We start from the raw sequence: 57,671 nt of genomic DNA on the forward strand, positions 1-57,671 counted from the left end.
GGACCTCTACGAAAACCCCACCAAAGTCCATGAACTGGCCGAACGCGTGATCGCTTTCCCTATCGGCGTGGCGCGGGAGATCGGCAGGCGGTTCCGGGGGCGCATCCACGGCTTCGCGATGACCGACGACTGGGGCACACAGCAGGCGGCCTTCACCAGCCTGCCCATGTTCCGCGAGTTCTTCAAACCCTACTACAAGCGGCTGTTCGCCGCGATCCACGATGCCGGGATGCACGCCTGGATGCACTCGTGTGGCCACGTGAACGACATCGTGGGCGAGTGGATCGACTGCGATCTGGACGTGGTAAACCTGCAGCAGCCCACGAACCTGGGAATCGAGGAGATGGGCCGGCGCTACCGGGGTAAGATCTGCTTCGAGAGTCTGTGCGATATCCAGATGACCCTCCCGCACAAGGGTCCAGACGAAATCCGCGAGGAGGCCCGGATGCTCATCGAGCACTGGGCCACGCCCGAAGGCGGGTTCGTGCTGAGCGACTACGGTGACGGCGCGGCTATCGGAGTGCCCATCGAGAAGAAGCGCATCATGCTGGAGGCATTCATCGAACTCGCGGCGCCGGGGGTCGACGTACCCTGAGGCCGCCGGAAGCCTTTGCTGTCAGTCCACGCGGGTGACACACCGATCGCCGGGGGGCAAGAGGGGTGTGATCTCGGTGTCCGAAGAACTGCCGGGACGCGGTGATGAACTCCGGCAATACCGTCTGGAAGAGCCGGCCGCGGAGGACCCACTGGGGCAACTCTGGCGCGCTCGCCACGTTGTTACCGGCCGAACAGCGTGGGTGAGGGTATTCCGCCCCGGGGTCCTGCGGCCCGATGCCGCCCAGCGCATCAGCCGTTACATGGGCGTCATTGGCAACCCCGCGATTGTCCGTCCGGTGGAAGCTCACCTGGATGTGGGGTGGCCGCACATCATCTTTGATGGTGCGGAAGGCGAGCCGGTCAGCGGGTACCTTGCTGAGGGCCCGGTCCCATGGCCGAACGCGACCGAAATCGCGGCGCAGCTTCTCGAAGGTCTAGCTGATCTGCATGCCCACGGACAGTCTTACGGAGTCGTTCTCCCCGAAGCAGTGGTGGTTACAGCCGACGCAGTCTGCCTGGTGGACACCGGTACGCAGGCCGTCGTGACTGCAGAAGCCCTGGCGCGCCTGCCTTTCGCGGACCAGGTGCTTGGCCCAGATGGCGTATCCTCTCCCGCAGGCGATGTAGCAGCAGTCCGGCATCTTCTTGCCTGGCTGATCGCCGGAAAGCCCGCAGCGTCCCCTGATGAGTCCGTGGCCGCGGAGACCCCCGAGAGCATCCTCAATCTTGGCCAACTGCCTGACTCCGCCGAAGAGGCCGCGGAAGTCTTGCGCAGGATTCTGGCCGAGGAAATGGCTCCACCAGAGGAACCCGAAATGCCCGACGAGGCGGGAGAGCCGCAACAGGCAGGCGAGGCCCCTGCCGACAGTGCGGCACCCATGGCCGACCTGGAGAACCTGACGGGAACGGACATCAGCGTCCTCGAAGTCCGGGTGCTAGAACTTGAGGGGCACCTGAGGGCCCACCCAGAGGATCGGGCGCTGGAGGAAACCATCCTCCGCGTCAAGCGTCACATCGGGCAGACCTGGCTCGAAGCAATAGCCGGCCTGCGCGGGAAGGCCATCCTCACGCTGCCCTATCACCGCGGCGGCGGGTCGTGGATCGCCCCGGCGGTAGGCTCGGCACTGCTCTTCGTGGGCCTGTGGTGGGTGGCCGACACCGTCCTGCGTGGGACGCAACTTGACCCGGGAGTGCGCCGAATCGTGAGCATCGCCGTCCCACTTGCATTCCTGATCGCCGGCGGCTGGGTTGCGCTGGCACTCGGGGTGACCCGCTCCCAGCTTCGTTGTTATGCGCTGGTCAACGAGAACGAGATCATCTGCCACGACGCGCAGAGCATGCGCACCATCGCGCAGATAGCGGCACGCGAGATCCGCGAACTGGCGACGGTGGGTGATCTGCAATCGGGATCGGCGGCAGGACTGGGCGTGAACATCACTCACTGGGATGGCGGCGTCACCCGCCTGCGATTCCTCGAGGGCGCATCTTTCGACAGCCGGGGACCAGCAGCATGATGTGGGTGGGTCGGCTCTCGCAACTCAGGTGATTCCCCGCACGTTTCCCCGAAGGAGGCATCATGATGCGCACACTCCGCATTGGGCTTGTTGGCTGCGGGGTCATGGGCGCCCACTACGCCCGGGTGCTGTCAGCCTGCGAGACTGCGGTTCTGCAGGCTGTCTGCGATCTCGACCCGTCCCGCCTGGAACCCTTCGCCGACCAGTGGTCGGTCCCCGCTCATTTCCCCGACCACGCTGCGATGCTTGCCGGGGGAGACCTGGATGCCGTGATCGTGGCGACGCCAGACTTCGCCCACTGCGCACCGGTCTGCGACAGTCTGGCAGCCGGATGCGCGGTTCTGTGTGAGAAGCCCCTTGCCACGACGATTGCGGAGGCTGACCAGATCGTGGCTGCCGCTGCAGCTGCCGGAGTGCCTTTCATGGTCAACTTCGGCAACCGGCACCGATCCAATGTGCGACAGATTCGGCAGGCTTTGGAGGATGGCGAACTGGGCCGAGTCCAGCACGTGGACGTGCGACTGAATGAACGCATCGGGAAGACTTTCACGCTGCCCTGGCTTGAGCAGACGTCCCCGGTCTGGTTCCTGCTTTCTCATTGCGTGGATCTGGTGACGTGGTTGCTGGGGGAGAATCTGGCGGTCGTGCATGCCCGGGCGGCACTGGGAAGGGTCGCCGAACACGCTCCGGGCGTGCCGGACCTCGTCACATGCCTCGCATGGACGGAGTCGGGCACAGGGGTCTTTCTCGAAAGCTCCTGGGCGCTGCCCGACAACTATCCGGGCAATATCGATTTCGCCCTGCAGGTTCTCGGTACCCGGGGCATGCTTCAGGCCGACTTGCTGCCGCACGACCTGCACATCACCACCCCTGAGGGCAGCATGGCGCGGGATTATTCCATGGACGTGGCCTTGCCTGGGGGACGGGTAGTCGGCTGGTGGGAGGAGTCGGTGCGCACCTTCGTGCGCGGGGTCGCGACGAATGAACCACTTGAGCCCGATGCCGCGCAGGGCCGCGAGGTGACCCGGACGTTGATTGCGATGGATCGCTCGCTGGAGACCGGTGCGCCGGTGGTGGTTTCAGAGGTCTGATTCTGGGCCGGGCCCGGTGAACACACTGAGTTCACGCACCGGCGTGCCATCGCTCCAGGTCCCCATGAACCGCTGTTCAGGTGTGTTCCCCAGGGCAAACTCCGCGTTCTGTCCCCGGAACGCACTGTCGGCCAGCCCGTCGAGGAGTTTCCAGCACGCGAAGTAGTCGAGAGCGTTCACTTGGAGGCCGCTGCCCAGTTGCCCGGTGGCGAAACGCCGGTCGGCCACCAGCTCCGGGCGGCCGTGGTCGTCGCTGTTCGCCGTGACCAGGTTCTTGTTGGCCCAGGGCACCGCGAGGGCTTCGTCCAGCAGCTGTCGCGCGAGCCGTCTCTCGTCACTCGTTGCGCTTTCACCAATCAGGCAGACGAGGAGGGTCTCGGCGGGAATGGCTCCCGGGTCCCACAGCGGTACTCCCCGCCGAGGGTCTGCGTGCTCGGGCCAGACGCACAGGACGGCCCCCGGCTGCGGTATGCCCAGTTCGGACCATCCGGCCGCCAGGTTCGCCGCGATTACCGCGCCCTCCCCGTGTCCGGCCAGTGCAAATTGTCCGTCGAGAGGCTTCACGGCTTCCGCGGCGCGGAGCCTGGTTAGCGCCAGCGCGATGCCTTTGGCGGCATTGCGGGTGAAATCGCCCGGCGGTGTGCGCGGGCCAGACTGGTACGCCGGGAATACCACCGCATTCCCGCGCCGCGCCAGGTGGTTGATCCACGCGCCATATATGTTCGGGTCCAATTCCATTGCGTCATGGATGAGCGCGATCACCGGGCACTCCGACGGGCGTGGTTCGGATGGGATGAATAGCCAGAATGCATCCTCGCCCCGACCGAAGAGGTCGCTGGTGTATGCGGCGTGGGCATAGTCCCTCCCTCCCGGTCCGCCGGCAGGCTGACTCGGCGGTTCGGGCGGCTCTTGAGCCCACGACCCCGGGGCGGCTGACAGCAGGAGAACGGCGCAAGCGAGCCTGGCGGTCAGAACCATCGACATCACCTCGCACCATGTTTGACGTCGGGGCGCCGACTCCTGCTTGCCCACTGCGACCGGTCATCCGCGGCAGGTGATCGCCGCCCCCCTCGGGAATAGTGCTGCCAAACAAACCGGCGTGCGCCGGTACGTGTGCATGCCCCGCAAGGAGAAACCCGCCCATGCCCCGCAGTCTCTGGGAGCCCGACTTCGACCGGATGATGACCGTCATCGACCGCAAGGGCGAGCCGGATCGCGTCCCGTTCTTCGAGCTCTTCCACGATGCCCAGATCCTTGCCGGCGTCATGGAAGCACCGATCCCGGCGGAACCGGCACAGTGGCGCCAGTACCGCATCGATTTCATGACCCGGCTGGGATATGACTATGTAAACGGTTACCACACGTTCAGCTTCCGGGGCGCCGATGCGCTCATCGCCGACGACACCGCCGAGCAAAGCCGGGGCAAGCGCGGCTGGCAGGACGAGCACCGTGGGCCCATTCAGGACTGGGAGAGCTTCGAGAAGTATCCCTGGCCGCGCATCGAAGACGCCGACTTCTCCGACATCGAGGCCCTCGCGCCCATGCTCCCCGGGAATATGAAGGTCACCACCACACTCCCCGGCGGCGTGCTGGAGAACCTTTCACGCCTGTTCGGTTACGAGCCCCTCTGCTACAAGCTCATCGACGAGCCCGACCTGGTGCAGGCGGTGGTGGACAAGATCGGAGAGGGTGAGCTATCGGTCTACCGGGTGCTGTGCGATATGGACTGGGTGGGGGCGGTCTGGCTCAATGATGATCTGGGCTTCAAGACCCAGACCATGATCTCCCCCGCGGACCTGCGCAAGTTCGTCTTCCCCTGGCACAAGCGCCTGGTGGAGTACGCTCACTCCAAGGGCAAGCGCGTCATCCTGCATGCCTGCGGAAACCTGCGTGAGGTCATGGAAGACCTCATCGAGGACGTAGGCATCGATGCGAAGCACTCGTTTGAAGACGCGATCATCCCGGTGGCCGACTTCAAGCGGCAGTATGGCGACCGGATCGCGGTCATCGGCGGCATTGATGTCCATATTCTCGCCAGTGGCACGGTGGATGACGTGAAGACGTACACGCGCAAGGTGATCGAAGACGCCGCTCCGGGTGGCGGCTGGGCATTGGGTTCAGGCAATAGCGTTGCGAACTACATCCCGGTGCCGAACTTCCTGGCGATGCTCGAGGCCGGCAGGGAAGTGGGGGTCTACGGAGGCTAGGCTTGGCTCACGCCGAGAGCACTGCTTCGGCCTCGCCGCAGACCGGCGCACCCGGTGCGCTGTCTCCTTGCCGCCTCAGGACGGGTGCGTTTCAGTTCTGCAGGCATCGGAGCGCCATTTGATCGCTGTCCCCAGCGTGTGCGGACCTAACGAAATCCGCCGCTCCCCCTGTCTGTTATGAGCTCAGCTGGCGGAGCGTGTTGACGGCGTGTTGGCATCTCACGGGTGGGCCTTTTTCCTCACAGCCCGCGACGCGGGCTGCAGCTTATAGCCACGGGTGGAGTGGAGCGAAGCGGACCGGAACCCGTGGACTCGGCCCACCTCGAATAACTTGAGCCCCCGAAGGCGGCGACAGAAATGATGAGCAGGCCGGGCGGTAACGCCGCTCCCTTCAGGGGGTGCGGTCCGCTGCGCGGGCGGTGAGGCAACCGGAGGGTTCCTCTTCGGTGCCGGGCAGAGCGGAGGAAAGAGGTGAAGCCCCGCTTCGACGAATCCACCTCCTTTCGGGGACGGCACCTCTCGGGCCCGTTGACCCGAAGCCGCATTTCTGCATAATTGGAGTGCCGGGGGGCACGAGTTGCGCGTCGTTCCCCGACAGGGCATGGGTGAGCTTGCGGGTGGTGGCGGTCTTGCGGGAAGCGATCGCCGGCATCCGGGAGATGCATCGCCCAATGGTGTCCAGACTAGCCGTCTCCACACAGGCCCACGAGCAACTGGTTGATGTCACCGCGCGGGTTCAGGCCGCTGTATCCGAAGCCGGCCTGCAGAGCGGCGTGGTGACTCTTTTCGTGCCCCACACCACCGCTGCCGTCACCATCAACGAGAACGCCGATCCTAGCGTTGCCCAGGATATTCTGAAGGGGCTCATGGAACTGGTTCCGCGGGCTGCGGAGTACTACCGGCATCTCGAAGGCAACTCGGATGCGCACATCAAGGCCACGCTGGTCGGCCCGTCGGTGCAGGTGCTCGTGGAGGGTGGCAAGCTGGTGCTGGGGACCTGGCAGGGCATCTACCTGTGCGAATTCGACGGCCCGCGGGAACGTAAGCTGTGGGTGAAGATGAGCGCGGATTGAGGCGGATGGCCCCACCCCCTGCAAGCACCGTCCCCAGGGCGCGGTCAGAGCCGGATGCCAAGTCCCCGAATGCGAACGGCGGCGGGATGTATGCCCTCTGGCTGCGAAGGAGCCGTTCGCATACAGTCAGGGGCGGAAGCCCCGGGACTCTACACCCCCTCCACATTCTCCCACTGGCCGCTCTCGGCTGACCTGCGCACTGCCGCATCCACCATCTGCGTCTTGATCCCATCCAGCAGATTCGCCGTGCCCGGCTTCCCGGCAACGACGGCGCTCAGGAAGTCATAGACCGAATGCAGGTGGAAGCGCATCCACCCGATGGGCAGCTTCGGCGAGGGCAGGATGCTGGGCTTCGGGTACCGCTGCAGGCACTCGATCTGCGTCCAGCCGCGCCTGCCGCCGAGATCGGCTTCGGGCTCCGTGGCGTCGTAGGCGTACAGGTAGTTGGGGTCCATCATGTTGAACTTCAGGGCGCCGGTTTCGCCGTAGATCTCGAAACTCATGCCGTCGTGGGTCCCGGTCGCGAACCGCGAGGCATCGACAAACCCGGTGGCCCCGCTCTTCATCCGGGCCTGCAGGCAGACGTAGTCATCCACTTCCACCGGGGCCATCACGTCAGAGCCCTTGCCCACCGGGCGCTGGGTCACGAAAGTCTCCATGTCCGCGCGCACGGCCTCGTAGTCCCCGAGAAGATAGGCCATCATATCGATAATGTGGCTGCCCAGGTCGGAAAGTGCGCCGCCGCCGGCCTCTTTCGTGAGGCGCCACGAAATCGGGCGCTCGGGGTCGGTATACCCGGCGTGGTAGTAGCTCCCCCGGAAGTGATACACCCGGCCCAGGAAGCCTTCCCGCATCAGTTGGCGGGCCCGCAGTGTTGCGGCGATAAAGCGCATGTGGAAGGCCATCCCGTGCACCAGATTGGGGTGCGCGGCCACGGCCTGCGCGATGGCCCGAGCGTCGTCGCCGGTCACGGTCAGCGGCTTGTCGCAGTACACGTGCTTCCCTGCGTCCAGCGCCGCGATCACCTGGTCACGGTGAAGCTGGTTTGGGGTGGCGATGCTGATGATCTGGATGTCCTCGCGCTCCAGGAGATCCTCGAAGCGCGTGGTACAGAACTCGAATCCGCCCTGCTCCCGGGCCTTCTCCGCGCTTTCGGGGCGACTGGTGCAGACGCCGACCAGCCGGGCCCTCGCGGGAGCGGGATCGTAGAATATCGGGATGTTGAGGTAACCGTACAGGTGAACTTTCCCGATGAACCCGAAGCCGGCGATGCCGACCCCGTAGACAGGCGGCTGAGACATGGCGTGGTGCTCCTTGCAGTCGTTTCTCATGCTCAAGCAGCTGATTCTCCGCAGGGACGTCGCGAACCTTCCGGCGCCGGAACCACACGCGCCCGCCGGGTTCAGTGGCGGGCGCGCACAGGGCCTTTGGCTTCACAGAGGGGCTAGAGGTGCGGGTTCTGGTACATCGTGGCACGCTGGGAGAAGAAGGACTTGGACTCCATCCACTTCGCGTGGCCGTCCACGAACCCCAGATTCGTGCCTCCATTGTGCACGGCATAGTCCGGGTTCTGTCCCTGCTGGGCTGCGTCGCACTTGCGGGGCGAACTGCTGTAACTGCCAGGGGCAAGCGGCCAGGCGAAACGCCATGCGTCGCCCATGCCGTGGCAGCAGTCGCCGGTGAGCACGATTTCCGCCGGGCGCTTGATGACTGCCAATCCGCCCGCGCCGCTGGTGTTGTACATGATGTAGTGGTTCATCCCGTACCGCGGATAGGGGTAGTACTTGCCCCAGTAGGTCGTGGATCCCGACGCGGGCCAGTTCGGGCACTGCAGGACCTGCTCATTCTTGATGTACGGTTGGGTGACGATCCACCACGGCTCGCCCTGCGCGGGATTGGTGACGAACCAGGGGAAGCGCTCGTCGTAGTCCTGCACGTACTGCAAGAAGCCGAGAGTGATCTGCTTCACGTTGTTCATGCAACTCGTCTGCCGCGCTTTCTCCCGCGCCCGGGCGAAGACCGGGAACAGGATTGCGGCGAGGATCGCGATAATCGCGATGACCACCAGCAGTTCAATCAGGGTGAAACCACGTCTCATTGATGCACCTCCGCATGATTTGGTCCGTGACCCGCGCAAGCAGGTCGGTCTTTGCCGCACGACCAGGACCGGCCCGCCGTTCGTTGCGCGGATCGGCCCGGTAGCCATGATGCGGTATGCCTACTGGTTGTAGTCGTAGTACTTGTTGGTGCCGTCCGCCCATACCTCGATCGGCTTCATCGCCTTGGCATGGCCGTCACAGAAGGCGAAGTTCGCCATGTCGTTGTGCCTGCCGTAGGGGCAGTTCTGCCCCCAGACGATCCCCGCACCAGTGGTTCCGGGCGGGTTCACGAAATTGGCGCCCCAGTTCGCCACACCCTGGGAGGGATAGTAGGCGGTCATGCTGCCGAATGTGTCGTCTTCGAACAGGATGATCTCCGCCGGGCGCTTGATCTTCGCCAGCGGGACATTCCCGCCAATGAGGAGCGCATTGTAGCCGTAACCATTGCGGTTCGGTTCGCTGGGGCAGCGGCCGATCTGGGTGTTCTTGACGTACGGGTCGAGCAGCGACGTATACCCCGGCCTGGGCAGCCACCAGACGGCATTCGCGGGTGCGGGGTACACGCTGATCGGCTGGTAGCGCGGGAACAGCATTTCATCATAGTCCTGGCAGTACATCATTGCGCCAAGGCCAAGCTGCTTGACGTTGCTCAGACAACTCGTCTGCCGCGCTTTCTCCCGCGCCCGGGCGAAGACCGGGAACAGGATTGCGGCGAGGATCGCGATAATCGCGATGACCACCAGCAGTTCAATCAGGGTGAAACCACGTCTCATAGGGATCTGCTCCTTTCTAGGCATGGTAGCCACCGGCGCGCAACGCGCCGGACAACGTGCTCTGTTCCTCGCCCGCAGCGTTTCGCCTCCTCACCCGTCAGGCGAGAAGTGGTCGGGTGTGCGCGGGCAGACCCGGCGGAGCACGGCAGGCCTGGGACCCGCCGTGCTCCGGGCCTCTCACCAGTCCTGGCATGCGGAACCTGCCAGGTGCGGTTACGGCGTGATCCAGTACTTGGCCGCATTGGCCGGGTTGGCGATCTCCTCGCGGTTCATTGACTTGACATGACCATCACAGAAGGCCACATTGCACTGATCATTGTGGCGTCCTACGGGCTTGCCGTAGTAGCCGCCGGTGCTGGATGCCACACCGGGGTCATACAGCGTGATGTAGGTGGACCCGTCGAGGAACATCATTGTCTCGGAAGGACGGGTGATCTTGGCCAGCGGATCGCCGGATTCCGGCGGCCACGCGCTCTGCTCGAAGTTGGAGAACGGCCAGTTGTAGTTGCAGCCGTAACTCTGGGTGTAGTTCGTGCCGGGGTTGCTCGGGCAGATGAAGACCTGTTGGTTCTTGACGTACGGCATGACAACTTCCATCCAGTACCGGGAACCGGCAGGAACGGTGGCTGCGAAGTTGTAGTATGCGGGCAACGTCTCGTCGTAGTCCTGGGCGTACATCAGGACCGCCAGTGCGATCTGCTTCTCATTGCTCGTGCAGGCTGACTGCCGGGCTTTCTCCCGCGCCCGGGCGAAAACCGGGAACAGGATTGCGGCAAGAATAGCAATGATCGCGATGACCACCAGCAACTCGATAAGCGTGAAACCACTTCTCTTCATGGAACAGCTCCTTTCAGATTGTACGTCGTTCCGGCGCAAGACGCCCTGGCAAAAGATATACCCAAATAGACGCATTGTCTACCCTGTTGGTGGTATGCCCAGCTGGGGCTCAGGCGAGCTCGCGACCGACCGCCTCCGCAATCGCCCGGAGGTCGTCCATGAGCGATGCGAAATCGTCGCACGCAAGGGATTGGGGACCGTCACACAGCGCACAGATCGGGTCGGGGTGCACCTCGATCAGAAGCCCGTCGGCCCCCGCCGCAACCGCCGCCTTCGCCATCGCCGGCACGTAACGCGCGTTGCCGGTGGCATGGCTGGGGTCGATGATCACGGGAAGGTGCGAGACTTCCTTGAGAACGGGGACTGCGGACAGGTCCAGCGTATTGCGGGTGTAGCTGCGGTCCACGGGATGCATTCCGCGTTCGCACAGGAGCAGCTTCCTCGTCCCGCGGCTCAGGCAGTACTCGGCGGCGAGGAGGAGCTCATCCACGGAAGCGCTGGAGCCGCGCTTCAGCAGAATCGGGTGCCCGGTCTCGCCGGCCGCGATGAGCAGCGGGTAGTTCTGCATGTTCCGGGCGCCGATCTGCAGAATATCGGCATGCTCAACCACCAGTTCCACTTCGTCGGGGGCCATTACCTCGGTGATCGTGATGAGGCCGAACTCCGCCGCCACCGACTTGAGCAGTTCCAGTCCCTGCTTGCCCAGCCCTTGGAATGAGTATGGGCTGGTGCGGGGTTTGAAAGCGCCTCCTCTCAGGCCGCGCGCACCCGCGGCGCTCACCGCCTCGGCCGCCCGGCGCAACTGAGCCTCACTCTCAACCGCGCACGGGCCGGCCATGATAACGATCCTGCCGGTGCCGAAAGTCACGCCGCCGATGTCGAAGACCGTATCCTCTCGGAAGAACTCCCGCGAGGCGAGCTTGTAGGGACGGCTGATGTGAGTGACGTGGTCCACGCCGGGCATCACTTCGAGAGCCGCAGCAAGGGTCTCGCGCACTTCCACGGGAATCGCGCTGGCGATGCCGATTGCGGTGCGTTCGCCGCCGGGGAGATTGAGTGCTGTGAGGCCTTCGGCTTCGATGCGTCGGATGACGGCGGCGATCTGTTCGTCCGAGGCCCCCGCCCGCATGACGATCATCATAGAGAATCACTCATACCGCGCGCCTGGCGCAGGTCGATTTCACCGGCACCAGTTTACCCAGAAAGCCGGAAGGCGTCTACGAGTTCGCGTGTCGGGCCCGGACGGCAACGGCCGCCGGGGCGGATCGGCTCCCCGCACGGCAGAGGGCAGCAACGGCCCACGCGGTACGCGCCCGCGCCCTGCGGACGGCGAAGGTCGGACCGTGACTCATCTGCGTAGCAGCGTCCCCATTTGCACCGGCGGGCCCTGGGGCGCTTCGTCCAGCGGCACCAGTTCAACGTCATCCACGTACACGACTTGCTCGTCGCCAAGCACCCACAGGCGCAGCGCCGGATTGATGTTGGGCGGGAATGCGCCGGTGGTCAGGATCGTGGAGAATTGCCGCCACTGTCCGCCCGTGTTGACGGGGATCGCATACTGCGGGAAATCGTATTTCCCGTCGGCGTAGATGTTGGTGCGCACCTGCGCCCGAGCGCTTTCGGATTTGGCCCAGAAGCTCACCCGATAGCGGCTGTTGGGCTGCAGACGCATGCTGGCATTGGACGCCACGGCGGGGCCCATCCCGTTGCGCCAGCGCAGCTCGATGCCCCGCTTACCGGTGTGGGCGCCGTCGATGTGCAGGCGCGGGCCGCTGAAGATCCAGTGTTTCGCCCCGTCCTCGAAGGACCCGTTGAGCACCCGGGTGGCCACCGGGTTCGAACCCACAGGGCCAGGGCACTTGCCACCCATCTCGATGACGTCGAAGTACAGCCGGAAGTCGCGGGTCGCCGGGGCCGGGCTTCCCCAGGCAGAGTCTGTGAGCGTCACCACCACCTCCCCGGAGTCTTCATCAAAGGCGGTGGGCAGTGCGATCATGCCCCTTTCTCCATGCACCACCGCTCGCGGTGAGGCCGGGTCAAGCTGGCCGCAGCCCACGAGGTACCGCGAGAAGTCGGGCCGGAATCGCACCACCGGGTCGACTTCCCCACCTGCGAGGGGGCCTACGGTCACCGGCGTCGCGAAATGCCAGTAGGGGTTCCACCACTGGCCCTTCGGATCACCTGCTGGGCGCGCGATTTCCCCCTCCCAGCGGAAGCCCACCGGCACGGTCACCACCGGCGGCTCGTCCACATGCGTGCGTCTGTAAGCCTGGCCGACGGTCTGGTGCCCGCTATGCAGCACAATACGGGCGCCTGCCTCGGCCCGATTCGTGTTCTCGCCCACAAGCTCAATCTGGGCCTGGTTCACGGGCCCGCTCTCGGGGCGCCTCTCAGGCCAGAATCCCTGCCTGAACTTGCTCACGCCGGGCATGAGCCGGGTGTCCCACGGGATCACGGAGATGCTCTCGCGGAAATGGTCCGGGGTCATCAAGGTCGCCACCGGCGGCACACTGTCAGCTTCGCGCCAGCCGGCGTGAGGGTTGTCGCCTTCGAAACCCTCGCCGATGCCTGTGAAGTTGGGGAAGATCTTTGTGAGGTCATTGCGCGCCAGGCGGATGTCCAAGGCGACCAGCTCCGGCGCTTGCGGGCCGCTGATCTCTCCACTCACCGTGAAGTCCGATTGGTACGCGCCGATCATGTAGCGTTGCGAGCACTTGTACCCGTCGCCCAGGTCGGCCTCCACATCCACACTGGCCAGGACGGGCCCCCGGAGCCCGAGTGTGACGGTCGCCGGGGTCTTGAGGTCTCGCTGCCAGCGCTTCTCCTCCTGAGACACGTAGGCCACGGTGTCGATCGCCGGCTTCAGCGGGTCGTACTCACCCCAGGTCCCGTATCCTGCTCCACACGAGCCGATGCCGTAGTCCTTGCCGCTGGCATTGGAGACCAGCGAGGTGAGAGTGCCGCCGCGCTCGCCGCTCCATCCCAGGGACAGGCGCGAGTTGCGCACCCGGATTCCCGCATCATCTTGCTCCACCGACAGGTCGGTGGGCGGCTGTGGTGCGTCTCCCGCGCACAGGCTGAAGACCGTGGCGCTCTTTGCAGGGAGCATGGCGATCCAGTAGATAACATTGCCCCCTACAACCTGGGATGGAACCACATTCCCACCCTGTTCGCGAATGTACGCGGGCTTGCCGTCCAGCACCGCCGGGTCGAATGTGTACGAGACCAGATGGTTCTCCAGGTACTCGTCATGGGGGTTGGTGACGATGAGGGGCAGCACGGCGTCCGGAGCCTTGGCAAAGCCCTGCGGGTAGCTGAGCAGCCCCAGTGTGACGCCTTTCTCTTTCCGCATGCCGCCCACGGTATACTCGAGACCGGCGGCGGCAGGGGTGAATGCCACCTGGTCGCCGGGTTTCGGACAACGCGGCACACTCACCTGCGCTGACTCGCCCTGTGCGATGTTCCCCGCAGTCTCGCTGCCGCCGCCCATCACGAGGCGTACGTCGGTGGCCTGCGCGTCCTTTGCCCATGGGAAGGGCTTCGAGGTCACCGTTGCCACTGGCTTGCGAGTGTCAATGACCCGCGAGGTCACTTGAAGGTCGGGCAGACGCTGGACCAGGAGTTCCCTCCAGAAGTTGGATGTCTGCCCGTCCACATCCACTTTGAAAACGACCGTCTTCGTGCCCCAGTCCACGTCGTCGCGGGCCTTGATTGTCATCGGCACCGTTACCGTCTGGCCCGGGGTTACCGTGAACCGCGCCGGCTCGGCGGTGAGGCTTGGCAGGTGCGAGGCCAGGCTGACGGTGCCCGTGGCGGCATCGCCTGCGCGGTGCGTCACCTGCAGGTTCACAGTGAGTTCCTGCCCCGGCGCCAGGGCAAGTTCCGGCGTGGTCAGCCCCACTCGTCCGCGTGTCACCTGGAACACGCCGTAGTAATCCATTGCCGCACGAAGCAGAGCAAACTCCGGTCTGCCCGGCGCGGGGTGGATCTCCTGGACGGTTCCGGTCTGCCCGTCCAGGGACAGCGCCCGCACCTCCACAATCGGCCTGGGGCCTGTGTCCTCCAGCGAAATCTCAACCGTCTTCCGCTCAGGCGCCTTGCTGTTGTAGGCCAGGAGGATCTGGGTCTCGCCGGCTTGCAGGGAGGTCACCATCACGCCCTCAGGCGCATCCACGGCAAGCTCCCTTGAGCAGCCTGCCCAGCCACACAGCAGCGTGTCCAGATAGGCCTCGGGCGCGATCTGGTCGAACCGGCCGTTGACGAAAAAGACGTTTCCCGGTTGGGTGGCGAGCATCTCCCGGGCGATGCCATCGCTGTAGCGGCTGAGAATACGGTCTTCGGCGGTAGTCAGCGGCCGGTGAGGCATCCAAGAGCCCTCGATGGTCTTCCCCGACAATTCGCCCCATTGGTCAGCTTCCGAGAGCGTCACCGCAGCCTTCGGCAGCGAGAATCGAGCCTCCGTGCTGAATGGCAGATTGGATGTCGCAAGTTGCAGCCAATCCAGCGCGAGATTGCAGGACCGGTGCTCGGACGGGTATCTCAAAGGGTCAATCTCTGTGGGCACCACCGGCTCCTGGTAATCCAACATCAGCTCGCCGTAGACTGTGTCCCCCACCACCGCGGCGGGGATCAGCACCTCGTAGTCGTTGTTGCCCGCGCGCACGGGGAATGTCCCCGCGAGGCGCCCTTCCACCAGCACCCGCACCTCATGGCCGCGGATTGCCGAACCCTTGAGCCGCAGCACGTGGTCTCTGTGGGGACTGAAGGGCAACAGCAGCAAGGTCCGGGTGCCCACCGCCGGTGTCCAGCGCACGGTCATGTCGCGGTCCGTAGCGCCGAACTTGTCCGGTGGCAGTTTGCCCCAGTTCTCGCGCCCGCTGAAGCCGTCCAGGAGGAACTTTTCGTCGCCCTCTACGCCGATGTCCACATAGGCGTTCATATCCGGGCCGGGCTGGGCCGCAACGGCCGCCTGTGCTGCGGCTGTCTCCAGACCGAACAGTTCATCCGCGCCGGGGAAGTCATCCACGAGCAGGCGCCGATTGGTGTCCGCCGCTGCCCACTGGGAGATGAGCTCACTGATGCTTTCGTCCGCGGCATTGTAGCCGAATCCGACACCACCCGAGGGGGCAACCAGCACGTCGAACTTCGCGAGCTCTTCGGTGGTGACGAAATCGTCGGGGATCAGGTCGAAGCGCACGTTGTTGCGGCGCAGGGCCTGGATGCACGCGTAGATGTCCTCGGGATGCCGGCCACCCGCGAGCCAGTGCCAGTCGTTGAGCAGCACCGCGACTTTGGCGTCCCTGTTCCAATTGCGGATGCTGTCGAAACACTCCTTCATGATGGTGCTGTACAGCAGGTTTTTCTCGCAGTAGACCTTGCCGTACTCCACGCAAGGTTCCAGGTTCGAGCCTTCCCACCACTCGTTCCATGACAGGTGCAGCAAGGCTTCCGAGTAATGCGCCAGCGCCTGCACCCAGAAGCGGTCGAAGGCGTTGAAGTCCGGTGGGTAGCAGATCCCGGGAATGCGAATCTCCCAGTCGTGGTAGAAGTTCTTGAAAGTGTCGAAGAACACGGTGTCGTAGCGCTTGGCCACGGCGGCCTGGATGAAGCGCTCTACGTCCTGATCATGGGGAACCCCGAATATCCCGCCGTACGAGTGGGGCCCGCAGAAAACCCTGGCCTGGTCGGAATAACCGAAGCCCATGTAGGGCTGGTAGGCGATGTCCCACGAGAACAGGCAGCCCGGGAGATTGAGCCGGGTTCGCGCGACGGCATTGGCCCGCTGCATCTCGGCTTCCCACTGCTGGTAGATGTACTTGATGCTTTCCGCTCTCTGATGTCCACGCGCGGCGGTGTCGAGGGTGACGTCCCCAAATGTGGCGAATTCGGTGCCCCAGCGGTCATTGAGCGCCTCGACGTCGCCGTACTTGCGCTTCAGGTGGTCCTGGAAGCCCTCGGTGGTTGCGGTCACTTTCGGCGCGCCATTGCGGCCGTAGATCAGGGCTATGGGCTTGTCATTTACCCGCGGATAGGCAGGGCTGTCCCCCAACAGGCGCAGGTAGAACTCAGTATCGCGGTTCGGGTCGAGGTTCTTGGCGAACTGCTCCATATCGAAGTCCGTGCCGTCCTGGTACACGGACATCCAGGTATCATACCCGCGCTCGCGGAGGGTTTCGGCGGCTCGCATGACCGTGAGCTCCCGCGCCTGGTTGTCCAGACCAACCCATCCTGGGCCCCAGTAGTCCATGAAGTGGTGGGTGACACCCCACTCGGAGGCCTCGTGCAGGCTTGCGAGGTTGTCCTCATAGGCGCGCGAGTCGTAATAGCCGCGCAGCGGAGTGTTGTAAACGCCGCCCATCCAGCCGCCCAGTTCGGTCTGGTAGTCCCACGTGTACCAGTAGAAGAATGTGACCGAAATCCAGGGGCGATCCAGGGCCACAGCAGGGGCCGCGAGGATGACCAGAAGAAGCGCGACCGCAAGGGCGCGACTCATAGGGGACGCCTCCTCAGATGGGGAACAGGGCGCGTGTCTGTGCCCCGTCAAGAATAGCTGACGAACGCGGTGCACCCGGAATCAGGGACGGCCGCAGGCCCCTCTGATCACAAGCTCACCGCGCCGCCACCATTGCCGGGCAGCTCCACGATCTCGAACCAGTACCTGCCGATGGCCTTCATCACGTCCACAAGCGAGGCGAAGGTCACCGGCTTTGTCACGTATGAGTTCACCCCGAGATCGTAGGTCCGCAACACGTCCTCTTCGGCCTTGGACGAGGTCAGCACCACCACGGGAATCCTGCGCAGCGCCGGATCGGCCTTGATATCGGCCAGGGCTTCGCGCCCATCCTTGCGCGGCATGTTCAGGTCCAGCAGAATCAGTCCTGGCCGCGGAGAATTGGCGATGTCGGCGTATTCGCCCTGACGGCGCAAATACCGCAGGAGTTCCTCGCCATCATGGACGAAATGCAGCTCATTCGCCAAGCGGCTCTCCTCCAGCGCGTCGCGAACCAGCAGGCAATCCTCCTGGTCGTCGTCGGCCATCAGAATCACGATAGGCTTGCCGTTGTGTTCCATCGCGCAGACTCCTCCCTGTTACCTGACTGCCGGACGGGCAGGGTGACGGTGAACGTTGAGCCCTTGCCCGGTTCGCTCTGCACCGTGATTTTCCCTGAGTGCCGGTCCACGATCTTGCGGCAGACTGCCAGACCAATACCGGTCCCAGAGTACTCGCCACGACCGTGAAGCCGCTGGAAAACTGCGAAGATACGTTCCGCGTACTTCTGCTCGAACCCGATGCCATTATCGGCAATTTGGATTTCGTAGCAAGGGCCGTTCGCGCAACCCTCTTCCACGAATCGCCCGGAGATTCTAACCACGGGGGGCTCATCTTCGCGGCGGAACTTCACCGCGTTGCCGATGAGATTCTGCAACAGTTGCTGCATTTGCACAGGATCCGCATCGATGGTGGCCAGGTCTTCCGACTCAACCCGGGCCCCGGCTTCCGCGATACTGATCTCCAGGTCCGAGAGTACCTCGGCGAGAATGCGCGAAAGGTCCACCGGCTCGAAGGGCTGCGCCCGGGTGGTGACGCGCGAATAGGTGAGCAGGTCGTTGATGAGTCCCTGCATCCTGCTCGCCGCATTGCGCATCCGGGTCAGGTACTCGCGACTCTCAGCGTTGAGTCCGTCGCCGGCTGTCGCCTCCAGTCGGTCCCCGAAGGCCTGGATCTTGCGCAAGGGCTCCTGCAGGTCGTGCGAAGCAACGTAGGCGAACTGCTGCAATTCCTCGTTTGATCGTCGAAGCTCGGCGGTGCGCTCCTGCACTTTCTGCTCTAGGCTCTCGTTGAGCGCCTTGAGTTCCTCAATTCGCTTGCGCCTCTGGATCAGTTGCCACATGCCCTGCATCAGGAGCTGCAATTGCATCACGTCCGACTCATCGTAAGGGGCTTCCTTATTGCCGACGCCCGCCACGATCACAATGTGGTCGCCCTCGAAAATCGGGACGTTCATGTGTCGCGTGAGCGCCACATGCCCGTCGGGGTACCCCTTCTTGAGGGGATTGGGCGCCGCATAGTCGTTGGTGATCACAGGCTTGCGCTGGCGTACGGCCTCGCCCCACAGGCCGGTGGATTCCACCGGGTAATGAATGGGCTTGTCATTCATCGCGCACTGTTGCATCGCGGTTCTTGACCACGCATGCATGGTGAGCACGCTTTCATCGTCATTTGTGAATGCGAGGTAGCCGATTTCGCTGTTCGTGAGGCGCACTGCCTCCTCCAGCGCGAAATTGGAAAGCTCAGAAAGCGTTGCGTCCGTCATGTCGGACAGATCATGGAGGGCCTGGAGCCTGCTCTCGTTCAGCCGCAGTGCTTCCTCCGCCGCCCGGCTTTCCGTAATGTCAACGCCGGCGCTGACCACGAACTCCACGTTGCCACGCTTGTCCGTACAGCAGGTGTTGGACCACGAGATCAACCTTCTGCCGCCGTCTCTGGTCAGCCAGTAGTTCACATATTGATTCGGGAAATCTCCCGCCACCAGACTGCTGAAGACCCTCTGCACCGCTTCCCGCTCCTCCGGAGCCAGCAATATCTCCCAGAGCGGCTTGCCGCGCATTTCCTCGAAAGTGTAGCCCGTTGTCTGGGCGCAGGCGCGGTTGAACTGGATGATCCGGCCCTCGCGGTCGAGAACGACGATCAGGCTGGCAGCGGTGTCAAGCACCGCGGACACAAAATCGCGCTGCTGACGCAGTTCCACGAACAGGCGGTGGAAGAGGATGAGACTGGTGGCCAGCAGCAGGGAGATCAGCAGCGCGACCAGTTCCATGCCGAGATTGAGTTCCGGTGACCGGGCATTCGTCGCCTCGGCGTAGAGGGAGATCCCCCTTCGCAGCGCCATGAGGGCGAATGTGCAAGCCACTGCGATCCAGGGACCGCGGCGGTCCGTCACGGTGATCATGCGGATGGCAAGCACGGCGCACGCGATCTGTAGAGCCATAGACAGACCGGTGACGATGATCACGTCGGTACCACCTCCAGCCAGCAGCGTCTTGCCTGTCCTGGTCTCGTCTACCCGGAATGGGTACTTCGCCGAATGAGTAGACGAGTCCTGTTCCCAATCAAATGCATGGCGGCAAAGGCCCCGCGGAGGTGTCCGGCGAAGAGATGCTCAGCTTGCCCTGCCAGGAGGCCCTTGACCATGCCCGACAGGCCCAATGTGCTGCTCATCACCGCCGATCACATGCGCTGGGATGCTCTCGGCTGCAACGGGAACCCCTTCGTCCAAACGCCGAATCTGGATGCCCTTGCTGCGAGGGGCGTGACCTTCGACGGCTCATTCAGCTGCAACCCCATCTGTGTGCCCGGGCGGGCGACGATAACCACCGGCAACTACTCCCACGTCTGCACCGGCATCAAGAACAACTCCGGTCGCATTCGGTCAGGGCAGCCAACAATCGCGGCCCATTTCCGAGATGCCGGCTACCACACGCTTGCCGTGGGAAAGCTGCACTATGTCCCCTACGCGCCGCCGGGACAGCCCCGCCTGCTCCACGGATTCGAACATGCGGAGTTGTGCGAAGAGGGTCGGATTCTGCACCAGTTCTCTCCCGGCGCAGACGCCCGCGGCCTCGAGGATTACCACGATTGGCTGCATGATATGGGCTGGGGCGGGTACGAGCGCGCCCATGGCACCGGGAACAATGACGTCCATCCCGCGCCGTCACCCCTGCCCGCGGAGCTTCATGAGGAGTCCTGGGTTGCGACGCGGACCATCGCCAACCTCGAGGATCATCTGTCTTCGCGGCCCGGCCGGCCCTTCTTCGCCTGGGCATCCTTCACCAAGCCCCACCCGCCGTATGATCCACCCCGACCTTTTGACGCCCTTTACGACCCGCGGGACATCCCGCCGCCCGTGGGTTCTGTGGACCTGCTTGCGGACCGCGACCCGTGGCTGCGATACAACCCGGTGGCCTATGGCTGGGATAAGCTTTCGCCACAGGCGGTGCAGGTGGCCCGGGCCCACTACTTCGGGATGGTCACATTCCAGGACCAGATGATCGGCCGCATCCTGTCCTTCCTGTCCGACGCGGGCTTGACTGACAACACCCTCGTCGTCTACACCGCGGACCACGGCGATCTGCTGGGCGATTTCGGCTGCTTCTTCAAGTGCAACATGTTCGACGGCTCGGTGCGTATCCCGGCAATCTATGCGGGCCCGGGGGTCGCCCCTCACGCGACGTCGGGCACCCAACTCGTGGGCCAGCACGATATCCTGCCCACACTTGCGGAACTGACCGGCACCAGCCTGCGCGCGCCGGTTATGGGGTCCAGCCTCGCTCCTGCGCTGCGAGACCCGTCGGCCCAGTCGCGCGAGCTCGTCTTCTCGCAGTCTCTCGACTCACCCCGCCAGTGTTACATGGTGCGCTCTCACAGCTTCAAGTACGTCTACCACGAACTGGGCGGGATTGAGGAGTTGTATGATTGCAAAGATGATCCGCACGAACTGCGGAACCTGGCGACGGACCGGCCGGAACTCGCCGCCGAATACCGCGCGGCCCTCGTGGACTGGTGCCGGGAGACCGGGGATGCGGCGATGCTGGACGAGGCCGGCGACCTGCGGGTCTCCGACGAACAACTCGACCGGCGCGACGCCTTCAACCCGGGCAATATGGGCTGGCGGTGGTATTGAGGGCCGCGCCTGTGGTGGTCGCCGCGCACGGTGGGACGGGCACGCAGTCTTCAGATGACAGCGTAGCGCGATGCTAGTCCCCTGGTTCGTCCCTCTCTTGCCCCTTCGCGCGGTTCGGGGTAATCTTGGCGCAAATGCAATACCCGATTACGACCGCTATCACGCCAGAAAGGCAGGCGTCCGATTTGTCCGACATCACCGCCCTCGAATCCCGCCTCGACGACTTCGACCCGCAGGTCCGCCGGGAAGCTCTCGAAGAGCTTGCCGCCGCGCGTGTACCGACCGCTCCCGCCACGGACAATCTCAACATGCACTGCCATTCATTCTTCTCGTACAACGCCGACGGCTGGTCGCCCTCTCACATCTCCTGGGCAGCCCACTTGGCCGGCCTTTACGCCGCCGGCTTGTGCGATTTCGATGTGCTGGACGGCCTCGAGGAGTTCCTGGCCGCCGGGCAGCTTCTTGGCCTGCGCTCCACGGTGAACCTCGAGACCCGAGTGTACTTTCGGGAGTATGCGGACGTGGATATCACCTCACCAGGCGAGCCCGGGGTCACATACATCATGGGCGCGGGATTCGTCACTCTGCCCCCGCCCGGGACATCGCAGCACGCCGGCCTGTGTGCTTACCGCGACGCTGCCTGCGCTCGAAACGTGGACCTGGTGAACCGTATCAACCCCCACGTGCCGGATATAGCCATTGACTACGAACTCGACGTTCTGCCCCTCACGCCGATGAACGCCGCTACTGAGCGCCATATTATCCGGGCGTATGTGAATAAGGCGGCCGAAGTCAACGGCAGCCCGGAGCGGACCGCTCAATTCTGGTCGGAGATACTGGGCAAGCCCGCGGCGGATCTCGAGCCGATTCTGGATTCCCCCGACTTCGAGGAGCTGGTGCGGTCAAAGCTGGCCAAGCGCGGCGGGCTCGGATACGTACAGCCCTCCGAGGACACTTTCCCGCCGGTGGACGACTTCATCCAGTGGGTCTTGTCCTGCGATGCGATCCCCATGATCACCTGGCTGGACGGCACCAGCGGGGGAGAAGAGGATGGCCGGGCCATGCTGGAGTGCATGGTGGCCAAGGGCGCGGCCGCGCTGAACATCATCCCGGACCGCAACTGGAACATCAAGGACCCCGAAGCGCGGGAGAGGAAGATCGGCAAGCTGCGGGAGATCGTGGCTATCGCCGATGACATGAACCTGCCGATAAACATCGGCACGGAGATGAACAAAGCCGGCCTGCCCTTCGTGGACGATCTCGGCGGGCCGGTCCTGATAGACTTGCGCGAGAGTTTCATGCGGGGCGCGCGGATTATGGTCGGCCACACAGTGATGGCACGGTTCGTGGGGATGAGCTATGTGGCGTGCGACATGGACCTGCCGCGCAAGAACGCTTTCTTCGAGTCCGTGGGGGCACTGCCGGCCGTGAACGACACGATCGCGGAGGCCCTCACGAAACTCGGGCCGGACATGGCGATGCAGCGTATCTCCGAGAGCGCCGCCGCGGGTGTATGGAGGGTGTAGGGGGCTGCGCGGTCAGCCCAAGCTCACCCCGCAATCCGCCGCGACCCTGCGGATGTACCTGGCCGCCGGCGCGAACTGCTCGGGCCTCATGTGTTCCATCATCAGGGGCGTGTCCGGGTCCAGTCTCGCCAGTTCCGTCAGGTACACGCGGTAGTCCAGCGTGCCTTGTCCCGGCGGGACCTCGTCGATGTGCACCATGAACCGGTCGCTCATAGTGATGTCCTTGGCATGGCAGCTTCGGATGTATGGCCCCAGCTTCTCGAAGCACTCCCGGATCAGGTCGCCATTGCGGAAATACCGCGCCGGGCAGTTCACCAGATTCGTCGGGTCCAGGTGCACCGCGCAAGCTGGACGGTCTATCGCCTGGATTAGCCGCAGGTAGCTATCTGCGGAATCCGGCAGCATCCACGGCATGGTCTCCAGCGTGTAGAAGGTCCGCGTGGGCTGCACTGCGTCGATGATCGCGCGGGTGGTTTCGACAATGGCGTCGAAGGTCTCGGGCAGGAGGTCTTCGGCGCAAGGGCCGTCCCACTTGTCACCGCGCGAGCCGACGATGTTCACGCAGCATCGCGCGCCGATCCTGTCCGCGACGGCCAATTGGTTCACACATCGCTCGAAGGCCTCTCTGCGGGTCTTCTCATCACGGCTCAGTGGGTTGGACCAGGCGCCGACCTCGGCGATAACGAGGTTCGCGCGCCTTGCTGCGGCCACGTAATCATCCATCAGGTACTCGACGGGGTCCGGCCAGTAGGCCGCCGTGTAACCTGCCTGTCTGTGTGCCTCGGCCCAACTGTCCGGGTCGTTTGTGCCGAAAACGGGGCCACCGAATCTCACGGGGGCCTCCTGTCTCTGCGCCGCGGGTGCCGGAAGGTCCCGGTCCCTACGCGGCGAATACATGTGTCTCCGGAATCCTTCCTCGGAGGTCCCCCATGGCCCTTCCGTCTACCCTTCGCCGCGCCCAGCTGATTCTGCTCACGATCTCGCTCTGCCTGTGCGTCTTGGCTGACGAATGGCCCGGCTGGCGGGGCCCGCTGGGGAACGGCGAATGGAATGAGGACGGCATCACCGATACACTTCCTCAGGGTTCGATCCCCCTGCGTTGGACTGCGCCCATTGCAGGCGGATACAGCGGACCGACGGTGGCGAATGGACGCGTGTATATCACCGACCGGGTGACCCGGCCTCGCGAGCAGGAGCGGGTGCACTGTTTCGCGTGGGATTCCGGCACTCTGCTGTGGACCTGCGCCTATGATTGCGACTACAAGAAGATATCGTACACCACCGGGCCCCGGGCGAACGTGGCCGTGAGCGACGGTCGGATCTATCAATTGGGCTCCATGGGTCACCTGCTCTGCCTTGACGCCAACAGCGGCGACGTCATCTGGCGGAAGACTCCGGGGGAAGACTACGCCGTGCGCCTGCCCACCTGGGGCATTGCTGGGTCGCCGGTGATCGCGGATGACCTGATCATCGCCCAGATCGGCGCGGAGGACGGCGGCTGCCTGATAGCCTTCGACAAGGCTACAGGGGCCGAACGCTGGCGGGCGCTGGATGATGACGCGTCTTACGCCGCTCCAGTGTTGTTCGAGCAGGCCGGGCGCAAGCTGGTCGCGGTGTGGACCAAGTTCCGCATAGCCGCCATCGACCGCGCAACTGGGGAACAGGTCTGGAGCGTGGGCTTTCCCGGGGGTGGCACCGACCCCGCAATCGCCACGCCCATTGTGGATGGCCCGTGGATGTTCATCTCCGCTTTCTGGCATGGCAGCGTCATGCTTCGCCTGCACCCGGACAAGCCGGCGGTGGAGATGGTCTGGCACCGCAAGGGCCAGAACGAGCGGAATACCGACGCTCTGCACGCCTGCATGACCACACCCATGTTCATTGGCGGGTATATCTACGGGATCGATTCATGGGGCCAACTGCGCTGCCTGGACCCGGCTACCGGAGACCGGCTCTGGGAGGACACCACGGTTGTCCCCCTGGACCGCTGGGCCAATGCGCATATGGTCCGCAATGGGGACCGCGTCTGGTTCTTCAACGAAAAGGGCGAGCTGATTGTGGGCCGGGTCTCGCCCCAGGGCTACCAGGAGATCAGCCGCTCACGTCTTATCAAGCCGACCAGGGGCCAGTACGACGGCCGCGGGGGAGTGTGCTGGAGCCACCCGGCCTTCGCTTACCGGCACGTCTTTGCGCGCAATGATGAGGAACTGGTCTGCGCGGACTTGACGGCGAGGGAGTAGACGCCTTATACCAGCCAGACCGGGCACAGGAACGCGCTTCGCGAAGGGTAGCGAACCCCGACGTCAGTGCCCCGGTTCACCGTTACCGTTCAACTGTGCATCCGGCCGTAACCAACGCATCACACCGTGGAGCGCCCTATGAACGACACCTTCGAACCACCTGTCTCGCCGTGCTATCCTGACCTGCGGGGTAAGGTCGCCCTTGTCACCGGTGGTGGCGCAGGGATTGGCAAAGCAATCAGCGTCCGTCTCGGGACCGAGGGCATGCGGGTGGTCCTCTGCGGGCGCACTGAGGAGAACCTCATCGAAACGGCCGGGGAAATCACGGGCGCGGGTGGGTTCGCTCTGCCCGTGGTGACAGACGTATCCGACGAGGCGCAAGTGGACGCACTGTTCGCGCGCATGGCGCAGGAGGGCCTGCAACCTGATCTGTTGGTACATAATGCGGCCCTGGTGCGCGGCGGAGCGTTGTCCGACACGAACACCGACTACTGGCAGCGGATGCTCGCGACCAACGCTGACAGCGCCTTCTTCCTGGCCAAACGCCTCGCGCCGGTGATGCTTGAGCGGGGGAGTGGCGCCATGGTCTTCATCAGCACCATCGGCGCGCTGCAATCGCACCACCGGATGCTCGCCTACGACAGCAGCAAAGGCGCCATTGAGGCCTTCGTGCGCTCGCTGGCCCTGGAATTGGCGCCGGCGGGGATCCGGGTGAACTCAGTTGCGCCGGGTCCCATCCGGCGCAAGGGTATCCCGGCGGGCACGCCTTTGGAGACCGTCCGCCAGCCGTACGTTCCTATGCAGCGCTACGGAAGCAGCGACGAGATCGCCGCCGCCGTGGCTTTCCTGGCAAGCTCCCAGGCCTCATACATCACCGGGCAGACGCTGTGCGTGGACGGCGGGTCCACGGCGCAGTTGTCTCCGCCGGGCATCTTCATCTGAATGGGGAGAATGACTACCCGCCTGGCCTCGCCAGGCCCACGATGATGTCCGTGGTGTCGCTCGGGTTGGTGCTCCAGGCCACGTCCAGCGCGCCCGAGAGCTGATACCGGTGGGTGGCGTTCGGCCCCGAGTACGTGGGCGGCGCGTTCACCGGGACGTGGAGTTGGACCTTGAGCACCTGTTGCTGACCCGCCGACAGCTTGATCGGGCCGGGAATGCGCTGCTCGGTGTCCAGAGTCTGCACCCGCTTGTAGTCGTCCTTGTCTCCGGTCTCTTCGCCCTTCTCGTCAAATACGGGCACTTCGAACCGCACTTCCTCCTCACCCGTAAGCCTGACCAGCGCGGACTTTGCCTCGACGTCGCTGTTCGCAGTGATGTTCAGCCGGATGTTGATCGCCTCGCCGGGCATGTACACGAGCTTATCCAATTCCAGCGCCACCGTGGCAGGCCCACCGCTGATGCGGACCGGGAAACGCATGGTTGCCTCCCTGGGGAAGCATGAAAGTCTCCGCGGCAGGAATCGGGTTCCATGCGCTGCCGCGACAGACCTTCAGGAGTGGGGAACAGGGAGAGACGGGCAGGCGATCTCCGGTGCCCGGCGACGCTGCCCGTCCCAGTATCTGGCGGAAATGGTCTGTCCGTTCAGTCTCTTTGCAGGACGATCTCCACGAAGGTCTGGCGTCCATACTGGTGGTCCAGGTCGCGCTGTGCGGCTCGCAGCCCAGATCCGGCAGGTGGTGTCACCTGCAACCGGTACCGGCCGGAAGCGGGGTTCTCGAACCGGAAGTAGCCGCCTGCGCCTGTCACCGTCTGTCCAACCCGGTGAGAGCCTTTGAACAGCTCAACCGTCGCACCCACAACCGGGGTCTCACCAGCGGCCGCGTTCACCGATGCGGTTGTTGGAGCTGCGGCCAGCACCACACCGCCGATGTCCGGTTCGCCCGGCGGCAGGCCGCCGCCGATGTAGCTCAGAAGCACGGCCTCACCCCCGCAGCCCACCAGCGCCGAAAGAACGAAGAACGCCATCAGTCCGGCGATGCCCTGACCTGTCGCCTTCATCGTCACTGATCCCCTTTCGTCGGGCGATCCATAGACGCGATTGCCGGCAGAGCCTGTCTCTCGCCCCAGAAGTAGCCGATCTCCCGCGCAATTTCGACCGCCTGCCGGGCGTGTTCACGCGCCTGGTCGCCTTTTTCCAGTCGGGCGAGCAACACCAGTGCGTCAGCCTCTAAGTCGCGGCAGCCTGCCTGACGGAGATCTTGCAGGACCGTCCGCAGCGTGTCCAGCGCCGTCGCGGGGTCATCAGCCATGCGGCATCTCGCGCGTTGCAGCCTGGCTGCAAGTTGCAGACGTCTCCACTGCAGCTTCGCGGCGCGCGACTCTGCACGGGCGATGTGGTAATCGGCATCGGCCGGCCTCCCGGCGTCGAGATAGGCCAGCCCCAGCGCGAGTTCAGCCTCGGCGAGCACGTGTCCGCGTCCGGCGTCAATCGCTTTCTCGATACCCAGCCGCGCGTGGTTGCGTGCGCCATCAGAGTCCGCCTGGCAGCGGAGCATTTCAGACCGCAGCACTTCGACCAGCGCCTGGAGACGTGCGTCTGCCGCGAGTTCGGCCCAGTCTCCAAGCGCTTCGAGTCTCGCCGCCGCTTCTGAGAGCCGTCCGGTCCGCAGGAGGACGATGGCCTCGTTCAAAACCGCCTCGCGAACCTGGTCCGGCTGGGATGCCTGGGCGGCGATCTCCCGAAGGTCAGCGAGAAGTCTTCCGGCGAGGCCGTAGTCCCCCCGACTCAGCGCCAGGTTGACGCGGTTGGACAGGATGTATGTGCGGGCTGTGAGGACATATGTTTGGGGTTGATTGTCCGCCTCAGCGATCGCCTGCGCCTCGTCCAGGTACTGCTGCGCTGCGTCAGGGTAACCCGCCTGATCCTCCAGCGCCGCGAGAGATACCCGACCCGCCCAGCGCGACCACCATGCGTCAGAATGTGCCAGCGCCAGGGCATGGTCTCGGGCTGCGATGAGATTGCCGGAAGCCTGCAGGACGCGGACCATCTCCTGCAGGACTGACCTCTCAGCTCTGGTGTCACCGAGATCCCGCGCGGTCTCCAGAGCCTTCTCCAGTGACGCCCGTGCTCGCGGCAGGTCACTGCGTTCGAACCATGCGTGGCCCATGTGCAGGCGGGCTTCCAGGACAGCCTTTGATGCCCCACGATCTCGCGCTAGCTCCAGCAGTCTTGGGGCCGCCTCCAACAGCGCTGCGGTATCGCCTAACCTTCGGTATGCCAGGCACAATTCGCGGACCGTCTCCAACATAGCGGCGTCATGCCGGTCCTTCTCCGCTGCTCGGCGTTCGCGTTCCGATGCAAGCTGACTTGCCAATGCTTCGACGTTCGTCTGGAGTGCGTCTCGTTCCGAGCGCAGGCTCTCGGCGTCGGCGGTAGTTGCGGACGGGTCATCCAGGAGGAACCAGGTGAGAGGCTTTCCGCACAAGTCTGCAATGGCCTGGAGCCGATCAAGGGGAGGAAGGGTTGTGCCTGCCACGTAGTTGTGGACGAGACCGCGCGTAACACCCATCTTCCGCGCGAAGGCGGCCAGGGAATCGTGCCCGGCCTCGGCGATGGCGGACTGTATGCGCGTTGCCAGGAGCTTCCGCCCGGTTTCGGTAGAGATGTCCACGGGGGGATAGTAGCATCGTCTACTCATAATGTCAATTGACAATCTGTAATGACATTGTGTCTATTATAAATAGACGACATCGCAACCCTGTTGAACATCGCTCTCGTTTCGGGGGTATAGTCTTCTTAGAGCCTCACCCAATTCTCTCCTCGGGAGTGGTAGCCTTGAAATCCGCACTTGCGCTTGCTCTGCTCGTCGTTGCATGTGTGCTGTCCGGCTGTGGTGGGGGTGGTGATGAGGTCGCCGGGTCATCCTCTGGAACTGCCATGATTGTCGGCACCGTAACGGCCCCCGGTGTTGCGACGTCCGCTGCCCCTGAGAACCCAGCCGCGTACTGCCAGGTTACCGTAGAAAACGCCCAGACCCGCACCCGTCTCGGATCAGGCCAGGCAGACGGCGTGGGGCAGTACAGCATCGGGCCTATCCGTTCGGGTCAGACGATCATGGTACGCGCCACCCTTCGGGATGGTACCCAGCTCAAAACTCGCGCCCAGGTGCGCGGCGGCAATTGCCGGGCCGACGTGGACCAGGATAGCACAATCGCGGCCGCAGTGGTCGAGTCCCTGCAGGATGCGGGTGTCACCGATGAGGACCTGCAGGGCGCGGCCTACGACGTGTGTGCTCAGTATCAGGCGCGAACTCGGTACCATTACCGGACCGCCGGCAATATCCCGCCAGACTTCACGAACCCCGACGAGGTGGACCAGACCGCTGGCGAACTGCTGGAGGCGGCAACACAGGCGGCCATAGCGACGGCCGTAGCCACCCGCACACCCGGGGATTGCGACAACGCGGTGGCCATGGTGGAAGCGCGCCTGCGTGCAGGTGACGCCACCGCCACCGGTTGGGGCGCGGAGGTCCGCAGGCGGCTCTCCGTGGCGATGCAGAATGGTCGGAAGTTCACGGCCGAGGAAGTGGCAGAAGCCGCAACGGCCGCGGTCCTGGGCACAGTGCAGTCGGCAGGGGGGGACCTGGTCCGCAACCAGTTTGAGCAGCGGATACGTCACCATTACGCCGGAACGATGGAAGGGCCCGAGGCACTCGAGGTTCTCTGCGCCAGCGAGGGAACCCCGGACCAAGTTCGCCTCAAGACCCAGCAACAGGTTCGCGACTGCGTAAACGTGCTCTTGGCGGGCTAGTCGCTGGATTCTGTAGTGGCGTCAGTCTGATTTGACGCAGTCGCGTACAGTGAATGCAGCGCAACAAACCACGGGTAGACTGGATGTGTCGGCAGCCGGAAATCAGGAGGGTTCCAATGCGCGCCTCAATGGTGTTGACAGTCGTGTGTTTCGTCGCCCTGTTCCCCGCCGTTGCCGCCATTGCAGCAGACATCGCCATGTCCGTTACAGTTGCTCCGAAGGTCCTAGTGCTTAGTGCACCTACGGAGTGGATCACAATCCACACCGACATGCCTCTGGCATCGGTGGATCGCTCAAGCGTCGTGGTGACCGCTAACGGCGCGAACCTTCCCATAGCTTGCGTCAAGGCCGATGCCCGCGGGCAGATGGTGCTCAAGATCGATCAGGCGGATGTGGACCCCTTCGTCGCTCCGCCCAGCGCTACGTTCGTGGTCATCGGAAACACTACGGGTGGACTGACCTTCGAGGGTTCGGACACTATCCGCGTGCAGTAGCGCACTTCGAAGCTTCAGGGAATACTATGCGGCCTCGCTTGCACAGACGGGGCCGCATAGTCTTTGCGAGCCGTAGGCCGGTGGCCGAGCGAGCTAAAGCCCCAGCCGCTCCCGGTGTGTCCTGAGAACGAGTTCCAGTGCGTTCTCTATGATCTCGCGCTGGCCCGGATGCGGTGTGGGCGACTGATCAGCGATGCCCAATGGCTCCCGCCCCATGAGCGCCCGCAGAGAGTTCTCGACGCACGGTCCCAGCCAGGCCAGCGAGTAGCCCCCCTCCAGCACCAGCACCAGCCGTCCGGAGCACGTCTCGTCGGCAGTCTGCGCCAGCAGTGCGGTCCAGTCGTGGAAGGCCCTCGCCGAGCAGTCCATCTCGGCCAGAGGCTCGGCGTGGTGCGGGTCGTAGCCGGCGGAGACGAGGATAAGATCGGGCTGGTACTCGCGCAATGCCGGGGCCACGAGTTCCTGCATTACCCGGGCATAGTGCGCATCCCCCGCGCCCCGGACCAGCGGCACATTGATGGTATATCCGGCGCCTTCCTCGACACCCACCTCATCATACGATCCGGTGCCCGGGAAAAGGCCGTGTTCGTGGATCGACATGTAGAGGACATCCCTGCGGTGGTAGAAGAGTTCCTGGGTTCCGTTGCCGTGGTGGACGTCGAAATCTACGATGGCGATGCGCTCTGCCCCGTTGCGCAGGGCGGCCTCGGCTGCGAGCGCAATGTTATTCAGGAAGCAGAAGCCTTTGATGAGGTCTTCCCCCGCGTGGTGGCCCGGTGGCCGCACCAGGCAGAGCGAACGCGGGCAGTCGTCGCTCAGGGACGCCCTGGCCGCAGCGATGCACGCCCCAGCCGCCGCGTACGCTGCCGCGCAGGTGTCCGCCATGGCGAGGGTGTCGATGGTGAACTCCGCGCGCCCCGTGGCGCAGGCGCGATCCAGGGATGCCAGATGCTCTTCGGAATGGAGCCGGAGAAGCTGCTCGCGGGTGGCAGGCTCAAAGGGCAGAGATCGGGTATCAGCCAAGAGCCCGGAGGCGTCGAGGTGATCCAGGATCGCCCGCAGACGGTCGGGGCTCTCGGGATGTCCGGGGATGTTGTGCTTGAGAAATACCGGGTCGCTGATAATCCCAACCATGCAGCGCGCTCCTTCCGGGAGAGTGCGGTGATTATACACGATGTTGAAACGAGCCAGTAATCCGGGCGCCATTGGTCCCTGAATCGGTTTGGTGCCAGGGAAGGAATCCGAGTCCCCTTAGCGAAACCCCATGAGTTGCTGACTGCCGCGCAACCCGGGCGATAGTGCCCCTCGCCGAGGTTCTCGCCTCATGGATGCCCTCGCGAAACTGCAGTTGCACACCAATTTCGGTGATGCCGACTGGGGCATCACTGTGGTCTTCCTGGTGGTATCCACACTGCTCGGGATGTGGGCGATGCGCTACATCCGCGACATGGAAGACTACGTGGTGGCTGGACGGTCGGTGCGCACGTACCTTGGCGTCGCTTCGATGATCGCTACGGAGCTGGGCCTGGTCACGGTCATGTACTCGGCTCAGAAAGGCTTTACCTGTGCTTTCGCGGCCTTCGCCATAGCGGTGCTTGCGGCGGCTGCCGGCCTCATTGTGGGGATGACGGGGTTCATTGTCGTCCCTCTGCGGCACCACGGCGTGATGACCATTCCCGAGTTTTACGAGGTGCGCTTCAGCAGAGGCGTCCGGGTCATCGGCGCGATTATCCTCGCCGCCTCGGGTATCCTGAACATGGGGATGTTCCTCAAGGCTGACTCCATCTTCGTCACCAGCGTGATGGGGATGCATCAGGAGGGCCAGCTGAAAATTGCGATGACCATCATCCTGGCCCTGGTGCTCTTGTATACGATGCTGGGCGGGATGATCTCCGTCGTGCTCACTGACTACCTTCAGTACGTGGTGATGTCCATCGGGCTGGTGGTCACTTCGATCCTGCTCATGCAGCATTTCGGGTGGAGCGACCTGGTATCGGCGGTGTCGGAACTCAAGGGTGAAGCGGGCTTCAACCCGCTCATGAAAGAGAGCGGCCTCGGGCCCACTTATCTGGTCTGGATGCTGTTCCTGGGCTTCATCAGCGCATGCGTTTGGCAGACATCAGTCATGCGCGCCACCAGCGCCGAGAGCGAAAAGGTGGTGCGGCGCACCTATGTCTGGGGTTCGGTGGGCTTTCTCGTGCGGTTCTTGATCCCCTACTTCTGGGGCATCGTCGGCCTGGCATATGTCGCTGGACACCCGTCTCTGCGCGAGATCTTCCTGCCCGAGACAGGCTCAGCAGATTCCAGCCTCCAACTTCGCGCCATGCCCATCGCACTGGCCAATCTGCTGCCCGCCGGGTTCATCGGCCTGCTCACGGCGGGGATGCTGGCGGCGGCGATGTCTACCTACAACACATACCTGCACACCTGGAGCGCGGTGATTACCCAGGACGTCATCGCGCCCCTCATGGGCGGGCATGTGGCTGCAAAGACCCGGATCAACATCGCCCGGGGCATCATGATGCTGGTGGCCGTCTTCCTGCTGGTCTGGGGTCTATGGTACCCGCTCAGTGAAGACCTGTGGGACTACATGGCCGTCACCGGCGCGATCTACTTCACCGGGGCCTTCGCGACACTGGTTGGGGGAGTCTACTGGAAACGCGCCAGCAAGGCGGGCGCCTATGGGGCCTTCATCTGCGGCTTCTTCACCATCCTGGGCCTGAAGCCGGTGCAGCAGATATTCGGCGTCAGTTGGCCCAGCGAAGTCGTGGGGCTTGCGGTGGCCGCTTCGGCGTGCGTCGTCATGTTCCTTCTCTCATCCCTGTTCCCAGACGCCCCGAAGAAGGAGGAATAGACCATGCAGGACTTCTGGGTCTCACTGTGGGCTGTGGTCTGGTTCGGAGGGCTGGCCGTCTTTGCGCTGCTCTCCGTACTCGTCATCATGTTTGGTGGGGCCGACCTCGTGGCGATGCTCTCATCGCTGAAGATCCGTCATGAGGAACAGGAAGCTGTGGAGGCCGAGATGGCCGAGGAAGCCGCACAGGCCGACGAGAGCTGAGGAAGCGGGGAGTTGACGGCATGGCAAACCGCGCTGCAATGCCACTGGCGGCACTGTTTGTACTAGCCTTCCTTGCCACAGGTTCAGAACTATTGGCGGCGCCGCAGGTGGTCAACGGGAGCTTCGAGGCCGATGCCTACACGAAATCCCCCGGACTGTGCGCCCAGCACCGGAACCGGATCACCGGCTGGGAGGCGTCAGGCAATGTGGGCATCAACCCCATCTGGAAGGACGCCGAGAAACGCTCGGGCCCGGCCTCACCTTTCTTCGACAACGGTGCGATCCCTCATGGCCGGCAGATCGCCCTCATCCAGGGCCCGGGGAGTATCACGCAACGCATCGCAGGGTTTGAAAAGGGCCACCGGTACGTGGTCACTTTCCGCGAGAACGGCCGGGTGCAGCGGCAGGGAGACGGCTGGCCGGTGGTTCGAGTGCGGCTGGGCGACAGAATCATTGTCTCGCCTCACGAGGTGCCGCCGGTGGCGCGCAAGGACGAGTATCACGTGCCTTTCGCGCGTGTGGTAAGCGCGGTCTTCACTGCGCCGGAGGACGGAGAACTGGACCTGGTGATCGAGACTATCCAGGAACTGCGAACTACCACCGTGTTCCTGGATGATGTAAAGATACAGGAACTGCGGGAGGGTCCGGGAGCTCCCTGACCGCGGTGAGCACAGGAGGATCGCCTTGAAGCTGACCGTGGACGCCGACAAGTGCACGATGTGCGGCTGGTGTATTCCCACCTGCCCCAGCGAGATGGTGCGCAGCAAGGGCGACTTCATCAAAATTGGGCGCGTGGCCTGCATCGAGTGCGGACATTGCATCGCCATTTGTCCCACGGGCGCCATCGTGGACGAAGAGGGCAAGGAACTCGCATCTGCGGCCTCTTCTGCCCTCGAACCTGAGGCGCTGACGGCCCTGATGCAAACCCGCCGCACGGTGCGGCGGTACACGGACGAACCGGTTCTGCGTGAGGAGGTCGAGGCGATCCTGCAGGCAGCGGCGTGGGTCCCGACGGCCGCGAACTGCCAGCCGCAGGAATATGTGGTACTCACTGATCCTGATCAGGTTGCCGAACTGCGCGAGAGGATAGAGGCCCACTACCGGGCGTTCGGCGAAGCCCTGGCGGACAAAGCAAACCGTGATGTGCGGCTGGCCGAACTGGGCGCGGATCCGGAGACCGCAACACACCCCCACATGCTCGCCGCAGTGCCGGCGTTCGTGAAAGCCGTGGACACCGGCCGCGACCGCCTGTTCTTTGACGCGCCCGTGGTCATCGTCATCCACGCCGCCGAAGATCAGGTGATGCCCGCGTCTGCATGTCACTATGCAACCTTGGCAATCGTCCTGGCTGCCTGGGCGCGGGGCCTGGGGACCTGCATTACCGGGTACGCTTCGGATGCGCTGCGCATCAGGCCGGACCTGCGCGAGCACCTGGGCATCGGGCCCGGCAATCAGGTGCACGCGGTGGTTGTGCTTGGGCACCCCGCTGAAGGTTTCACGCGCATCCCGGCCCGTCGCCCTCCAAAGGTGGACTGGCGCTGAGACCGTAAGCCCTAAGGTAACCATAAGCCGGACTTCATCCCCCAATAACACCCGCGGCAGATGATGGACCTGTGCACAGGCATCTTCGCGCCCAATCCCGACCTTACCCCCGGAGGTCACCTCATGAGACCAATCCTGATGGCTGCTGTCCTTCTGTCACTGCTCTGCGGACTGTCCCAGGCCGCGCAGGTCACGGGGACCGTCTACTACGACCGCAATGCAAACGGCCAGCGGGAAACCGATGAGCCCGGGCTTCCAGGCGTGCGCATCAGCGACGGGATCACCGTCACCTGCACGCGCGACGACGGCTCATACACGCTGAATCCCCCCGACGAGTACACTGTGATTCGCGTGAGCTGGCACGCCGGCTATTGGCCCACCGCGAACCGCTTCTGGGAGGGTGTTGAAGGCGCAACCCCTCGCACAGGGCTGGACTTCGCTTTGCGCTCTCCCGTTGGTGATGAACTGAAACCAGGGGCATTGATTGTCCAGATCACCGACGTCCACACTCTGCCCGACACCGTCCACCTGATCAAGCAGGTCGCCGAACAGATCGCCGGCCTCAACCCCCGGTTCGTCATCGCCACCGGCGACCTGGTGATGGATGTCAACGGGGCCACCACAGAGGCCCGTGTGCGCGAGCTGTATTCCGCGTTCCAGGCCGGGATCAGCCCGCTACCCGTCCCCGTCCTCAGCTTGCCCGGCAATCACGAGATGTGCGGAACCGGCGCGAAGTCTTTCGAAGGCGACCAGAGTCTCCTCGGCGAGGGCGCCTACAGCCGCCTGCGAGGACCGCTCTACTACAGCTTCGACAACGCGGGAATGCATTTCGTGCTGCTGCACGCAACACGCGTGAACACACCCGGCAAAGTGGGCGGCGGTTACCGCGACGGCCTGACCGATGTAGAGCTTGAGTGGCTGAAGCAGGACCTGTTCCACGTCCCGCCGGACACGCCCATCTGTGTGTTCATGCACGAGCCGCCGCGGGGGTTCGCGAACCGTGACGCCTTCGCCGCGCTGCTGCAGAACCGGCCTGTCATCGGCATGTTCGCGGGGCATACCCACGAGGTGAAGACCTACGACTTCGCCGGCGCTCGTGTCTGGGAGAGCGGCGCGGTTTCGGGGTCCTGGTGGGCTGGTCCGGAACGGAAGAACCCTTGCCCTGACGGGAGCGCTCCGGGATACAGGCTAATCTGGGTCACGCCCGAGGGATCAATCGAGACCATCTACCGCGGCGAGTGGGCTGAGAGTGCCGCTGAGTTCCAGAGTGTCCAGTGGGATCCGGCGACCCGGCGCATCGAGGCTAACATCGCCGCGTTCGACCCGGCCCGCGAGATCACAGGCTTCGACCTGCACTTCGCGGGCATGACCTTCAGCGCTCCGGCCGAAGTGCGTGGTGGCGGAGCCTGGCGAGAAGCGGAGATCGAAGGTTTCGTGGAAAACGGGAACGTCGGCGGGTTCTACGGCCTGCGCGCGAAGGCCGTGACCGCCGACAGTCAGGGCCCGTCGGTCACGCTGAACAATCCCATGTATGTTCCATTGCCTGCCGCCGAACTTGACGGCAGTCAGGATGGGAAGCTGCGCTTCTTCATTGTGAACCAGCACGCCGCCAACCTTGTGACCATCGGCGGTCAGAGTTTCCGGATGCCCGTGGATGAGGGGATCGTGGACCGCTGGATCGAGATGCCCATCCCGGCCGAGGCGCTCAAGGGACCGGCGCAGGTCACCATCACCGCGCAGGGCACTCCTCCCGACAACCCGAATCTGGACGACTTCCGCATTTGTGCAATGAGCCTGACCGTTGGCAATCGCCAGTTGGTTGCCAACGAGACGGTGCAGCGCGAGCAATGGCTGGGGGACAACGATGAGGGCCGTCCGGCGGAGTTCACCTTCAACCTGGCGGAAGTGAACACCGCTGCGGACGCTGCCGAAGGCACGCTTTCGGTGACACTGGGAGCCAGCGCTGCGCCAACGTGGGTGATGATGAACGGCGTGAAGCTGGGCGACGTGGCGGCATCGGACAAGCGCCAGACCGCGACCCTCACCGTGCCGGCGGATGCGCTCAAAGGCCCTCTTGCGGTGACGGTGGGAGCGGGGAAGGTCGCTGAAAACGATCTGGCGGACTTCAGCGTGGCCACGCTGAGCTTGAAGATCGGTGACCGACAGTTTCTCAGCGCCGAGAAGGACATCGCCCTGGGGGATGGAAAGCCTGCGGCCGCGCCGGAGTGCACCTTCCACCTGCTGCCCTTCGTGCCGGAGGGATAAGCCACAATGGAGCAATGACCGAGTGGGCCGGCGCCGGCTGCGGGGAAGTACCGCAGACGCGCGCCGGCCGGGCTGTCACTGCTTGCTCGCGGACATCGCTTTCAGCCGCTCCCAGGCAGGTCTGGGCGTGAAGACCGGGTCCGTGTTGAAGTCAAATGCGTAGGCTATCTCGCCGCCTCTCATCAGCTCGGCCCAGGCGAGTTCCAGCCTGCCGAGGACCGCGTGGCCTCTCTGCACCCCGATCCAGACACCCCGGAGGGGCTGGTGCACGGTTCCGTCATCGGCGCCCGCCCAGTGGTCATTCCAGGGCGCGCGCGCAGGAACACTGATTTCTTGCCACTGGCCGGTGAGACGGACCCTCGGCGACAGTTGCAGGTGTTGACCGCCGGCGTCCACGAACCGCACCAGCATTTCCACTTCTCCCGGCTCCCCTCGGATTCGCAGGCGCATCTCGTCGGCCTCCACCGGGTTCCGCGGGAGCCAGTTCATCGAGACGTACCGACCGCCTACCGAGAAATCCCAATCCAGCGCCAACCTCTTGACGCCTTCGTTTTCCTGCAGGCTGATCGACGCTTTCGCACCGGGGAATTCCTGCCCGAGACTCAGACCCCACTCGCAGTGGACGATCCCATAACAGACCTCACCGCCGTGCGCCAGCAGGTAGGGTTCGTCGAACAACTCGTAGACCACGTAGGCATCCACCTTGCCCGTTCCGGAGAGAGCCCTGATGGTCTGTTCGAGGTACTCTGCCTGTTCACGTTCCGCGCCGTCCAGCGCCCCGTTCCGCCGGTTGCCTTCGGTGAACCAGATCGGCCTGCCCCACTGGCCAATTCGTTCCAGGAGGCGGTACTTACCCGAGTACGAGGTGATCTCCCGCAAGGGGTCGCCCATCTCGGAATACCAGTGCCAGGCAACCACGTCGAAAGGCACCTTGTCGCGCACCAGCAGGTCGATGAACCCGAAATGCAGCCAGCCCGCGGTGTCGATCATGGTGACGCAGTCCGGGTGAGTCTGCTTCAGGCCCTCTGACAGCCCGCGCATCATCCCGCGAATTGGCGCGTAGAGGGCCTCGTCGTAGTCCGTCATTGCTGCCCCGTCGCGATCACCCCCACCGGGCCACTTTGTCATGCACCGGCAGTCTCGCTCGTTGCTCAGCTCGAAGTAGCGTATCCTGCCCCGATATCGCTCGCCACACTGCCGCCCGTATGTGAGACTCGCGGCATACCAGGCGTCCTCAGTGTCCTCAGCGGGCGCGGGTGGAAACAGGACCGGGAGCAGCTCGACTCCGGCCCTTTCTGCAGCCTGGAGAATCTCATCGTTCAGCGCCCAGTCTGCTCCCCAGTCGATGCGGCACAGGTCCATGCCGCAGCCGCTTACCCAGGCGAAAACCTGGTCCCAGCCAGTGGGCATGAGCTTCGTGTGGCCCGGATGGCAGCAGACGCCAATTCGCATGGTCTCGGGCTGTGCGGATGCAAGCGAGACCACGCTGGCGCCGAGGATACCAGCAAGCAGAGCAGGAAGAAGACGCATGGTAGAAAGTCTCCGATGCGGATGTCACCCGGCATACCCAATTCCCGCACAGAGGCACCGAAACCTGCCCGGCCGAGAGGCAGGGACCCGGGGCGCCGGTGCGGAATATGCCCTCATTGCGTCGCCGTTGACCACCGGGCGAGCGAGAGACCCTCGAAGTCGACCCGCTCCACCGATCGGCAGGAGGAACACAGATGATTCGTCTGCTGATGCTGTCCGCACTTGCTGTTGCTTCCGTGGCCTTCCCGCTGGATCTCCTGCGCGATGCCGGCGCGTGGACCGGCAATCTCGACCGGGATGGCCCGACAATCACTGTGGGGACCTCCGAAGAAGCGCCCCTGTGGGCCGAGGTCACATCAAACGCCGGAGCCGAGGATTACCCGAAGCTGCGTCTGACTTTTGACCCCGCACGCGACCTGACCGACTTCATGCGCCTAAGGTGGCGGGTGCGTGTTGTGTGCGAGGACCCGTCGGTGCGCGAAAAGCGGGTTGCCGCGGTCTTCTACGACGACCAGCACCGGCACGCAAACCTGCCCGGCAGACCCAGCGTGCAGCAAGTGATCGAACACTATGTCCCGGTGAACCGCTGGATGGATTACCGCGACTGGATCATGACCCTGCACCGCAGTGCAATCCAGCAGGTGGACCTGTACATCTACGAAACCCCGCTGGACACGGCTCACACCTACCGCTGGGAATTTGCCGACTTGGCCCTCGAGGGTGTCGGGGAACAGGCGGCCTTGTTCGACACAGAAGTCTATGAGAGCAGCGATCTGCGGGTTCCGGTGGCGGATGAGACCGTGGCGGGTACCATCGGCGCGGGAGACCTGACGCTGGAGTTCGCGCCGGATGGACGGATCCGCCGGGTTCTCCACGCGGGCACCGAAGCCGGAGTTGCTGGGGACGCGCCGACCGGCATCCTGCTCAGGGATGCCACCGGGCAAGCGCCTCCGGTTCCGGCCGGTGGCGTTCTTGAGGCCACGCAGGACGGCCTGCGGCACCACTCCCGGGTGGATGCTCTGGGCCTGGAACTCGATGCTGCATACAAAGCAGGCGAAGGGTACATCGAGGTCCGGGGCACGGTCACTGATATGCGCGGGGAGGACCGAGCGGTGCAGGTTGCATTGGCAGTGCCCCTGTCCGGCGATGGCTGGCAATGGTGGGACAGCGCCGCGAAATCGCGCTCCCTGGCCGGTGAGAAGCTGGAATTGTCGGCGCTGGAGCTGGGTACGGAGTACGGCCTGAACGGGGCGCATTCGAAGTACCCCATCGGCGCGGTGACACTTCCCGGCAAAGCGGGGGTGACCCTGGGCATCCGCATGGACGAGCCAGTGGTGCACCGGATCGCCTGCAACCCGGCGCTGAACCTGCTGTATATCGTGCTGGACTTCGGCCTCATTCCGGAGACCGCAGTGGATGGGCGCTCCCTGTCCAGCGCGCCCTTCCGGATTCTCGTGTACTCCCATGATCCCGCATGGGGATTCCGGTCGGCGCTGGACCGGTATTACGGGTTCTTCCCCGACTTCTTCTCGCGGCGCACCGACCCGGCGCGCGAAGGCGGCTGGTATGTCTGGGGGCACATGAAGGACACTCCCGATGCGCTGAAAGGTGGCTTCGGATTCCACTGGGGTCCGGGCGGGAACGAGGCCGTGAAATGGGATAACGAAAACAACGTCTATTCCCTGCTGTATATCGAGCCCGAGTTCTTCCAGCAGACCATGGGCGACTTCGACCGGTGCCCCACGGCGGAGGAAGGGCTCAAGCGGCTGGAACTGATTGCCTCCGGAGATGATGCTGAGCTCGAAGCTTTCGCGAAGCTGGGTTACTCGCACAGCTACACTCCGGGCAACTGGGTGGCCGCACATTCCCACAAGGAGGCGCTGCGTACGGTCGCCAATGCGGCCCGGCTCAGCGTGAATTTCGACCGGGATCTCAAGCCGGTGGGCGGTGCCGGGCAGTATCCTTGGATGAGTGAGAGCAAATGGGGGATCATCTTCCCCTGCAACCTCGACCCGGATATCCCCGAAGGCAAGGGGTGGTTCAACCGGAAGATATACCTGGATTGGGGGCTGCGCGGCGCGGAGGACGCCGGTGCGCGGTATGACGGCATTGGTCTGGACTCCTTCGGCGGATATGGGCAGGCATTCCGGGCGAACTACAGGCGGGAGCACTTCAAGTACTCACAGATTCCACTGAGCTTCTCGGCCGGTGATTTTCGTCCGGTGCAGGTGGCGGCCTTCGCCACTGTGGAGTGGCTGCGGGAGCTTGCCGCCGCAACCCATGAGGACGGGCGCCTGCTCATGGCCAACTGCTCCTGGGGCAGCACCCCGGCGTGGCTGACCTTCGCCGCCCCGTACCTGGACATTTTCGGTGCCGAGGCCACACAGTTCGCCGATCCTGACTATATCCGGGCCATCGCGCGCACCAAGGCCTGCACTGATCTGCCCTACAGTCCGCGGCCGGATTGGGAAGTGGCCTGGCATTTGCTCCATGGCATCTACCCCGGCCACGGCAACGAGATTCCGGTGATGGCTCAGTTCGCTGAAGGCCTGCGGGAGCTGTCGGCGGCTGGATGGGAGCCCATCACCCATGCCACCGCCGAGCCCGCAACGGTGCGCCTGGAGCGATTTGGATCACGGGAGCGTATCTACCTGAGCGTGCACAACCCCACAGACGATACCGCGTCGGTGGTTGTCCGACTGGACTGTCAAGCTCTTGGGCTGGGGGATGGCTTCCAGGCGCGCGACCTTTTGGATGAGCGCCCGGTGGCTGTCGAGGCCGATGCCCTGCGCCTCGACCTGACAGGCAAGGCGACGCGCACGATTGTGCTGGAGAAGTAGGCTGCAGATGCGCGAAAGGGGACGGGCCCGTGGCTCTTGTGGATACTCGAAGCCGGGTCCGTCCCCTTGTCGGTTCCGCGGTCGTTGGTTCTTCAGGCGACGCCGGTCGCGGCTTGCGGCGTCCGGATGATCAGCCCCGTATAGCGCTCCAAGACGCTCGCTATCTGCTCAAGGGTAAAGGGCTTGGGGATTACTTGTCGCACTCCCTGGCGCATGGCGTTGGTCACGTGAGCATCGGCGGGGTTCGCGGTGATGATCACGATCGGCGTATCCGGCTTGCTTGCCACCAAGGAGGGCACGATGGCGTCACAGTGGCCCTCGGGAAAGTGGTTGTCCAGCAGGATGATGTCGAAGTCCTGGCTCAGCGCCAGGCGCAGCCCATCACGCAGGGTGCAAGCGCCGACCATGTCGCAGCCCATGAGGCTGAGAGCGTTCTGCAGGACGGCTAGCAGGGCCTTGTGGTCGTCCACCACGAGCACTCTAAGTAGGGGCATTAGTCTTCTCCGATTGCCGGCAGACTGAGGCTGACGCGAGTGCCGGCGTGGCGTTGGCTTTCAATGGAAAGCGTTCCCCCATGTGCTTCGGCGACGCTGTGGCAGATGCTCAGCCCAAGCCCTGTCCCCTTTCCGCAGGGCTTGGTTGTGAAGAACGGTTCCAGCGCTCGCTGGCGTGTGGCTTCGTCCATCCCGGTCCCGTCGTCCGTGACCGTGATCCTGACGCAGCCATCAGTCTTATCGGCACTGAGTGTCACGTGCTTAGCGTTGGCATCGGTCGCATTGTTCACCAGGTTGACGAGTACCTGGAGAAGCTCGGACTGATCGCCCCAGACCAGGGTCTCATCCCCCAGGCCACTGACAGACAGCGCAGTGGATGACTGACTCAACTGGGGAGCCACAAGGTCTGCGGCCCGGAAAAGCAACTCATCCACTGCAACCGCGCGCATTTCCGTTCCGCTGTTACGGGCGAGATCCAGGAGATTGCGCAGGAGCGCGGCGCCCCGGTCGATCTCTGCCTGCATGCCTTGAAGATTCTCCCGGGCAAGAGGGTCGCGGACGCACTGCATCAAGAGTTCAGCACGCAGGTGGATGGGCGCCAGCACGTTCTTGACTTCGTGTGCGATGGCTGCCGACAGCTTCCCGGCCATGGCGAGTCGCTCATTGTGCAGGAGTAGTTCCTGGGTCTCCTCGCGGCTTGCGACCATGTGATTGAAGGCCCGGGCGAGGCGCCCAAGGCTGTCGTCAGTCTCGATCTGCAACGGTGGCGCGCCGCGCTTTCCCGCCGCCAGGTCCTCGACGCGCTCACGCAGTTCTTCCAGAGGCTGGTTGATCCAGTTTGTGACGAGACTTGTCAGCAGGGCACCCAGCAACAGAGCACATGCAAATGCGCCGAATGCGACAGTCACGAACCGGGGACCACGGCCCGGCAGGGCAGACCTGTTCATGGTGACGGTAAGCTGCGATGGCGCATCCTCCTGGGATCCGCTGGCGAAAACCATGGCCATCGAGACAGTCTCGCCGGTGCTCTCGCCATCCACGGTAGTCGCCGAAAAGCCTGATGTATTGCGCACTGGAGTGGCTTTGGAGCCTGGCCCGGTACGGAACGTGTCGCCCGGTTTGAGTGTGCACAGGGCCGCCTCGCAGACATCGGCCCCCATTACCGACTCCATCTCTTCCGCGGTGATTTGGCGTCCCACCAGGATTGCGCCGATGGTGGTGTCCGAGCCGTCACGGGACTTCAAAGGCGCAGCGCCTACGACCACGAGGCTGTCTCGGTGCCCGACGACTCCCCACGATGCCTCGCCGTCCAGAGCGGCGGCAGCGTGCGACGTCTCAGTGAGCATGGCATCCAGCGCCAGATCCCGGCCAAGCACCGCGGGCGACTGAGCTCCCCCCGTTCTCAGGATCGCCGCGGCGCTGATCCCCTGGGAATCCGCCAACTCCCGCAGGAATGCGGGCCCGACTGTCTCGAACTTGCCGTGCGACGCTTTCTGTAACCATTCGTCACGGGCGGCAGTCGCCGTGTACAGGACCCGCAATCCCATAGCCCGGACATGCTGAACAACCACGGCGAGGCGCTGATTCAGCGCAGCTTCATCGAGCATCCGCATCCGCTGGCCATTGATAGCGTGCATGAACACGGCATAGCCGAAGAGTGGAATCGCGATGGCTATGGCGAAGGCCAGGATGAGCTTCCGGGGAAAAGAGAGTGCGATGGGTTTTCGGACCGTAACCCTTGGCAGGGCTAAGGTCTTTGCTATGGTGGTCATTTGCGGCCCCCCTGGCCGCCCCCCCCGAAAGACTGGTACGTGTATAAAGCTTAGAATATTCTCAAGATAAAGTCAAGAGTATCTCATGCATTTGCGGCAGTCTTCTGAACGACACGAGGAAAAGCAAAATGCCCCTAATACAGAGATTAGGGGCATTATTGGGGGTTCTACCAGCCCGATACCGCGACTGGCGGCTCGGCTAGACTAAATGTAAGCTAAAGATTACCTCCAATCAGGATGCCTATCCGAAGATGGATGCCCCTGAGGCGAGCCTCTCAAGCAGGTCGGCATGAGCACTGAGCACCGCCTTGCATGCCGTGCGGTCGGGCTCGCGCGTGCAGTCGAGTCCGCAGGTCTCGCTCAAGACGAACTCGGGGCCGCGCGAGTAGACGTTCTCCGCGAATTCGATGTCCGGGCCGAAGGGCTGGCCATGCTCGTCGAGGGCTCGGAACTGCATGCCCGCTGCGGCGCAAAGGGCCGTCATCGGCCCCGGCGCGCCGCATTGCTCGATCTCCAGCAGCAGCGGGCCGATCACTCTGTCCTCGCGGCTCAGCTTGCGGGAGATATCCCGCCCCACGCGGTAGATGGTGTCGCCCAGGGCCTGATTGCAGAAACGTGAGAGCAAGTCCTCGATGTGGGCGTCCATGTGGGCCTCGTCGAACTCTCCGGGATACCGCGCGATGAGCGCCCGAGCGCTCTCCCACATGCCCGCGCGGGTCGCTGGGCCGACAGTCGGGTGCTCCACCGCCTGCCAGGTGTACACCAGTTCCGGGGCCTCCAGGTGCGCGAAGTAGGCGCACAGGGCATGCCCGAAATTGTGCACGAAACTCTTCCGGTCCACGTAGGCGGTCATATTCTGACGCGCATCCAGACCCGGCACGTCGGGCACGGGATTCAGGAAAGCCGTGCGATCGCAGATGAGCGTGTTGTAGGCTTCAGCGTACACAAGGAGGGGGTCTTGACGCCGGACCTCATCGGGCATGATCGGCACCATCTTGCCAATGCTGGTCTCCACGAGCCCGACCCGTTCGGCAAGGGGGAACCCCTCCGGGAGGTTGCTCGCGAGACCTTCGGCCATGAACGAGGCAGCATCGCGCAGGTTCTCGCAGAGGATCACATCCAGGGGTGGCAGGCCCCGTTCCGTCCGGGCGAGGATACCTGCCGCCAGCGCTCGCTGGATCGCCACCAGCGCCTTCGGGCCAACCGCTGTGGCGCAGAGGCGGCAGTCCGCGAGCTCGGCCACCACTGCGTCCTTGTTGGCGCCGTGGACGGCTCGGACGTTCTCGATGAGCAGCGTTTCCGGGTTGCGGTCCCGGACCTCCACCGTGTAACTGCGACGCTCGTTGAGGGCGTTGACGACCTCATCCACTACGTCCACGAAAACGACTTCATACCCCGCGCGGGCGAACAGTTGGCCTATGAAAGACCGACCGATATTCCCCGCGCCAAATTGCACCATCTTTCGTTCATTGATCAAAGGTCTCTCGACTCCTCGCCGCATGTGAGTCGCGGCCCAAACTCAAGGCTCGAAGCGGACCAAAGCGACGCCAAAGGGCTCCAGGATCAGATCCTTCTTGCGCTCGCCCAAGGTGACGCTGGTCTCGAGTGCCTTGTCGTGGAAGCTCAGAAGCATGACCAGCACCGTACCGTCTTTCTCGAAGGCGAACCAGTTCTCGCTGGACAGGCCCTCCACCTGCACTTTCTGGTCGCAACGCCGGCTCTCGAGAAAGAATTCCTCATTGGCAGCGATGATCTCAGTGGCCTCCGATGTAGCGTAGAAGGAACCGCCTTCCATGGGCGGTAGCCACCAGATGAGACAGCCGTTGCAGCCGCTGTTTGCATACTGGCGAAGGATACGGTTGCGCCACGTTTCCATCTTCGGCGCAGGCTGAGAGGTGTCGCGGTCGGACAGGTACCACATCTCGCCACCCATGAAGGGCACATCACCCAGCGCAGCCATGGTGTCGCGGATCTCCGTGCGCCCCCCGCCATATCCCGCAATTCCCAGGTCGAGATGGGGGGCCATCAGCGCCCAGTCTACGCCGTAGTGTTCCTTTGTGCGCTTGCTCTGATAGCCCGAGTAGAGAGAGAACTCAACGGGGCGGTCCGCCTTGCTGAGAATGCGCCTGATGTGTCCGGCCATCTCCGCGTTCTGAGCGCAGCGGAAGTCAGTCCACTGTGACGGGTATCTCGACAGCACGGTCTCTGCGTTGAGCGTTACATCAGCGGGTATCTGCGCGAATTTGCGGAAGGCTTCCAGACAGCGCTCGCAGGTGCAGAAGGTGGGCGGGTCGATGACCGGCTGCTCCACATCCCAGTTAGCGCCGGCGTACGGCTGGGAGTTGACCGTGCCCAAGAGCCACTCCTGGAGGGCGTCGATTACCGGCCGGCCCTCGGCGAGAACCCAGGTGGGGCAGAAAGTGTGCTCAATCCGCTTGCCCTTGAAGTCCACTGCCGCCAGGTCGGGCCGCTCCTCGATGAGCTTCCGAGTGCCCGCCAAAACGCTCCAGGGCTCCCAGCCGATGCTCAGGAAAACCTTGTTCCCCTGTGACAGGAGAAGTGGCGCGATGTCGTTATTCACGGTCCCGTAGGTCCAGGTGATACCGGATGCCAGGCAGTTGGCGGCGTATGCTTCCGCGGCCTCGGGGGTAGAAAAGCGCGTACTGTAATAGCACGGAGTGATCCGCGCCCGGGCAGGCCGGGCATTCTTGAGGGCGGGAAGCACTTTCACCCGCGCGGTGCGGGGCAGGCCTACCACCGTGCCATGCATGAATTCGGGGTAGACGCGGGCCGGATACTCTCCCTCCGCCTGGTCAGGGTCGGCCTCGAAGAGCAGCCCCACCAGAGGCCGGCTGGTGGGCGAGCCGAGTTTCTCGCACTTGACGTCCAGCTCCAGCACATATCTAGTACCGGGCTCGAGTTCGACCACGCCCTCCTTGTCCACCCAGATCGCCTGCTGCCGGTCAGCATTGTCCTTCGTGGACACGATCTTCGCGCACCTGGAGCCGTCCTTGCCCTCGGATACCAGCAGCCCGTGGCTGCCCCATTCCGGCTCGTCGAAGGTGCCCATCTTCAGGAGATTCTGCGGGCTGCCCTCCTTGCGCAGGACGATGTTGTCCACCCAGAAAGTGCCCACAATTCCCCGGTCCTGCCATTTTATGACAAGCGGATGAGCGCTGGTCGCACCGGGCGGCGGTGTGAGCGTGACCGACAAGTGCCGCCAGTCGTGGGTGCCTCCGGAGGTCAAGGCCGGCTGGTAGGCGAGGGTGTGGCCCGAGGCATCGCCCCAGCGCACGGACAGCTCCATTCCCTCACCCGGAAGATGCTGATAGCTCACCGTGTAGCGGGCCATCTCAAGGCCCTGAAGGGTCAGCCCTCCAGTGCGCTCCAATTTGGGCGCTCCGGTTCCGCCGAGGGCATCGGCCACAATTCCACGCAGGCCGTCGGGCACCTCGAAGACCGTCCGGTATCCCTCTGAAGGCAGGTCAGGCGCGATCTCTAGCGGCATGCGCACCAGTTGCCTGCTTCCGCGGGGCAAGTAGAAAGTGTCCGTGTTGGGGAAAAACGCCGGGCCGCGGTCCCCGACCCAGACCCCGGCGACCAGGTAACAGTCTTGCGCGCCGGGCTTGCTCCACAGTCCGCCCGGGGCAACCGCTGCCGGGCCCCAGCCTTGTTTGGGGAGTACCGTGCGCCAGTCTTCCGCGGGAGCCTCATCGCGAGCCAGCCAACGCAGGCGCAGAGCTGTTCCCTCGACCGCGAGGGACGGCATCAGGCCGGGGTTCTCGCCGTCGGCGCTGGCATGAATGGCGATGAGATTCAGCCCGGGGTCCAGCAGAAGCTCCGCCGGTCCGGTCTCGGTGTCCACGGGCTTGCCGTTGACGGTCAGGTCGGAGTGCGAGTCCGTGCCTCGCAGATTCAGCGTGACCACACCCGCGGCGAGACGGTTTGGGATCGGCGCGGAGACCAGCACCGGCCTGCCACCATCCTCGAGAGTATACGTCAGCGCATAGGCGCCCCTCGTGGCGGCCTGTGCCGGAAGTCTGATGGCCAGCGTCTTCTCGCCTGTTCCCTCCGTTCGGGCCTCAACGGTGGCAGTTCCGGCCGTCGCCTGTGCCCGGAAGGACGGAGCGGCGCACTCGGGTGCAGTCACGGTTGCCCGCAGGCGCACCTCGCCCGCTCCTGCCTCGATAGCCACAGGACCCAACGCGGGACCGCTTTCGGCGAACCGAAGTGTCCCAAAGGCTTCGGGCTGATGGAAGGCACCGCGCAGCCCGGACCAGGTGCTGTACTCTTTCGCGGCGGGCCGGTGGCGAGTGAAGTTGGCGCGCCAGTCGCCCCGGGGGGGTGCTCCCATTGACTCAAGCGGGATGGCTGCCTCCACCACGTAACTGTGCTCGCCCCGGTGAGCAGCCACTAGCCAGCCGGAGTTCCAGGCGTTGTCTGTAGCCCAGGCATCGTAGGAGCCGTCTCCGGAATTGGCGCCGAAATGGAAATACGAATCGCCCGGAGGGTCCAGGAAGATCTCCACGCAGTCGTCGCCGAACACGTTGGCGTCCAGGCCGGATTTCGTCGCCGGCACCAGGTGCAGCATGTTCAGGGCAGGCTGGAGGTTCGCCTCGAAAGCCTCCACCGCGATGTAAATGCACCGGTCGTCCCACGCAAGCCGCACGCGGGTCTCCTCGCCAGGCGCATCATCGGTGCTGTTGGAGAGGAAGCGTGAAGTCACGCTCGCATTTGCCCAGCAGGGGTCGTTGAGGTCAGCGTCGATCATCGGCACCGAACTCGCACGATAGGCGGTGTAGACGGGTTCCGTGAAACCGACGCAGACCACGAGTGCAGCAGTGACAAGAGCCGTAATGCGCATGAAATCGACCTCGCTTTGCACCGGGTCCCGGTGGAACCGGCGTTCAGGGCAGCTTGTAGATATGCCTGGTGAATGGCCCGAAAACGTCTGTCAGCGTCCCGTTGGTGACCCGGACGCTGCGGTCCTCGGATACTACCCAGGCCGGGCCGTCGGCCACGCTCGGCAGCCCGATGACGCAGGCGCCGAGGTCGTCACCCGTCCCGTTCACCGCGATCAGATAGCGACCGTCGGGAGCGTTCTTCACAAGTGTCCGCAGGCCGGGCATTTCTTCACGAGCCTGTTGGCTCGCGTCCGGTGACGTTAGGACCAGACGCAGGGACTTGATCTCGTCGGCGATCGCGCAGACCTTGTCCCACACTCGGCGGTCGCGCACTGCATCCTCGTATTCCCAGAAGAACAGCCCGTCCGCGCCTTCCACGATGGCAAGCCATGCCGCGGCCACGTGCTCCTCGGGCGTGCCCTGGCCGGTTGCCTGGATCACCGTCCAGATGGGCCGTTCGTCCCGCACCGCGCGGCGCATGATCGCAGTGGCATCGGCGATGCGGTGCAGGTCGGCGGGATGCTTCTCACCCATGGGGTAGACGTCGGTCATGAGGATGTCCACGGTGTCCGCGTACCGGTACAGGTTGCTGTCTGCCCAGGACATGACAACGGCGCAGGCGGGGTGGTTGGGGTCGGTTTCAGCGAGCAGTCGCTTCGCCAGACGCATTTCGTCAGGCGGCACGGCCCAACGCTGGTGATCCGGCTCGTCGCAGACATACCAGGCGAATACCGCGGGGTGATCCATAATGGGCCGGGCGACCGCTGTGACCTGCTGGGGTAGATGTCCGCGCATGACACCTGTGAGATCGGGCAGGGCGTAGATCCCGTTGGCCGCGCAGTCATTGAGCAGGCCGGCGCCGGGAGATGCCCAACCGGGGATCACGTTGAATGCGGTGCCCTTGAGGTTTTCTGGCGTTGCGCGGTACATGCCCAGCGCGAAGAATGGCTCGCCGTTCAGGTAAGTATGTCCGTTCCTCAGTTCCACCTTGGCGGGAGGCCCAAGGGCCTTCGGGAGTGCATCTTCGGGTCCGGCTTCTGTTTTCGAGCCGACCAGCGTCACCTCATCGAAGTACACCGTGGCGGTCCCGGTGCTCATGAGGTACACGCGCCAGTCTCCGTCGAGACTTGATGGGACGGTGAGATCAAATGTCTGCCACTGCCTGCTCACGTCGGCATCCCGCATCATCTGGCCGCCCGGGTAGATAACCCCAAAACGGATGGTGGAGGGTTCAGTGGCCCGGGCCACGAAGCGCAGGGTATACACGTCGGCGTCGAGCTTCATTGGGTCTGTGAAGATGCCGCCGCGGCCCTGCCTGTTGCAGATGACCGCAGCTGAGGTCTGCCCGGTATGGGCATTCACTCCCGTTCCGGTGCCGAACTCGTACAGCCCGTCGTCCCACTCGCCCCAGCTTCCCCAGGCGTGCAGGCCAAGCTCGAACCCGGGGTTCTTGACGTGATTGCCGGGGACCGCTTCGGCTGCAATCGCGGGGGCGTTGTCTCCGCCGGGCACGAGACGCACTTCGTCGAAGAAGACGGTGCCCGGAGCAAGGCTTTGTAAGTGCACATTCCCCTGCGCGCCCTTCTTCAGGGGAAGCTCGAGTTGCACCAGTTGCCAGTCCTTCCCGGCCGGCGTCTCTTTGAGATCGTTCTCGGCGTCCGATGTCGCCCAACCGTAGCGAATTTTCCCGCCCATCGTGGACTTGACCCGGAAGGACAGTCGCCACGTGGCCGTGGCCGGTATCGTGATTGAGTCAGTGAACAGCCCGCCTCGACCAACGCGTGTACAGATGACAGCCACCGATGCGGCGCCGGAGTAGGCGTCTTCACCCGCGCCGGACCCAAATTCATAGCGCCCGCCGTCCCACTCTCCCCAGGTCCGCCACCCGGTGAGACCTGTCTCGAAGTCCCCGTTGGCAATGATGGACCCCGCGGCGTCCGGAATCGGTTTCTGCTCTGTGTATGGGGGGGCGTAGACCTCGGGGGGCTCATCGCGGCAGAAGCGGATCTCGTCGAAGTACAGCTCCAGCGGGCGCTCACGCGGCGGGTCGACGCGGATGTGAGCGGAGCGGATACGGGAGACATCGATCCGTTCCGCCAGTCCAGGAACACTGAACTCGAGGACGTTGTTACCACTGCGAAGGTAGTGATACCAGGAACTGGTGGTTGCGCCGGTCTCATCGTCGGCCCTGAGGGTCACGGTGAGTGGTGGACCGGGGTTGTGGCAATTGACTTTGAGCAATTCCCAGCCCGACCAGTCTTCCGGGAACCCGCCGGTCAGGAGGCCGCGTCCCTGGGGCCAGCGCACGAACAGCGACTTCTTGCCGTCCGTGGCATGCAGTGCGCTGAGTTGCGCTTCCCCCGCCACTTGCCAGCGTGACGTGGCGTCGGCGCTCTCGAAAGATTCCACCAGGAGGGTGTCGGCGGCAATGCTGGTGTGTATAAACAATAGGGCGGCGAACGCCAATACCTTTGCTGTGCGGGACACCCGGTTGCACCGCATTACCCAGTCCTCCTGTTTCACGACGGCCTCATACTGGTATAATGGCACATTGGCGGTGGCACACTGTCCACGGGAGTGCTAAGCACCCCGTTGTCGGGGGGTGGCATTCGCCACCGGTCGAGGTAAAGAATGTCCGATCGGCTGACGCTTCTAGTTAGCAGTCTCTCAGGGCCACCCGGCTCCTCGGGTTCCCAGAAGGCTCTCCTGCCACACCGCGAACTGCCTGGATGGGCGGTGCAGCATATCACCGGCTGCATTGGCGACGCCTGCCTGCTGCTGATTGCCGACACGCTGACGGCGGATTTGACCTGGTCCGAGCCTCCCTGGGATCCGCAACACTGCTTCCACGACTCCCCGTCACTCCTGGGCGCTTTATCGCAGGCGGGACGGGTGAAGCTTTTCGACGGCCACACGCTGTGCAAGGAAGCGCGCCCCCGTCTCGAAGCATTCATCGACCGCGCTCTGGGCGAGCACAGGGAATGGCTTGCGGCGACCAATGCGACCGCGAAGGATTGGGAGGCCCAGAGCGATCTGATCGCGGGCGTATGGGAGACCACTCGGGACGGCCTCATCAGTTGGCGCGATATGCTGCGCGGCGCCGGGATGTCCCTTCTGAAGCACAATTACCGCAACCAGACCCAGGCCGTGACCGCGCTGCTCACACTGATCGACTGGCAGCCCGCGGAAGCGGTGGATCCCGATCTGCTCCGCGAGGCCTTCAGTTCGGAGCTCGCGTACATAGGCTGCATGATCATCGCTGCAAGTTGCACCGCCGGCGGCGTGCACGACTGGAGCGACCTGTTCGCACTGTACCGTCGCCTTCTGCCCGATGCGGACATGGAGGTGCTCTCCTTCCGCATGCCGGGCATCGCCGCCGCCCACGCGCAAGCCGCCATCGAGATACTCACCGGTCCCGCCGCGGAGGGGCCAAGGAGCCTCCTGTGCGCTGCACTCAGTGGCGGGGGGCCAGGGGCTTCGGATATTGAGCGCGCGCTTCTGGCGGCGGTTCCACGCGAACTGCGCACCCCCTACATCTACCGCGAGACCAGCGTCCACAGGTTCGACCCCGAACGGCTGCATGCGTCTGAGTTGCCGGACCCAGGCCCTTTGTTCATAAGCCGGTGGCGCGCCGCGGCCGAGTGAACGCAGGCACCGCTTCCGGGTAGGTCCCAGAATCGGGCGGCGATCCCCCCGATGTCTTGCTGAGGGCAAGTCAGGCGCGATGCTAATCGACGGTGTCTTCGGAGAAGCCGATCTCCCACATGCGCTCCAAGAGCCGGTGCGAGTAGCGCCTGAAAGCCATGAGGGTGCACGTGCGGGTTATGCCCTCGATGCCCGCGAGTCGCTCGGGCACGAGCTCCGCCATGTCCTCGTAGTCCTGTACCTTCACGATGGCGACGATGTCGTATTCTCCCGCCACCAGGTACGCCTCGGCAACACTCTCGCTGTCGACCAGGGCCTGGGCCACTTCCGGGGCCATACCCACCTGCGTGTTGATGAGCACGATAGCGGTAACCATCTGCCTGCAATCACTCCCTCTGCCGCGAAGCAAGCCCCACTCCGGCAGTCATGATGTATTGTTCGTGCGCAAGGCTCAAAGACCTGCCAGCGCGACCTCCACAGTGGCGATGATTGCCGCTTCGTTCAGGCGCATTTGCAGGTCCGGCGGTGTTCTCGGGCTGTTGTTTTGGATCTCGCTGGTGATGATCGGCGCCTTCTGGTACAGCTCCCCCCAGCGGTCGATGAAGTACTGGCGCTGCTCGCCCGTGTAATTGAGTGGTGCCGCCGGACGGATCGGCCTGCCCCCGTCCATTGCCTGCCAAGCATCCAGGACCGCCTCGGCCCAGCGTGCCTCGATTTTCTGGATCGCCGCCGGCTGCTGGTCGAACAGGCAGGGCAGGATGACCATGCAGTTCTCCTCCTGGCGCTCGAACTCGGTCTGGTGCAGGTCCAGGAGAAAGTCCCAGTCGCATCGTTCCATGAGCCGGAATATCCACTGGAACAGGCTGCTGCGGTGATGCCGGTTGGGCTCCACATATTCGTGTTCGCTGATCTGCTCATACACGATTCCGTAGCGGGTGGGCAACTTCTCTTCCTGGGTGTCGTTCCACAGGTCCACGCGTTTCCACATTTTCCCCGTGTCCGGGTCCACCCCGCGCATCCAGGCCCAGAACTCCTCGTTGGTGTACCGGCTGCCGTCCCAGTATTCCACAGGAGCACGCGCGGTGCCGTCCGGGTTCGCATCAGGCATGAAGGTGATGAGGCAGTTGCGCAGGGTCTTGGCGTTGTCGAACACCGAAGGCCGGCCGTCGAAGGTCGTGCCGGCAAGGAGCATGTTGATTACGTTCATCTGCCCGGCGATGGGCGCGGGCTCGTGGGCGTGGGGCTTGTAGACCATAATCTTCTTCTTCGCGGCATCGTCCACCGAGCTATCCGTGACCGTGAGCGCCCAGACGGGGCGACCGGCAAACTGCGTGGTGCTTTCGGCCTTGAAGTACCCGGGATAGGTGGCGCTCCAGGCCGCAACCTGGGCATCTACGGCGTCGGGATGGGATATCCAGCCTTGCATGAGAGTAACTCCGGTGGCTATAGTGTGAGTGGGGAGGGATTCGTGGCGGGTGAAGCGAATCCTCCCTCGCATGTCTTTGCCGACCGTATGCGCACAGGCCACCACTCCGGAGCATCCGACCCAGGGTGATATCCAATGACGTTGCTCGAAAAGATGCGCTGCCGACAGCAATTTGCTGTGATCGCGAGTGTCGCGCTGTGCCTTCTGCTGGCCTGCGCGGGGTTCTGCCAGGATGCCGACAAGCCCGCGCGCGACGCGGAAATCACCGTGGCAGAGGGCGATGTCTGGCGGGTCTACGATGCACAGATGACTGAGGTCAGCCGCGTGACGGTCAAGGGCATGGATCCCGCGGGCAAGATTCAGTATGAGGTGGCGGCTCCCGCTGACGCAGAGCCCAAGAGCAAGAAGGGATCCGCGGAGGATGTTGCCGACGCGGTCAAGCGCGAGATCAAGAAGGGAGAAAGGGCGACGAAGGGGTACTTCCTGGACCATTTCGGCTCCCAGTTCACAGTCACCCAGACCGTGCTTGCTGAGGATGTCACCGCACCCGCCGAGGCCGCGGAAGATGATTCAGGCGGAGCTGAGGGTCCCGGTGGCCCCGGTGCCGGTCCCGGTGGCCCGGGCGGACCCGGTGCCGGTCCGGGAGGCCCGGGCGGACCCGGTGCAGGTCCGGGAGGCCCGGGCGGACCCGGTGCAGGTCCGGGAGGCCCGGGCGGACCCGGTGCAGGTCCGGGAGGCCCGGGCGGACCCGGTGCAGGTCCGGGAGGCCCGGGCGGACCCGGTGCCGGTCCCGGAGGACCTCCTGCCGCTGGTGGCGCTCCCGGCGACGCTGCCGGCGGAGAAGCCCCCGCGGGGGAGGCCAAGGCCGGTCCGCCAATGCTCCTGATCGCGGGCGGTGCCGTGGTCGTCCTCGTGGTCGTTGCGGTGCTCGTGCTGTCACTGAAGAAGAAGAAGTCTGTTGTCGGCGACTGACGCTTCCGCCGAACCAGGACCAGAGCTCGCCGGCCATAGCTGTCTGAGAACCCGCCGGAGGCGCGCCCCCGCCTCCGGCTCGTCGTGTCCGCCGTCTGCATCCCCGCCGTCCGCTCCCCTCGGAGGAACTGACAATGACCCGCCGCGAGTTCGGCCTTGCCGTCGGAGTGCTGCTCGGGCTGGCCGCCCTGATGCACTTCGTCCACTACCTGATCTTCCGCGACGCCCACCACATTTTCATCTACCTTCTGGGCGACATCGCGTTCCTGCCCGTGGACATTCTGGTGCTGGTACTCATTGTTGAGCGGGTGCTCGCGGACCGGGAGCGGCGTGCACGGGCCCACAAGCTGAACATGGTTATCGGCGCTTTTTTCAGTGAACTCGGCAGGCCTTTGCTGCAGGGCCTCGATCGCTGCTCGGTTCCCGATGAAAGTCTGCGGGGACTCCTGGGCGTGGACATGCATTGGACCGAGCGGCAACTGCGTGACGCAATAACAAGAGTGCGCGCAATCGAGGTGGCGATGAGACCTGCCCCATCAGAGCTGTCGCAACTGCGGGACCTGCTCAAGACCAACCGCGCTTTTCTCTTGAGCCTGCTGGAGAACCCCAATCTCATGGAGCACGAGACCTTCACGGACTGCCTGTGGGAAGTGTTCCACCTGTGCGAGGAGCTGGAAGCGCGAACCGACCTGACCGCGCTCCCCGCAACCGACATGCACCACCTGGCCGCGGATGCCCGCAGGGCTTACCAGGCTCTCCTGGTTCAGTGGTTGCAGTACATGCTTCATCTGAAGCACGACTACCCGTACCTGTTTTCCTTTGCGGCACGCACAAATCCCTTCAGGCCGGATGCATCGGTGGAAGTTCTGCATTAGCAACGCCAGCAGACTGCGCATTCTGCCAATCAGTGGGAACGCGAGAACAAGAGCGGTCTCTTGGAGGACGTCTCAGGGGAACGCAAAACTCGAAGCAAAAAAATCGGGAACGCCACAGATGCCCAGGAACCGGGGGGGGGTGATTCCCTGCGGTCTACGGCGTTCCCAAAAAACCTTTACTTCGGTTGTCTGCGGTTCATTGTACGAATTTCGGCGCGGAAGTCAAGACCCAATCTACGTATTTCTACGGACAAACATTTTGGTGCGGCCGGAGGCAATGTCTCGATTGACGAGAGACCCTCCGCGGATTACGATTGGGTGCGGCGATCTTTGGTATTTCCCGTTGTTGCGACGGAGTGACATGACACGCATCATGCTGGTGGATGACCACGCGATTTTCCGCGTGGGGTTGCGGGTCGTCATTGATGCTGAAGACGACTGTGAGGTAGTTGCCGAGGCGTCATCGGGTGAAGGAGCACTGGCGAAACTCGACGAGGCCAGGCCTGACATCGTCGTATTGGACATTAGCCTTGCCGGCGGCATGAACGGGCTGCAGGTGGCGCGTGAGATCCTGTCCACTCGCCCGGCGATATCTGTCATTGTCCTGTCCATGCACGAGGAAATCGACCGTGTGAGGGAAGCTCTCAGCCTCGGCGTTTCTGCGTATGTGCTGAAAGGTTCCGACGTTGATGACGTGGTCGAGGCGATTCGCAAGGTCGGCAAAGGCCAGCGCTATCTGTCCCCCGCTCTTGCCGAGCAGGCATTCGACCTCCTGACCAACCCGGATGGCCCGAAAACCCCGCGAGTGCCCGGCCTGACGGAACGCGAGAGCCAGGTCATTATTCTCGTGGCCGAGGGAGCCACTTCGGCCCAAATCGGGGAGCGGCTTTTCATCAGCACTCGCACGGTGGAGACACACCGGGCGAACGCCATGCGCAAGTTGTGCCTGCGGAACCAGGCGGACGTGGTGCGGTGGGCTCTGAAGCGCGGGCTCATCGGGGACGAGGATTGATGGTCGGCACGGCTGATTTGGCAAGCATCTAGACGGTCTTTGGGTGATTCTACGTATTTCCTGAGTGTTTCCACAGATGCCGTGATTACGCCCCGGTACGTATACCCCTAGATGGCCAGATGTGGTTAGATATAATTGGTGATGCCCAAACCGGGTCCGCGCAAGCGGACGCGCCTGCGGTACGGCGTCGTAAGCCGGTGCAGTGCAGCCCGGGGGGGCTGCGCGGGGCAACCCGGCCCCGAAGCTGCACCGGTTCTTCTCGCATGGTCCCCGGGGGGGATCAGGCGGTCGTCGGCGGCTTCGGCGTGGGGTTGAGCAAGCCTTGGGGTGGCGTGGGGACGGTGGGGCAGGCGGAAGAGGTTCCCTCTCCGGCGCCGCCGGCGACCCGTTTGCTGCCCGTCAAGAGATGTCTCCATTCCCCGTTTCTGACTTCCCTTTTCCCTTTCTCCCCACGAGCATCGGTTTTGTGGGCTGCGTGCCTGTTTCGTGTGGGGCCGGCGTCCTGTGCCCGCGGTGTTAGTGCCGTGTGCTGTCATGCTCCGGACGGAATAGCCCCCGGTGGAAGCCCGGGGGATTCCGGCCTCGGGAATGGGCCAATATCCCCAGAAGGGCGGCCGGACCCGGTGCGCGGTGAATGGACTGTCGCCCTGTCTACAGGCTGTCGCTCACTTCGGGGGCTGTGAGGCAGGGGCTCAGGGCGAAGGGCGCGCTGAACGCCGATTCGGCCCCAGCCGGCTCGCATCCCAGAGAATCGATGCTCCTGTCTTTATCCCTTTGCGCCTTGCGGCTGCAACCGCCTTGACGTACAATGCTGCGTACACACGGGCAGGCGACGCCGCGCTGATGAGTCCGGCGCACGGCTGCCGTCGCTGCCCCGGAAGGTGACCTGCATGGATTGGAATACCGACGGAGCGGGCGACCGCGACGCCGAAGGGAACGTGACGCAACAGCCTGAACCAACTGTGGATCAGGAGGCCCCCGAGCAACCGGAAATCCAGCTTGGGGAGAGCGGCGCGAGTGAGCCAGCCATGTCCCAGGAAGCCGTCGCTGAGACGGAATCCGGGGACGTACTTCACGTGGACGTCGGCGAGGAGGAACCACCGGCCTCTTCAGCTGCGTTCCCGCCCGGACCGCAGCCTCCGCCTCCGCCGCCGGGTGCCTATGCCCAGGGGCAGTGGGCTTATGTACCCCCACCTTCCCCCCCGGCGCCTCCTGCGCGCAGAGGCATGAGCGGCTGCCTGATCGCCGTGCTCATCGGTCTGGGCCTGCTGGTAGTGGGCGGACTGGTCATCACGTTTGTCGTGGGCAGCATGAGCATGGGAGAAGCCCCCGGAGGATTTGCCGGCGGCGACAGGGTGGCTGTGATCTACATCTCCGGCGTCATCAGCGACGGCGGTGAGGAAGTGCCTCTGTTCGGCCCCGCGATCAACGGCTCCCGCGCGATCATGGA

At 64.0% G+C, this 57,671-nt stretch carries 43 protein-coding genes and 1 pseudogene (2 of these 44 cut by a window edge); 22 read left to right on the forward strand and 22 right to left on the reverse strand.

Features of this window, described 5'->3' with window-relative positions; genetic code table 11:
• From HPY44_19355 to HPY44_19365, 3 genes are all read left to right on the forward strand, one after another.
• Nucleotides 1-595, forward strand: the 3' portion of a protein-coding gene (locus HPY44_19355; GenBank protein ID NSW58170.1) for a hypothetical protein. Its footprint begins 395 nt before the window's first position; only the last 595 of its 990 coding nucleotides appear in the window; its start codon lies off the left edge, out of view; its stop codon occupies nt 593-595.
• A gap of 76 nt (nt 596-671) precedes the next feature.
• Nucleotides 672-2,111, forward strand: coding sequence for a hypothetical protein (locus HPY44_19360; GenBank protein ID NSW58171.1), 1,440 nt, complete (start codon nt 672-674; stop codon nt 2,109-2,111).
• Between the two features lie 62 nt (nt 2,112-2,173).
• Nucleotides 2,174-3,202, forward strand: a complete 1,029-nt coding sequence (locus HPY44_19365; GenBank protein ID NSW58172.1) for a Gfo/Idh/MocA family oxidoreductase — start codon at nt 2,174-2,176, stop codon at nt 3,200-3,202.
• Here HPY44_19365 and HPY44_19370 read toward each other — a convergent pair.
• Nucleotides 3,191-4,180, reverse strand: coding sequence for a hypothetical protein (locus HPY44_19370; protein NSW58173.1), 990 nt, complete (start codon nt 4,178-4,180; stop codon nt 3,191-3,193). The genes HPY44_19365 and HPY44_19370 overlap by 12 nt on opposite strands.
• Before the next feature lie 164 nt (nt 4,181-4,344).
• On the opposite strand from HPY44_19370, the gene HPY44_19375 reads away from it, so the two are divergent.
• Both HPY44_19375 and HPY44_19380 read left to right on the forward strand, forming a co-directional pair.
• On the forward strand, nt 4,345-5,409 hold the full coding sequence (locus tag HPY44_19375) for a uroporphyrinogen-III decarboxylase-like protein (protein NSW58174.1): 1,065 nt from the start codon (nt 4,345-4,347) through the stop codon (nt 5,407-5,409).
• Nucleotides 5,410-6,080: 671 nt separating this feature from the next.
• Nucleotides 6,081-6,482 carry a YjbQ family protein gene (locus HPY44_19380; GenBank protein ID NSW58175.1) on the forward strand — a complete coding sequence of 134 codons (402 nt, stop codon included), beginning with the start codon at nt 6,081-6,083 and terminating at the stop codon, nt 6,480-6,482.
• A gap of 149 nt (nt 6,483-6,631) precedes the next feature.
• On the opposite strand, the gene HPY44_19385 is transcribed toward HPY44_19380, so the two are convergent.
• The 8 genes from HPY44_19385 to HPY44_19420 all read right to left on the reverse strand — a co-directional run bounded on the left by HPY44_19385 (nt 6,632) and on the right by HPY44_19420 (nt 19,205).
• Nucleotides 6,632-7,783: a Gfo/Idh/MocA family oxidoreductase gene (locus HPY44_19385; GenBank protein ID NSW58176.1), complete on the reverse strand. Its 1,152-nt coding sequence runs from the start codon at nt 7,781-7,783 to the stop codon at nt 6,632-6,634.
• Between the two features lie 143 nt (nt 7,784-7,926).
• Entirely contained in the window at nt 7,927-8,580 is a 654-nt protein-coding gene (locus tag HPY44_19390; protein NSW58177.1) for a DUF1559 domain-containing protein, read from the reverse strand.
• 120 nt (nt 8,581-8,700) lie between these two features.
• Nucleotides 8,701-9,378: a DUF1559 domain-containing protein gene (locus HPY44_19395; protein ID NSW58178.1), complete on the reverse strand. Its 678-nt coding sequence runs from the start codon at nt 9,376-9,378 to the stop codon at nt 8,701-8,703.
• A 189-nt stretch (nt 9,379-9,567) separates the two neighbouring features.
• Nucleotides 9,568-10,191 carry a DUF1559 domain-containing protein gene (locus HPY44_19400; protein ID NSW58179.1) on the reverse strand — a complete coding sequence of 208 codons (624 nt, stop codon included), beginning with the start codon at nt 10,189-10,191 and terminating at the stop codon, nt 9,568-9,570.
• A 109-nt stretch (nt 10,192-10,300) separates the two neighbouring features.
• On the reverse strand, nt 10,301-11,332 hold the full coding sequence (gene aroF / locus HPY44_19405) for a 3-deoxy-7-phosphoheptulonate synthase (protein ID NSW58180.1): 1,032 nt from the start codon (nt 11,330-11,332) through the stop codon (nt 10,301-10,303).
• A gap of 207 nt (nt 11,333-11,539) precedes the next feature.
• On the reverse strand, nt 11,540-16,684 hold the full coding sequence (locus HPY44_19410; protein NSW58181.1) for a carbohydrate binding domain-containing protein: 5,145 nt from the start codon (nt 16,682-16,684) through the stop codon (nt 11,540-11,542).
• A gap of 107 nt (nt 16,685-16,791) precedes the next feature.
• Nucleotides 16,792-17,229 (reverse strand): response regulator, encoded by a 438-nt coding sequence (locus HPY44_19415; GenBank protein ID NSW58182.1) that lies wholly within the window; start codon nt 17,227-17,229, stop codon nt 16,792-16,794.
• 5 nt (nt 17,230-17,234) lie between these two features.
• Entirely contained in the window at nt 17,235-19,205 is a 1,971-nt protein-coding gene (locus HPY44_19420; GenBank protein ID NSW58183.1) for a GAF domain-containing protein, read from the reverse strand.
• Nucleotides 19,206-19,382: 177 nt separating this feature from the next.
• Between HPY44_19420 and HPY44_19425 the strand changes: the two genes are divergently transcribed.
• Together HPY44_19425 and HPY44_19430 are read left to right on the forward strand one after the other, a co-directional pair.
• A complete protein-coding gene (locus HPY44_19425; protein NSW58184.1) occupies nt 19,383-20,873 on the forward strand; it encodes a sulfatase-like hydrolase/transferase in 1,491 nt (496 codons plus the stop codon).
• A 185-nt stretch (nt 20,874-21,058) separates the two neighbouring features.
• A complete protein-coding gene (locus tag HPY44_19430; GenBank protein ID NSW58185.1) occupies nt 21,059-22,399 on the forward strand; it encodes a hypothetical protein in 1,341 nt (446 codons plus the stop codon).
• A 12-nt stretch (nt 22,400-22,411) separates the two neighbouring features.
• Here HPY44_19430 and HPY44_19435 read toward each other — a convergent pair whose 3' ends face one another.
• Nucleotides 22,412-23,233 (reverse strand): sugar phosphate isomerase/epimerase, encoded by an 822-nt coding sequence (locus HPY44_19435; protein ID NSW58186.1) that lies wholly within the window; start codon nt 23,231-23,233, stop codon nt 22,412-22,414.
• A gap of 95 nt (nt 23,234-23,328) precedes the next feature.
• Between HPY44_19435 and HPY44_19440 the strand changes: the two genes are divergently transcribed.
• Entirely contained in the window at nt 23,329-24,639 is a 1,311-nt protein-coding gene (locus HPY44_19440; GenBank protein ID NSW58187.1) for a PQQ-like beta-propeller repeat protein, read from the forward strand.
• Between the two features lie 138 nt (nt 24,640-24,777).
• Nucleotides 24,778-25,581: an SDR family oxidoreductase gene (locus tag HPY44_19445; GenBank protein ID NSW58188.1), complete on the forward strand. Its 804-nt coding sequence runs from the start codon at nt 24,778-24,780 to the stop codon at nt 25,579-25,581.
• A gap of 13 nt (nt 25,582-25,594) precedes the next feature.
• Here HPY44_19445 and HPY44_19450 read toward each other — a convergent pair whose 3' ends face one another.
• The 3 genes from HPY44_19450 to HPY44_19460 all read right to left on the reverse strand — a co-directional run bounded on the left by HPY44_19450 (nt 25,595) and on the right by HPY44_19460 (nt 28,280).
• Nucleotides 25,595-26,059 carry a sporulation protein gene (locus HPY44_19450; GenBank protein NSW58189.1) on the reverse strand — a complete coding sequence of 155 codons (465 nt, stop codon included), beginning with the start codon at nt 26,057-26,059 and terminating at the stop codon, nt 25,595-25,597.
• A 164-nt stretch (nt 26,060-26,223) separates the two neighbouring features.
• Complete coding sequence (locus HPY44_19455; GenBank protein NSW58190.1) at nt 26,224-26,640, reverse strand: carboxypeptidase regulatory-like domain-containing protein; 417 nt, start codon at nt 26,638-26,640, stop codon at nt 26,224-26,226.
• A 2-nt stretch (nt 26,641-26,642) separates the two neighbouring features.
• A complete protein-coding gene (locus HPY44_19460) occupies nt 26,643-28,280 on the reverse strand; it encodes a helix-turn-helix domain-containing protein (GenBank protein ID NSW58191.1) in 1,638 nt (545 codons plus the stop codon).
• Between the two features lie 137 nt (nt 28,281-28,417).
• Between HPY44_19460 and HPY44_19465 the strand changes: the two genes are divergently transcribed.
• Both HPY44_19465 and HPY44_19470 read left to right on the forward strand, forming a co-directional pair.
• Entirely contained in the window at nt 28,418-29,392 is a 975-nt protein-coding gene (locus tag HPY44_19465; GenBank protein ID NSW58192.1) for a hypothetical protein, read from the forward strand.
• Between the two features lie 116 nt (nt 29,393-29,508).
• Nucleotides 29,509-29,886, forward strand: a complete 378-nt coding sequence (locus tag HPY44_19470) for a hypothetical protein (protein NSW58193.1) — start codon at nt 29,509-29,511, stop codon at nt 29,884-29,886.
• A 93-nt stretch (nt 29,887-29,979) separates the two neighbouring features.
• Here HPY44_19470 and HPY44_19475 read toward each other — a convergent pair whose 3' ends face one another.
• Nucleotides 29,980-31,020 carry a histone deacetylase gene (locus HPY44_19475; protein ID NSW58194.1) on the reverse strand — a complete coding sequence of 347 codons (1,041 nt, stop codon included), beginning with the start codon at nt 31,018-31,020 and terminating at the stop codon, nt 29,980-29,982.
• A gap of 190 nt (nt 31,021-31,210) precedes the next feature.
• On the opposite strand from HPY44_19475, the gene HPY44_19480 reads away from it, so the two are divergent.
• From HPY44_19480 to HPY44_19500, 5 genes are all read left to right on the forward strand, one after another.
• Nucleotides 31,211-32,740, forward strand: a complete 1,530-nt coding sequence (locus tag HPY44_19480; GenBank protein ID NSW58195.1) for a sodium:solute symporter family protein — start codon at nt 31,211-31,213, stop codon at nt 32,738-32,740.
• A gap of 3 nt (nt 32,741-32,743) precedes the next feature.
• On the forward strand, nt 32,744-32,944 hold the full coding sequence (locus tag HPY44_19485; GenBank protein ID NSW58196.1) for a hypothetical protein: 201 nt from the start codon (nt 32,744-32,746) through the stop codon (nt 32,942-32,944).
• Between the two features lie 20 nt (nt 32,945-32,964).
• On the forward strand, nt 32,965-33,603 hold the full coding sequence (locus HPY44_19490) for a hypothetical protein (protein NSW58197.1): 639 nt from the start codon (nt 32,965-32,967) through the stop codon (nt 33,601-33,603).
• 25 nt (nt 33,604-33,628) lie between these two features.
• Nucleotides 33,629-34,486 carry a nitroreductase family protein gene (locus HPY44_19495; GenBank protein NSW58198.1) on the forward strand — a complete coding sequence of 286 codons (858 nt, stop codon included), beginning with the start codon at nt 33,629-33,631 and terminating at the stop codon, nt 34,484-34,486.
• Between the two features lie 123 nt (nt 34,487-34,609).
• On the forward strand, nt 34,610-36,751 hold the full coding sequence (locus HPY44_19500; protein ID NSW58199.1) for a metallophosphoesterase: 2,142 nt from the start codon (nt 34,610-34,612) through the stop codon (nt 36,749-36,751).
• Nucleotides 36,752-36,826: 75 nt separating this feature from the next.
• Here HPY44_19500 and HPY44_19505 read toward each other — a convergent pair whose 3' ends face one another.
• Nucleotides 36,827-38,281, reverse strand: a complete 1,455-nt coding sequence (locus HPY44_19505) for a hypothetical protein (GenBank protein NSW58200.1) — start codon at nt 38,279-38,281, stop codon at nt 36,827-36,829.
• Between the two features lie 194 nt (nt 38,282-38,475).
• Here HPY44_19505 and HPY44_19510 point away from each other — a divergent pair, with 194 nt between their 5' ends.
• Nucleotides 38,476-41,121 carry a hypothetical protein gene (locus HPY44_19510; GenBank protein NSW58201.1) on the forward strand — a complete coding sequence of 882 codons (2,646 nt, stop codon included), beginning with the start codon at nt 38,476-38,478 and terminating at the stop codon, nt 41,119-41,121.
• 92 nt (nt 41,122-41,213) lie between these two features.
• On the opposite strand, the gene HPY44_19515 is transcribed toward HPY44_19510, so the two are convergent.
• The 5 genes from HPY44_19515 to HPY44_19535 form a co-directional block, all read right to left on the reverse strand.
• Nucleotides 41,214-41,615, reverse strand: coding sequence for a response regulator (locus HPY44_19515; GenBank protein NSW58202.1), 402 nt, complete (start codon nt 41,613-41,615; stop codon nt 41,214-41,216).
• Nucleotides 41,615-43,387, reverse strand: coding sequence for a HAMP domain-containing histidine kinase (locus HPY44_19520; protein NSW58203.1), 1,773 nt, complete (start codon nt 43,385-43,387; stop codon nt 41,615-41,617). The genes HPY44_19515 and HPY44_19520 overlap by 1 nt, the downstream gene beginning before the upstream one ends.
• A 241-nt stretch (nt 43,388-43,628) precedes the next feature.
• Complete coding sequence (locus tag HPY44_19525) at nt 43,629-44,864, reverse strand: mannitol-1-phosphate 5-dehydrogenase (GenBank protein ID NSW58204.1); 1,236 nt, start codon at nt 44,862-44,864, stop codon at nt 43,629-43,631.
• A gap of 42 nt (nt 44,865-44,906) precedes the next feature.
• Nucleotides 44,907-48,251 carry a hypothetical protein gene (locus HPY44_19530; GenBank protein NSW58205.1) on the reverse strand — a complete coding sequence of 1,115 codons (3,345 nt, stop codon included), beginning with the start codon at nt 48,249-48,251 and terminating at the stop codon, nt 44,907-44,909.
• 43 nt (nt 48,252-48,294) lie between these two features.
• On the reverse strand, nt 48,295-50,793 hold the full coding sequence (locus HPY44_19535) for a beta-galactosidase (protein NSW58206.1): 2,499 nt from the start codon (nt 50,791-50,793) through the stop codon (nt 48,295-48,297).
• 129 nt (nt 50,794-50,922) lie between these two features.
• On the opposite strand from HPY44_19535, the gene HPY44_19540 reads away from it, so the two are divergent.
• Entirely contained in the window at nt 50,923-51,936 is a 1,014-nt protein-coding gene (locus tag HPY44_19540) for a hypothetical protein (protein ID NSW58207.1), read from the forward strand.
• A gap of 82 nt (nt 51,937-52,018) precedes the next feature.
• On the opposite strand, the gene HPY44_19545 is transcribed toward HPY44_19540, so the two are convergent.
• Together HPY44_19545 and HPY44_19550 are read right to left on the reverse strand one after the other, a co-directional pair.
• Complete coding sequence (locus HPY44_19545) at nt 52,019-52,312, reverse strand: Lrp/AsnC ligand binding domain-containing protein (GenBank protein NSW58208.1); 294 nt, start codon at nt 52,310-52,312, stop codon at nt 52,019-52,021.
• A gap of 75 nt (nt 52,313-52,387) precedes the next feature.
• The gene (locus HPY44_19550; GenBank protein ID NSW58209.1) at nt 52,388-53,362 is read right to left on the reverse strand and encodes a hypothetical protein; all 975 of its coding nucleotides are present in this window, start codon (nt 53,360-53,362) and stop codon (nt 52,388-52,390) included.
• A gap of 591 nt (nt 53,363-53,953) precedes the next feature.
• Between HPY44_19550 and HPY44_19555 the strand changes: the two are divergent.
• The 4 genes and pseudogenes from HPY44_19555 to sppA form a co-directional block, all read left to right on the forward strand.
• A pseudogene (locus HPY44_19555) lies at nt 53,954-54,154 on the forward strand (hypothetical protein).
• A 314-nt stretch (nt 54,155-54,468) separates the two neighbouring features.
• Nucleotides 54,469-55,209, forward strand: a complete 741-nt coding sequence (locus HPY44_19560; GenBank protein ID NSW58210.1) for a hypothetical protein — start codon at nt 54,469-54,471, stop codon at nt 55,207-55,209.
• A gap of 361 nt (nt 55,210-55,570) precedes the next feature.
• Entirely contained in the window at nt 55,571-56,221 is a 651-nt protein-coding gene (locus HPY44_19565; protein ID NSW58211.1) for a response regulator transcription factor, read from the forward strand.
• Nucleotides 56,222-57,111: 890 nt separating this feature from the next.
• On the forward strand, nt 57,112-57,671 hold the beginning of the coding sequence (gene sppA, locus HPY44_19570; protein NSW58212.1) for a signal peptide peptidase SppA. Its footprint extends 745 nt past the window's final position; only the first 560 of its 1,305 coding nucleotides appear in the window; it begins with the start codon at nt 57,112-57,114; its stop codon lies beyond the right edge, outside the window.

This window comes from Armatimonadota bacterium, from assembly GCA_013314775.1.
In the GTDB taxonomy this organism is placed as follows: Bacteria; Armatimonadota; Zipacnadia; order Zipacnadales; family JABUFB01; genus JABUFB01.

Excerpts from the sequence above, each read along its gene's own strand:
- HPY44_19365 (NSW58172.1), top strand. The coding sequence starts at position 2,174 with ATGATGCGCACACTCCGCATTGGGCTTGTTGGCTGCGGGGTCATGGGC.
- HPY44_19370 (NSW58173.1), bottom strand. The coding sequence starts at position 4,180 with ATGGTTCTGACCGCCAGGCTCGCTTGCGCCGTTCTCCTGCTGTCAGCC.
- HPY44_19375 (NSW58174.1), top strand. The coding sequence starts at position 4,345 with ATGCCCCGCAGTCTCTGGGAGCCCGACTTCGACCGGATGATGACCGTC.
- HPY44_19380 (NSW58175.1), top strand. The coding sequence starts at position 6,081 with ATGGTGTCCAGACTAGCCGTCTCCACACAGGCCCACGAGCAACTGGTT.
- HPY44_19385 (NSW58176.1), bottom strand. The coding sequence starts at position 7,783 with ATGTCTCAGCCGCCTGTCTACGGGGTCGGCATCGCCGGCTTCGGGTTC.
- HPY44_19390 (NSW58177.1), bottom strand. The coding sequence starts at position 8,580 with ATGAGACGTGGTTTCACCCTGATTGAACTGCTGGTGGTCATCGCGATT.
- HPY44_19395 (NSW58178.1), bottom strand. The coding sequence starts at position 9,378 with ATGCCTAGAAAGGAGCAGATCCCTATGAGACGTGGTTTCACCCTGATT.
- HPY44_19400 (NSW58179.1), bottom strand. The coding sequence starts at position 10,191 with ATGAAGAGAAGTGGTTTCACGCTTATCGAGTTGCTGGTGGTCATCGCG.
- aroF (NSW58180.1), bottom strand. The coding sequence starts at position 11,332 with ATGATGATCGTCATGCGGGCGGGGGCCTCGGACGAACAGATCGCCGCC.
- HPY44_19410 (NSW58181.1), bottom strand. The coding sequence starts at position 16,684 with ATGAGTCGCGCCCTTGCGGTCGCGCTTCTTCTGGTCATCCTCGCGGCC.
- HPY44_19415 (NSW58182.1), bottom strand. The coding sequence starts at position 17,229 with ATGGCCGACGACGACCAGGAGGATTGCCTGCTGGTTCGCGACGCGCTG.
- HPY44_19425 (NSW58184.1), top strand. The coding sequence starts at position 19,383 with ATGCCCGACAGGCCCAATGTGCTGCTCATCACCGCCGATCACATGCGC.
- HPY44_19440 (NSW58187.1), top strand. The coding sequence starts at position 23,329 with ATGGCCCTTCCGTCTACCCTTCGCCGCGCCCAGCTGATTCTGCTCACG.
- HPY44_19445 (NSW58188.1), top strand. The coding sequence starts at position 24,778 with ATGAACGACACCTTCGAACCACCTGTCTCGCCGTGCTATCCTGACCTG.
- HPY44_19450 (NSW58189.1), bottom strand. The coding sequence starts at position 26,059 with ATGCGTTTCCCGGTCCGCATCAGCGGTGGGCCTGCCACGGTGGCGCTG.
- HPY44_19455 (NSW58190.1), bottom strand. The coding sequence starts at position 26,640 with ATGAAGGCGACAGGTCAGGGCATCGCCGGACTGATGGCGTTCTTCGTT.
- HPY44_19460 (NSW58191.1), bottom strand. The coding sequence starts at position 28,280 with ATGAGTAGACGATGCTACTATCCCCCCGTGGACATCTCTACCGAAACC.
- HPY44_19470 (NSW58193.1), top strand. The coding sequence starts at position 29,509 with ATGCGCGCCTCAATGGTGTTGACAGTCGTGTGTTTCGTCGCCCTGTTC.
- HPY44_19475 (NSW58194.1), bottom strand. The coding sequence starts at position 31,020 with ATGGTTGGGATTATCAGCGACCCGGTATTTCTCAAGCACAACATCCCC.
- HPY44_19480 (NSW58195.1), top strand. The coding sequence starts at position 31,211 with ATGGATGCCCTCGCGAAACTGCAGTTGCACACCAATTTCGGTGATGCC.
- HPY44_19485 (NSW58196.1), top strand. The coding sequence starts at position 32,744 with ATGCAGGACTTCTGGGTCTCACTGTGGGCTGTGGTCTGGTTCGGAGGG.
- HPY44_19490 (NSW58197.1), top strand. The coding sequence starts at position 32,965 with ATGGCAAACCGCGCTGCAATGCCACTGGCGGCACTGTTTGTACTAGCC.
- HPY44_19500 (NSW58199.1), top strand. The coding sequence starts at position 34,610 with ATGAGACCAATCCTGATGGCTGCTGTCCTTCTGTCACTGCTCTGCGGA.
- HPY44_19505 (NSW58200.1), bottom strand. The coding sequence starts at position 38,281 with ATGCGTCTTCTTCCTGCTCTGCTTGCTGGTATCCTCGGCGCCAGCGTG.
- HPY44_19510 (NSW58201.1), top strand. The coding sequence starts at position 38,476 with ATGATTCGTCTGCTGATGCTGTCCGCACTTGCTGTTGCTTCCGTGGCC.
- HPY44_19515 (NSW58202.1), bottom strand. The coding sequence starts at position 41,615 with ATGCCCCTACTTAGAGTGCTCGTGGTGGACGACCACAAGGCCCTGCTA.
- HPY44_19520 (NSW58203.1), bottom strand. The coding sequence starts at position 43,387 with ATGACCACCATAGCAAAGACCTTAGCCCTGCCAAGGGTTACGGTCCGA.
- HPY44_19530 (NSW58205.1), bottom strand. The coding sequence starts at position 48,251 with ATGCGCATTACGGCTCTTGTCACTGCTGCACTCGTGGTCTGCGTCGGT.
- HPY44_19535 (NSW58206.1), bottom strand. The coding sequence starts at position 50,793 with ATGCGGTGCAACCGGGTGTCCCGCACAGCAAAGGTATTGGCGTTCGCC.
- HPY44_19540 (NSW58207.1), top strand. The coding sequence starts at position 50,923 with ATGTCCGATCGGCTGACGCTTCTAGTTAGCAGTCTCTCAGGGCCACCC.
- HPY44_19545 (NSW58208.1), bottom strand. The coding sequence starts at position 52,312 with ATGGTTACCGCTATCGTGCTCATCAACACGCAGGTGGGTATGGCCCCG.
- HPY44_19550 (NSW58209.1), bottom strand. The coding sequence starts at position 53,362 with ATGCAAGGCTGGATATCCCATCCCGACGCCGTAGATGCCCAGGTTGCG.
- HPY44_19560 (NSW58210.1), top strand. The coding sequence starts at position 54,469 with ATGACCCGCCGCGAGTTCGGCCTTGCCGTCGGAGTGCTGCTCGGGCTG.
- HPY44_19565 (NSW58211.1), top strand. The coding sequence starts at position 55,571 with ATGACACGCATCATGCTGGTGGATGACCACGCGATTTTCCGCGTGGGG.